At 68.7% G+C, this 54,948-nt stretch carries 54 protein-coding genes and 1 pseudogene (1 of these 55 only partly in view); 13 read left to right on the top strand and 42 right to left on the bottom strand.

What is annotated here, in order from left to right; genetic code table 11:
• The coding region (locus ABGI63_RS19965; RefSeq protein WP_349744189.1) for an MCP four helix bundle domain-containing protein at positions 1–535 on the bottom strand (535 nt) is incomplete at its 3' end.
• Positions 536–746: 211 nt separating this feature from the next.
• On the opposite strand from ABGI63_RS19965, the gene edd reads away from it, so the two are divergent.
• A complete protein-coding gene (edd, locus tag ABGI63_RS19970; RefSeq protein ID WP_349744190.1) occupies positions 747–2,567 on the top strand; it encodes a phosphogluconate dehydratase in 1,821 nt (606 codons plus the stop codon).
• Between the two features lie 11 nt (positions 2,568–2,578).
• Positions 2,579–3,205: a bifunctional 4-hydroxy-2-oxoglutarate aldolase/2-dehydro-3-deoxy-phosphogluconate aldolase gene (eda, locus tag ABGI63_RS19975; protein WP_432767445.1), complete on the top strand. Its 627-nt coding sequence runs from the start codon at positions 2,579–2,581 to the stop codon at positions 3,203–3,205.
• Here eda and ABGI63_RS19980 read toward each other — a convergent pair.
• Entirely contained in the window at positions 3,194–3,736 is a 543-nt protein-coding gene (locus ABGI63_RS19980; protein ID WP_349744193.1) for a PaaI family thioesterase, read from the bottom strand. The genes eda and ABGI63_RS19980 overlap by 12 nt on opposite strands.
• Before the next feature lie 72 nt (positions 3,737–3,808).
• Complete coding sequence (locus ABGI63_RS19985; RefSeq protein ID WP_349744194.1) at positions 3,809–5,419, bottom strand: methyl-accepting chemotaxis protein; 1,611 nt, start codon at positions 5,417–5,419, stop codon at positions 3,809–3,811.
• A gap of 137 nt (positions 5,420–5,556) precedes the next feature.
• On the opposite strand from ABGI63_RS19985, the gene ABGI63_RS19990 reads away from it, so the two are divergent.
• Positions 5,557–6,186 (top strand): CatA-like O-acetyltransferase, encoded by a 630-nt coding sequence (locus tag ABGI63_RS19990; RefSeq protein ID WP_349744195.1) that lies wholly within the window; start codon positions 5,557–5,559, stop codon positions 6,184–6,186.
• A gap of 3 nt (positions 6,187–6,189) precedes the next feature.
• Here the strand turns inward: ABGI63_RS19990 and xth are convergent, their stop codons facing one another.
• The 7 genes from xth to ABGI63_RS20025 all read right to left on the bottom strand — a co-directional run bounded on the left by xth (position 6,190) and on the right by ABGI63_RS20025 (position 12,217).
• Positions 6,190–6,957: an exodeoxyribonuclease III gene (xth, locus tag ABGI63_RS19995; protein WP_349744196.1), complete on the bottom strand. Its 768-nt coding sequence runs from the start codon at positions 6,955–6,957 to the stop codon at positions 6,190–6,192.
• A gap of 391 nt (positions 6,958–7,348) precedes the next feature.
• Positions 7,349–7,717, bottom strand: coding sequence for a DUF1428 domain-containing protein (locus ABGI63_RS20000; protein WP_349744197.1), 369 nt, complete (start codon positions 7,715–7,717; stop codon positions 7,349–7,351).
• Between the two features lie 117 nt (positions 7,718–7,834).
• Complete coding sequence (locus ABGI63_RS20005) at positions 7,835–8,560, bottom strand: hypothetical protein (RefSeq protein ID WP_349744199.1); 726 nt, start codon at positions 8,558–8,560, stop codon at positions 7,835–7,837.
• A 207-nt stretch (positions 8,561–8,767) separates the two neighbouring features.
• Positions 8,768–9,457 carry an anaerobic ribonucleoside-triphosphate reductase activating protein gene (locus tag ABGI63_RS20010; protein ID WP_349744201.1) on the bottom strand — a complete coding sequence of 230 codons (690 nt, stop codon included), beginning with the start codon at positions 9,455–9,457 and terminating at the stop codon, positions 8,768–8,770.
• On the bottom strand, positions 9,454–9,639 hold the full coding sequence (nrdD, locus tag ABGI63_RS20015; RefSeq protein WP_266008722.1) for an anaerobic ribonucleoside-triphosphate reductase: 186 nt from the start codon (positions 9,637–9,639) through the stop codon (positions 9,454–9,456). The genes ABGI63_RS20010 and nrdD overlap by 4 nt, the downstream gene beginning before the upstream one ends.
• Positions 9,636–11,696, bottom strand: coding sequence for a ribonucleoside triphosphate reductase (locus ABGI63_RS20020; RefSeq protein WP_349744203.1), 2,061 nt, complete (start codon positions 11,694–11,696; stop codon positions 9,636–9,638). Before ABGI63_RS20020 ends, nrdD begins: the two co-directional genes overlap by 4 nt.
• A 113-nt stretch (positions 11,697–11,809) precedes the next feature.
• On the bottom strand, positions 11,810–12,217 hold the full coding sequence (locus tag ABGI63_RS20025) for a ribonucleotide reductase subunit alpha (RefSeq protein WP_349744204.1): 408 nt from the start codon (positions 12,215–12,217) through the stop codon (positions 11,810–11,812).
• Between the two features lie 100 nt (positions 12,218–12,317).
• On the opposite strand from ABGI63_RS20025, the gene ABGI63_RS20030 reads away from it, so the two are divergent.
• On the top strand, positions 12,318–12,761 hold the full coding sequence (locus ABGI63_RS20030) for a putative zinc-binding protein (protein WP_266008717.1): 444 nt from the start codon (positions 12,318–12,320) through the stop codon (positions 12,759–12,761).
• On the opposite strand, the gene ABGI63_RS20035 is transcribed toward ABGI63_RS20030, so the two are convergent.
• The 14 genes from ABGI63_RS20035 to ABGI63_RS20100 form a co-directional block, all read right to left on the bottom strand.
• Positions 12,721–13,113: a SirB2 family protein gene (locus tag ABGI63_RS20035; RefSeq protein ID WP_349744205.1), complete on the bottom strand. Its 393-nt coding sequence runs from the start codon at positions 13,111–13,113 to the stop codon at positions 12,721–12,723. The genes ABGI63_RS20030 and ABGI63_RS20035 overlap by 41 nt on opposite strands.
• 10 nt (positions 13,114–13,123) lie before the next feature.
• Positions 13,124–14,323 carry an NnrS family protein gene (locus ABGI63_RS20040; protein WP_262973610.1) on the bottom strand — a complete coding sequence of 400 codons (1,200 nt, stop codon included), beginning with the start codon at positions 14,321–14,323 and terminating at the stop codon, positions 13,124–13,126.
• Positions 14,323–15,429, bottom strand: a complete 1,107-nt coding sequence (locus tag ABGI63_RS20045; protein ID WP_349744207.1) for a DUF8744 domain-containing protein — start codon at positions 15,427–15,429, stop codon at positions 14,323–14,325. Before ABGI63_RS20045 ends, ABGI63_RS20040 begins: the two co-directional genes overlap by 1 nt.
• The gene (locus ABGI63_RS20050) at positions 15,426–15,755 is read right to left on the bottom strand and encodes a metal-sulfur cluster assembly factor (protein WP_349744208.1); all 330 of its coding nucleotides are present in this window, start codon (positions 15,753–15,755) and stop codon (positions 15,426–15,428) included. Before ABGI63_RS20050 ends, ABGI63_RS20045 begins: the two co-directional genes overlap by 4 nt.
• Complete coding sequence (locus ABGI63_RS20055; RefSeq protein ID WP_349744209.1) at positions 15,752–16,216, bottom strand: Rrf2 family transcriptional regulator; 465 nt, start codon at positions 16,214–16,216, stop codon at positions 15,752–15,754. The genes ABGI63_RS20050 and ABGI63_RS20055 overlap by 4 nt, the downstream gene beginning before the upstream one ends.
• A 9-nt stretch (positions 16,217–16,225) precedes the next feature.
• Positions 16,226–18,490, bottom strand: coding sequence for a nitric-oxide reductase large subunit (locus tag ABGI63_RS20060; protein ID WP_349744210.1), 2,265 nt, complete (start codon positions 18,488–18,490; stop codon positions 16,226–16,228).
• 37 nt (positions 18,491–18,527) lie between these two features.
• Positions 18,528–18,803 carry a DUF2249 domain-containing protein gene (locus ABGI63_RS20065; RefSeq protein ID WP_262973486.1) on the bottom strand — a complete coding sequence of 92 codons (276 nt, stop codon included), beginning with the start codon at positions 18,801–18,803 and terminating at the stop codon, positions 18,528–18,530.
• Between the two features lie 104 nt (positions 18,804–18,907).
• Positions 18,908–19,324 carry a ubiquinone anaerobic biosynthesis accessory factor UbiT gene (ubiT, locus tag ABGI63_RS20070; RefSeq protein WP_262973485.1) on the bottom strand — a complete coding sequence of 139 codons (417 nt, stop codon included), beginning with the start codon at positions 19,322–19,324 and terminating at the stop codon, positions 18,908–18,910.
• Positions 19,321–20,253, bottom strand: coding sequence for a U32 family peptidase (locus tag ABGI63_RS20075; RefSeq protein ID WP_349744211.1), 933 nt, complete (start codon positions 20,251–20,253; stop codon positions 19,321–19,323). Before ABGI63_RS20075 ends, ubiT begins: the two co-directional genes overlap by 4 nt.
• Before the next feature lie 2 nt (positions 20,254–20,255).
• Complete coding sequence (ubiU, locus tag ABGI63_RS20080) at positions 20,256–21,269, bottom strand: ubiquinone anaerobic biosynthesis protein UbiU (RefSeq protein ID WP_349744212.1); 1,014 nt, start codon at positions 21,267–21,269, stop codon at positions 20,256–20,258.
• Positions 21,270–21,304: 35 nt separating this feature from the next.
• The gene (locus tag ABGI63_RS20085) at positions 21,305–22,567 is read right to left on the bottom strand and encodes an NnrS family protein (protein ID WP_349744213.1); all 1,263 of its coding nucleotides are present in this window, start codon (positions 22,565–22,567) and stop codon (positions 21,305–21,307) included.
• The gene (locus tag ABGI63_RS20090) at positions 22,551–23,321 is read right to left on the bottom strand and encodes a Crp/Fnr family transcriptional regulator (RefSeq protein WP_349744214.1); all 771 of its coding nucleotides are present in this window, start codon (positions 23,319–23,321) and stop codon (positions 22,551–22,553) included. Before ABGI63_RS20090 ends, ABGI63_RS20085 begins: the two co-directional genes overlap by 17 nt.
• Before the next feature lie 104 nt (positions 23,322–23,425).
• Entirely contained in the window at positions 23,426–24,472 is a 1,047-nt protein-coding gene (locus ABGI63_RS20095; RefSeq protein ID WP_349744215.1) for an FAD:protein FMN transferase, read from the bottom strand.
• Positions 24,473–24,482: 10 nt separating this feature from the next.
• Positions 24,483–24,869 carry a c-type cytochrome gene (locus tag ABGI63_RS20100; RefSeq protein ID WP_349744217.1) on the bottom strand — a complete coding sequence of 129 codons (387 nt, stop codon included), beginning with the start codon at positions 24,867–24,869 and terminating at the stop codon, positions 24,483–24,485.
• A gap of 190 nt (positions 24,870–25,059) precedes the next feature.
• Here ABGI63_RS20100 and nosZ point away from each other — a divergent pair, with 190 nt between their 5' ends.
• The 7 genes from nosZ (at position 25,060) to ABGI63_RS20135 (ending at position 33,836) form a co-directional block, all read left to right on the top strand.
• On the top strand, positions 25,060–26,985 hold the full coding sequence (gene nosZ, locus ABGI63_RS20105; protein WP_349744218.1) for a TAT-dependent nitrous-oxide reductase: 1,926 nt from the start codon (positions 25,060–25,062) through the stop codon (positions 26,983–26,985).
• Positions 26,986–27,047: 62 nt separating this feature from the next.
• Positions 27,048–29,666: a 4Fe-4S binding protein gene (locus ABGI63_RS20110; RefSeq protein WP_349744219.1), complete on the top strand. Its 2,619-nt coding sequence runs from the start codon at positions 27,048–27,050 to the stop codon at positions 29,664–29,666.
• Positions 29,663–30,955, top strand: a complete 1,293-nt coding sequence (locus ABGI63_RS20115; RefSeq protein WP_349744221.1) for a nitrous oxide reductase family maturation protein NosD — start codon at positions 29,663–29,665, stop codon at positions 30,953–30,955. The genes ABGI63_RS20110 and ABGI63_RS20115 overlap by 4 nt, the downstream gene beginning before the upstream one ends.
• Positions 30,945–31,889 carry an ABC transporter ATP-binding protein gene (locus ABGI63_RS20120; RefSeq protein WP_432767447.1) on the top strand — a complete coding sequence of 315 codons (945 nt, stop codon included), beginning with the start codon at positions 30,945–30,947 and terminating at the stop codon, positions 31,887–31,889. Before ABGI63_RS20115 ends, ABGI63_RS20120 begins: the two co-directional genes overlap by 11 nt.
• Positions 31,886–32,719 (top strand): ABC transporter permease, encoded by an 834-nt coding sequence (locus ABGI63_RS20125; RefSeq protein WP_262973474.1) that lies wholly within the window; start codon positions 31,886–31,888, stop codon positions 32,717–32,719. The genes ABGI63_RS20120 and ABGI63_RS20125 overlap by 4 nt, the downstream gene beginning before the upstream one ends.
• A complete protein-coding gene (locus ABGI63_RS20130) occupies positions 32,716–33,237 on the top strand; it encodes a nitrous oxide reductase accessory protein NosL (protein ID WP_349744224.1) in 522 nt (173 codons plus the stop codon). The genes ABGI63_RS20125 and ABGI63_RS20130 overlap by 4 nt, the downstream gene beginning before the upstream one ends.
• Before the next feature lie 5 nt (positions 33,238–33,242).
• Positions 33,243–33,836 carry a nitrous oxide reductase accessory protein NosL gene (locus ABGI63_RS20135; RefSeq protein WP_349744225.1) on the top strand — a complete coding sequence of 198 codons (594 nt, stop codon included), beginning with the start codon at positions 33,243–33,245 and terminating at the stop codon, positions 33,834–33,836.
• Between the two features lie 37 nt (positions 33,837–33,873).
• On the opposite strand, the pseudogene ABGI63_RS20140 reads toward ABGI63_RS20135, so the two are convergent.
• A pseudogene (locus ABGI63_RS20140) lies at positions 33,874–33,996 on the bottom strand (integrase core domain-containing protein); the annotation flags it as partial.
• Positions 33,997–34,053: 57 nt separating this feature from the next.
• Positions 34,054–36,978, bottom strand: a complete 2,925-nt coding sequence (locus tag ABGI63_RS20145; protein WP_349744227.1) for a ligand-binding sensor domain-containing diguanylate cyclase — start codon at positions 36,976–36,978, stop codon at positions 34,054–34,056.
• 198 nt (positions 36,979–37,176) lie between these two features.
• On the opposite strand from ABGI63_RS20145, the gene ABGI63_RS20150 reads away from it, so the two are divergent.
• Positions 37,177–37,668, top strand: coding sequence for a LapA family protein (locus ABGI63_RS20150; protein ID WP_349744228.1), 492 nt, complete (start codon positions 37,177–37,179; stop codon positions 37,666–37,668).
• 34 nt (positions 37,669–37,702) lie between these two features.
• On the opposite strand, the gene ABGI63_RS20155 is transcribed toward ABGI63_RS20150, so the two are convergent.
• The 6 genes from ABGI63_RS20155 to ABGI63_RS20180 all read right to left on the bottom strand — a co-directional run bounded on the left by ABGI63_RS20155 (position 37,703) and on the right by ABGI63_RS20180 (position 42,516).
• The gene (locus tag ABGI63_RS20155; RefSeq protein WP_349744229.1) at positions 37,703–38,326 is read right to left on the bottom strand and encodes a DUF998 domain-containing protein; all 624 of its coding nucleotides are present in this window, start codon (positions 38,324–38,326) and stop codon (positions 37,703–37,705) included.
• 199 nt (positions 38,327–38,525) lie between these two features.
• Positions 38,526–39,059 (bottom strand): outer membrane lipoprotein YfiB, encoded by a 534-nt coding sequence (yfiB, locus tag ABGI63_RS20160; RefSeq protein WP_349744230.1) that lies wholly within the window; start codon positions 39,057–39,059, stop codon positions 38,526–38,528.
• A 5-nt stretch (positions 39,060–39,064) separates the two neighbouring features.
• Entirely contained in the window at positions 39,065–40,303 is a 1,239-nt protein-coding gene (dgcN, locus tag ABGI63_RS20165; protein WP_349744232.1) for a diguanylate cyclase DgcN/YfiN, read from the bottom strand.
• A complete protein-coding gene (yfiR, locus tag ABGI63_RS20170) occupies positions 40,300–40,872 on the bottom strand; it encodes a regulatory sequestration protein YfiR (protein ID WP_349744234.1) in 573 nt (190 codons plus the stop codon). Before yfiR ends, dgcN begins: the two co-directional genes overlap by 4 nt.
• Before the next feature lie 150 nt (positions 40,873–41,022).
• The gene (locus ABGI63_RS20175; RefSeq protein WP_349744235.1) at positions 41,023–41,436 is read right to left on the bottom strand and encodes a hypothetical protein; all 414 of its coding nucleotides are present in this window, start codon (positions 41,434–41,436) and stop codon (positions 41,023–41,025) included.
• Between the two features lie 15 nt (positions 41,437–41,451).
• Positions 41,452–42,516, bottom strand: a complete 1,065-nt coding sequence (locus ABGI63_RS20180; RefSeq protein ID WP_349744236.1) for an outer membrane lipoprotein — start codon at positions 42,514–42,516, stop codon at positions 41,452–41,454.
• 216 nt (positions 42,517–42,732) lie between these two features.
• On the opposite strand from ABGI63_RS20180, the gene ABGI63_RS20185 reads away from it, so the two are divergent.
• Positions 42,733–43,449: a GDSL-type esterase/lipase family protein gene (locus ABGI63_RS20185; RefSeq protein ID WP_349744238.1), complete on the top strand. Its 717-nt coding sequence runs from the start codon at positions 42,733–42,735 to the stop codon at positions 43,447–43,449.
• Here ABGI63_RS20185 and ABGI63_RS20190 read toward each other — a convergent pair.
• The 10 genes from ABGI63_RS20190 to gcvT all read right to left on the bottom strand — a co-directional run.
• The gene (locus tag ABGI63_RS20190) at positions 43,446–45,731 is read right to left on the bottom strand and encodes an ATP-dependent DNA helicase (RefSeq protein ID WP_349744239.1); all 2,286 of its coding nucleotides are present in this window, start codon (positions 45,729–45,731) and stop codon (positions 43,446–43,448) included. The genes ABGI63_RS20185 and ABGI63_RS20190 overlap by 4 nt on opposite strands.
• A complete protein-coding gene (locus ABGI63_RS20195; RefSeq protein WP_349744241.1) occupies positions 45,728–46,522 on the bottom strand; it encodes a hypothetical protein in 795 nt (264 codons plus the stop codon). Before ABGI63_RS20195 ends, ABGI63_RS20190 begins: the two co-directional genes overlap by 4 nt.
• A 61-nt stretch (positions 46,523–46,583) precedes the next feature.
• The gene (locus ABGI63_RS20200; RefSeq protein WP_349744242.1) at positions 46,584–47,369 is read right to left on the bottom strand and encodes a metallophosphoesterase family protein; all 786 of its coding nucleotides are present in this window, start codon (positions 47,367–47,369) and stop codon (positions 46,584–46,586) included.
• On the bottom strand, positions 47,366–48,346 hold the full coding sequence (locus ABGI63_RS20205) for a diacylglycerol/lipid kinase family protein (protein WP_349744243.1): 981 nt from the start codon (positions 48,344–48,346) through the stop codon (positions 47,366–47,368). Before ABGI63_RS20205 ends, ABGI63_RS20200 begins: the two co-directional genes overlap by 4 nt.
• Before the next feature lie 16 nt (positions 48,347–48,362).
• Positions 48,363–48,872 (bottom strand): dihydrofolate reductase, encoded by a 510-nt coding sequence (locus ABGI63_RS20210; protein WP_349744244.1) that lies wholly within the window; start codon positions 48,870–48,872, stop codon positions 48,363–48,365.
• Entirely contained in the window at positions 48,869–49,678 is an 810-nt protein-coding gene (locus tag ABGI63_RS20215; protein WP_349744245.1) for a thymidylate synthase, read from the bottom strand. The genes ABGI63_RS20210 and ABGI63_RS20215 overlap by 4 nt, the downstream gene beginning before the upstream one ends.
• A gap of 25 nt (positions 49,679–49,703) precedes the next feature.
• Complete coding sequence (locus ABGI63_RS20220; protein ID WP_349744246.1) at positions 49,704–51,092, bottom strand: L-serine ammonia-lyase; 1,389 nt, start codon at positions 51,090–51,092, stop codon at positions 49,704–49,706.
• Between the two features lie 15 nt (positions 51,093–51,107).
• Positions 51,108–53,999: an aminomethyl-transferring glycine dehydrogenase gene (gene gcvP / locus ABGI63_RS20225; protein WP_349744247.1), complete on the bottom strand. Its 2,892-nt coding sequence runs from the start codon at positions 53,997–53,999 to the stop codon at positions 51,108–51,110.
• A gap of 72 nt (positions 54,000–54,071) precedes the next feature.
• On the bottom strand, positions 54,072–54,449 hold the full coding sequence (gene gcvH / locus ABGI63_RS20230) for a glycine cleavage system protein GcvH (protein ID WP_349744249.1): 378 nt from the start codon (positions 54,447–54,449) through the stop codon (positions 54,072–54,074).
• A gap of 33 nt (positions 54,450–54,482) precedes the next feature.
• Positions 54,483–54,948, bottom strand: the 3' end of a protein-coding gene (gene gcvT, locus ABGI63_RS20235; protein ID WP_349744250.1) for a glycine cleavage system aminomethyltransferase GcvT. The gene runs 653 nt beyond the window's last position; the window shows 466 of its 1,119 coding nt (coding positions 654–1,119); the start codon falls outside the window, past its right edge — the gene reads right to left on this strand; it ends in the stop codon at positions 54,483–54,485.

Below are 54,948 nucleotides of genomic sequence, written 5' to 3' on the forward strand. Positions count from 1 at the left end.
TGGCCACGTCCAGCTGCACGGCCACCAGCGCGTTGAGCTGATCGCTGAGCGGGTCGATCAGCTGGTAGAGCTGCTGGCCGGCCAGGCGGGCGAGGGCGCGCTCGTCGCCGGCCGCCAGCGCGGCCAGCAGTGCACTGCGCAGGCCCTCGGCCTCGGCCAGCAAGGGCGTGATGCGGGCCACCAGGGCCTTCTCCTCGGGCACCAGATAGGTCTGGCTGTAAGCGCTCCACTGCCGGCGTATCAGTTCGCCGGCCGCCTCGATCTGACGCGCCGCGGCGGCCGCGCCAAGCTGGCCCAGCCGCACCTTGTGCGTGCTGTCGACCACGGTGACGGCATAGGCATCGGCCACCGCCTTGATCTGCTGCAGCGGCACGACCCGGTCGTCGTAGACCGTGCGCAGCGATTCGTTGGAGCGGGCCAGCATCGTCATGCCCGCCAGCGCGAGCCCCGACATCAGCAGGCACAGCACGGCGGTCAGCAGGGTCAGGCGGGCGCGCACGCTGGGGATGCGCGCAAACAAGGCGTCGAGCAGCATGGTCTTCACTCCCTGAGTGGGCGTCCGAAGCCCGGGCCTGCATCTGAGGCAGGCTTGGTTCCGGCGGGCGCTCGCCGACTATATCGATCGCCGGTGACGGCGGCTAGCGCCCGCTGGCCGCGTCTTGTTCCCCTGATGTAACCTGCAGCCGGCCCGGATCTTGTAATATGGTTACCAATATTCAACCTGCCGAGTTACATCGGCCGACGGCATGAACAACACCCTCAAAGCAGTCACGGCACGCATCCGCGAACGCAGTGCCGCCACGCGCGGCCGCTATCTCGATGGCCTGGACAAACTGGCGGGCCGCAAGCGGGGCATCGAGCGCATGGGTTGCGCCAATGTCGCCCATGCGGTGGCCGCGATGCCGGCCAATGACAAGCTGCGCATCGTCGCCGAGAAAGCGCCGCACCTGGGCGTGGTGACCGCCTACAACGATATGTTGTCGGCCCACCAGCCCTACGAGGTCTATCCGGCCCTGATACGCGAGGCCGCCCATGCGCTGGGCGCCACGGTGCAGGTGGCCGGCGGCGTGCCGGCCATGTGCGACGGCGTCACCCAGGGCCTGCCCGGCATGGAGCTGAGCCTGTTCTCGCGCGACAGCATCGCGATGTCGACCGCGATAGCGCTGTCCCACGATGTCTTCGATGCCGCCCTGCTGCTGGGCATCTGCGACAAGATCGTGCCGGGCCTGCTGATCGGTGCCCTGCATTTCGGCCATCTGCCCTGCGTCTTCGTGCCGGCCGGGCCGATGAGCTCGGGCCTGTCGAACAATGACAAGGCCAAGGTGCGCGAGCAGTTCGCCCAGGGCAAGGTCGGCCGCGACGAACTCCTGAAGGCCGAGTCCGCCGCCTATCACGGCGCCGGCACCTGCACCTTCTACGGCACGGCCAATAGCAACCAGATGCTGCTGGAGGCCATGGGCCTGCACGTGCCCGGCGCGGCCTTTGTCCATCCGCACGACGAGCTGCGCGAGGCCCTGACCCGCGAGGCGGTGCGCAGCGCGCTGAGCATCACCGCCAAGCAGCGCTACACGCCGATCGGCAAGCTGGTCGATGAGCGCTGCATCGTCAATGCGATGGCGGCCCTGCTGGCCACCGGCGGTTCGACCAACCACCTGATCCACTGGGTGGCCGTGGCCCGCTCGGCCGGCATCCTGATCGACTGGAGCGACTTCTCCGAGCTCTCTGGCGTGGTGCCGCTGCTGTCGCGTGTCTACCCGAACGGTGCGGCCGATGTGAACCAGTTCCAGGCGGCCGGCGGCCCCGGCTTTGTGATCCGCGAGCTGCTCGATGCCGGGCTGATGCACGAGGACGTGCTGAGCGTGGCCGGCGAGTCGCTGCGCCCCTATGCCAAAGTGCCGACGCTGGCCGCCGAGGGGGCCCAGGTGGTCTGGCATGCGCTGCCGCCGGACAGCGGCGACGAGTCGGTGGTGCGCCGCGCCGCCGCGCCCTTCAGCGCCACCGGCGGCCTGAAGCTGCTGCAGGGCAATCTGGGCCGCTCGGTGATCAAGGTGTCGGCCGTTCCCGAGGACCGCCACATCGTCGAGGCGCCGGCGCGCATCTTCAATGACCAGGATTCGATGCTGGCCGCCTTCAAGGCCGGCGAGCTGGAGCGCGATGTCGTCGTGGTCGTGCGCTTCCAGGGGCCGCAGGCCAATGGCATGCCCGAGCTGCACAAGCTGACCCCGCCGCTGGCCGTGCTGCAGGGCAAGGGCTTCAAGGTGGCCCTGGTCACCGACGGCCGCATGAGCGGCGCCTCCGGCAAGATCCCGGCGGCCATCCATGTCTCGCCCGAGGCCCTGGCCGGCGGGCCGCTGGGCAAGCTGCGCGACGGCGATCTGGTGCGGCTGGACGCCGTCAGCGGCGAGCTGCTGGCCCTGGTGCCCGATGCCGAATGGGCGGCCCGCGAGCAGGCCGCGATCACGCCCGAGCAGCGCGACGACAACGGCCACGGCCTGGGCCGCGAGTTGTTTGCCGGCATGCGCCGCAATGTCTTGAGCGCCGAAGAGGGCGCTGTCACCTGGTTGTGAAGAATCCAATGATGAACACCGATACCCTCAGCCTGGCCAGCCACGGCCCCGTCATTCCCGTCATCGTGATCCAGCGTCTGCAGGACGCGGTGCCGCTGGCCGAGGCCCTGGTGGCCGGCGGCGTCAAGGTGCTGGAGGTGACGCTGCGCACCCCGGTGGCCTTGCAGGCGATGGAGGCGATGGCGCGCGCCGTGCCCCAGGCCATCGTCGGCGCCGGCACGCTGCGCACCGTGGCCGATGTCAAGGCCGCCCGCGACGCCGGCTGCCAGTTCGGCGTCAGCCCCGGCTACACCGACGCGATCGGTGCCGCCTGCCGCGAGCAGGGCCTGCCGCTGCTGCCGGGTGTGTCGACCGCCAGCGAGGTGATGCAGGCCAATGCGGCCGGCTACGGCTTTCTGAAGCTGTTCCCGGCCGTGGCCGTGGGCGGCGTCAATCTGCTGAAGGCGCTGGCCGGGCCTTTTCCCGATGTGGCGTTCTGCCCCACCGGCGGCATCTCGCTGGCGACCGCGCCGCAGTTCCTGAGCCTGTCCAACGTCAAGGTCTGCGGCGGCTCCTGGCTGACCCCGCAGGACGCGGTCGACGCCGGCGACTGGGCCCGCATCACCCGGCTGGCTGCCGAGACCCACTCACTGCGGTAGATCGAAGACCAGGCAGGTCGTGCTCGCATGGGCATAGAGCTTGCCGTCGTGGCCGACCAGGCGCGCTTCCGAGGTCGCGACCTGGCGACCGCTGTGGGTCACCGTGCCGATCGCGCGCACCAGCGGCACTTTCTCGCTCAGCGCGCGCACCAGGTTCACCTTGAACTCCAGCGTGGTGTAGCCGCGCCCCGGTTCCATCTTGGTGTGGACCGCGCAGCCCAGTGCCGAGTCGAGCAGGGTGGCGAACCAGCCGCCGTGCACCGAGCCCAGCGGGTTGTAATGGCGCAGCAGCGGCCGGCCCTGGAACACCGCCTCGCCGTCGGCCACCGAGATCAGCGTGAAGTCCAGGGTCTTGGCGATATGCGGCGGCGGCAGCTCGCCGTCCAGCATGGCCTGCATCACCTGCAGACCGGTGCGGCCCTTGATTTGATCGGGCCGCGCCAGCCCCGGCTCGGCCAGCCGTGCACGCACGGCCGCCTCCTCATCGATCCATTGCTGCAAGAGCGCCTCGGGGCTGTTCTGATGATGCATTGCCGACTCCGTTGATGATGTCGGCGATTATTGCGAGTGTGGGCCTTCCTTGCTGGCGTGTGGGTCGTTCTCTCAGGCCGCTCGGGCCTTCGCCTCGCGCCGCAGTGCCACCGCATCGGGCAGGGCGCCGGCGGATCCGCGGTCCAGCCTGAAGACCTGCAGCGCGGCTGCCACCTCGCCGGCCTGCTCCTGCAACTGGCTGCCGGCACGGGCCAGCTGCTCCACCAGGCTGGCGTTCTGCTGGGTGATGCCGTCCAGGTGCTGGACCGCCTCATGGATCTGCGAGATGCCCATCAGCTGCTCGCGGGCGCCGTTGTCGATGCCGCCGATCAGCTGGGTGAAGTGCTCGACCGAGGCCAGGGTCTCGTCGATGCTCTCGCGGGCCTGGCGGGTCTGGCGCTCGCCGGCCTCGACCTTGGTCGAGGAGTCGTCGATCAACTGCTTGATTTCGCGCGCCGCCGTGCTGCTGCGCTGGGCCAGCGCGCGCACCTCGGAGGCCACCACCGCGAAGCCGCGGCCATGCTCGCCGGCCCGGGCCGACTCGACGGCGGCATTGAGGGCCAGGATATTGGTCTGGAAGGCGATGCTGTCGATCACCTGGATGATCTCGCCGATGCGCTTGGACGAGCTCGAGATCCCGCCCATGGTGTCGGTGACCGAGTGCACCACGCCGGCACTGCGGCGCGACACCTGGCTCAGCTGCTGGGCCACACCGCTGGCCTGCTGGGCCGCGTCGGAGCTGTGGCGCACGGTGGCGGTGATCTGCTCCATGCTGGCGGCCGTCTGCTCCAGGCTGGCCGCCTGCGACTCGGTGCGCTGGGCCAGGTCCTGGTTGCCCTGCGCGATCTCGGCGCTGACCACGCGCATCTGCTCCAGCTCGCGGCGGGTGTCCGACACCAGGGCCCGCATATTGACGGCCAGCTGGCGCAGCGCGCCCTCCAGGCCGGCTACCTGGGCGTGCCGGCCCGGTTCCAGGGTCTGGCTCAGGTCACCGGCGGCCAGGCGGTTCGCATAGCCGGTCGCGTGGTCCAGCGCGGCGCGGCCCTGGGCGTTGGCCAGCGCGGCGGCGGCGATGGCCGCCAGGCCCAGCAGCGGGAGGGCTACCGCCAGTCCCAGGTTCTGGCCCAAAACCAGCCCCAGACCGCCGACCAGCGCGTAGCCGCCGGCCCAGCGCAGCGCGGGCGCGAAGCGGCCGAGGCCGCGCAGCCGGCCGGCCAGGTCTTGCCGCAAGACCTGGCCCCGCTGCAGCACATGCAGCAGGGCCCCGGCCTGCTTTTCCGCCCGCATCGTCGCGTACAGGGCCTCGGCGGCGGCGATCTGCGCGCGGCTGGCCTCGGAGCGCACCGACATGTAAGCGACCGGCTGATCGCCTTCCAACAGCGGTGTGACATTGGCCTGCACCCAGTAAAAGTCACCGTTCTTGCGGCGGTTCTTCACCAGGCCCGACCAGGGCAGACCGGCGCCTATCGTGGTCCACATATCGCGGAAGGCCTCCTCGGGCATGTCGGGGTGGCGTATCAGGTTGTGGGGCTGGCCCAGCAGTTCGGCCCGGTCGTAGCCGCTGACCGCGACAAAGGCGGTATTGCAATGCAGGATGCGGCCCTTCAGGTCGGTGGTGGACACCAGGCTTTGCCCGCTCGGGAAGGGATATTCACGCGAGGTGACGGGAAGGTTGTTACGCATCAAAAACTCTCCAAGGCCGCGCCCGCACAATGGACGACCCGACAAGAATGTCAGGGTTATTACGGTCTCGACTTGATGCAGCTCAAGGCGCGGCGGGCTTGCAGCGCCTCTATCGCCAGTGCCGGTACGATGTCACGATGCCCAGCCATCTTGATCTTGACAACTGGCCGCGTCGTGCGGCATTCGCGCACTTCGCCGGCCTGAGCCAGCCTTTTTTCAGCCTGTGTGGCCGCGTCGATGTCAGCGCCCTGCAGGCCCGGGTCGCTCAGCACAGTGGCGCGACCCTGTTCCTCGCCTATCACCATGCGGCCTTGCGCGCGGCCAATGAGGTCGAGGCCTTTCGCTACCGCCTCGACGAGGGCCGGGTGAGGGTGCATGAGCAGGTCGACGGCAGCACCACGGTGCTGCGCGAGGACGAGAGCATCGCGTTCGCGACCCTGCCTTACGAGCATGACTTCGGGCGCTTCGTGGAGCGCGCGCTGCCGCTGCTGGCCATCGCCAAGGCGGGCGGCGCCGGCCCGCTGGAAGACGCCGATTCGCAGGCGATGATCCATATGACCACCATCCCCTGGCTGGCCTTCACGAGTTTCAGCCACGCGCGCGGGCCGGCGGCGCTGGACTCGGTGCCCAAGCTGGCCTTTGGCAAGTTCAGCGAGGAGGGCGGTCGGCTTTGGATGCCGGTGGCGGTGGAGGTGCACCACGCGCTGATGGACGGCCTGCATGTGGGCCGTTTCTATGAGGCCATGCAGCGGGCGCTGACGCCCTGACGATCAGGCCTCGATCTCGACGATCACCGGCGCATGGTCGCTGGGGCGTTCGTTCTTGCGCATCTGCCGGTCGATCACGCATGACTTGACCCCGGCCCGCAGTGCCTCGCTGACCAGGATGTGGTCGATGCGCAGGCCCTGGTTCTTGCGGAAGGCAAGGTTGCGGTAGTCCCACCAGCTGTAGCTCTTGGGCGCCTGCTCGAACAGGCGGTAGCTGTCGACCAGGCCCAGTTCCAGCAAGGCCTGGAAGTGGGCACGCTCCTGCGGCGAGCAGTGGGTCTGGCCGACAAAGGCGGCCGGATCGTAGCAATCGCGGTCCTCGGGGGCGATGTTGAAGTCGCCCATCAGCACCAGCTTCGGGTGAGCCCGCAGCTCGCCGGCCAGCCAGCCCCGCAAGGCCTCCAGCCAGGCCATCTTGTAGACGAATTTGTCGCTGTCCAGCGCCTGACCGTTCGGGAAATAGCCGCCGATCACGCGCACGCCGGCCACCGTGCCGGCGATCAGCCGGGCCTGCTCGTCGGCATAGCCGACGATGTTCTTGACCACGTCCTGGGCCGGCTCGCGGCTCAGCAGTGCCACGCCGTTATAGGTCTTCTGCCCGAACCACTGCACCTGGTAGCCGGCCGCGCCGATCTCCAAGGTCGGGAACTTGTCGTCGGTCAGCTTGGTTTCCTGCAGCACCAGCGCATCGACCGGGTTGGCGGTCAGCCAGTCCAGCAGCTGCGGCAGGCGCACGGCCAGGGAGTTGACGTTCCATGTTGCGAATTTCATAGGGGCCGTAACTTATTGATTTAACAAGACAATATTTCTCTTGTTCTGTGTCGGGCCCCCAGAGAGGGCCGCAATTGAAAAAGCTGCAGGGGGATCGTTCGCCCGTCCTGGACCCATTTTTGTCGATACGCAACTGAATGCGGGCGAAGAACCACAGGGTTTCGCAGGTGCCTTGCAACGCCTGAGGTCATTGCGCAGGATTCTCGCTGAAAGCGAAGGTGGCCCCAGGGAGGCGCCGCCTATGACTTCAGCTAGAGGTGCGCAGCATTGGCTGCAGCACGGAGCAGGCGTCCTGCGCGATGTCCCGGAGCCACCGCCTGTGGGTCGAGGGTCTGCGCCAGACGCCCGCAGTGACGCGCGGCACGCCCAGGGGCGGCGTCGCCCCAGCCGCTCAGGCCTTCACTTCGACCACCTGCGCGAAGCCGCCGAAGATCATGCGTTTGCCGTCGAAGGGCATGGGCGGATTGCCAGGTGTGGACGGATCCATGCGCGGGTCCTCCATCATCTTCTTCATGCCTACGTCGCGTGTGGCCTTGTCAGGCCATTCGACCCACGAAAAGGCCACCGTCTCATCGGCCGTGGCCTGGACTGCGCGGCGGAAGTCGGTGACCTTGCCGTCAGGGACGTCGTCACCCCAAGCTTCGATCACACGGATTGCACCGAGCTCGATGAACATCGAGTCGAAATGGCGCGCGTGCTCGATGAACTTCTGCTTGTTGACAGTGGGGACCGCGATAACGAAACCATCGATGTATGACATGTCTTCACTCCTGTTAGGTGGACTGGCCGGCGCGCCCGCCTGAGGGCACCTCGTCTCCCATCGACGAACGACGAGAGGCTACATCGACAAAGCGTACACGGCAGGAGGACATCCTCGCTACTGCGGCGATGAAGCCGGCGGTTGCGGCGGCGCCGCTTCTTCAACCGGCGGCGGCGCGACCGGAGGCGCTACCGGCACGGGTGGCGGCAGCACGAGTGGTGGTGCCTGCACCGTGGGCAGCGGCTGAACGGGCGCCAGTGCGATGGGTGGCGGCAGACCCGGCATCACTTGCAGGGTTTCGGCCGGTTCCTTGGTCGTTTTTGGCGCTGGCGTGGCTACCGGCTTGATGGAGGCGACCGGCGCGAGATGGCTGGTGCCTCGGCCGGCCGCCGATGCGATGGGTGACGAAGGCGCGTCGAGCGGAAGACTCGGTGCGGCGGCAGTGGATGGCGCGGTCGCGACGGGCGTGGGGTCCTGAACAGGCGCAGGCGCCTGTGCGGTGGCCGGTGCCGTCGTCGTGATGGGAGAAGAACCGGCCAGTTGTTTCACCTCCGCCAGTGCGAAATCCAAGTGCTCGCGCATGCCTTGAGGGTCACTCATGGTGGCCACAGCGAGGGCACCTCCCGTTGTGCCCACGGCGGCGAACAGGATCCACGCGCTGGCATGGCTGCGCTGAATGAAACGGGGCGAGGTGTTGGGCTGCGAGGCCGGCCGAGTGGCGCCGCCTTCATCGCCTGACGAGGAGAACTCGTCGGCGTTCATGGGGATGTCGAGACGATGGCCGGCTGGCATGTGATCCCACCAACCTTCGGCATGGAGATTGTTTGTGAACATCATGGTCATGTCGTACTCATGGCTGGTTGCGATGAGCAAAGTTTCTGCCTTTGCGCCAAGGCGCAGCGTAAGGCGGTGCATGACAAGCAAGTAGGACAAAGTGCCGACGCGCTGTTGTGCGGTAACGCGATGTAAACGCGCGGCGATCTCGGCAAGGCCGGGCTCGCGGAGATCGAACAGTTCTCCGAGCCGGCCCGGTAGCGCGTTTGTGCCGTTCTAGCGTTGGCAGAAGCTCTCGAACAATGCGCTGATGTCGCTGACCTCCGCGGATGTCAGTGAAGCGGCTGCCATTCCATTGATGTTCGCGCGCTGCACTGCCCAATGGCGAACGCCGAGCGCTGCCAGTTTGCGGGCCAGCAGCAGCAGCTCGTGCTGAGGATACAGACTCGGGTGCCAAGTGGTGCGGCACTCATGGGCTACGCCGCTGCTCAGAACCAGGCGCAGCGCCGTCTGGACTTTGGCGCTGCTGCCGGGCACGCCGCTGATCGCATCGATCCTGTCCAGCGGCGCCTTGATGTCGAGGCCCAGCCAGTCGATCAGCGGCAGCACGGCGGCCAGCCGCTCGGGGTAGATGCCGGCGCTGTGCAGGCCGATCGCGAAGCCGAGGGAACGAACCTCGGCGATGGCTGCAGGCAGGGCGGCCTGCAAGGTCGGTTCGCCGCCCGAGAAAACCACACCGTCGAGCAGGCCCCGGCGGCGCTGCAGAAAAGCCAGCACGGCCCCCCATGATTGCACCGTCGGCGCATCGGCAGGCAGCAGACCCGGGTTATGGCAATAGCTGCAACGCCAGGGGCAGCCCTGGAGAAACACAACCGCCGCGAGCCGGCCGGGAAAGTCGATCGTGGTCAGCGGCGTCAGGCCGCCGACCCGCAAGGTGGCGGCGGCTGTGCTCAGGTGGAGGCTCACGCGGCCCGGCGCAGACCGGGCTCGGCGAAGAAGCGGCGCTCCTGGTGCTCGCCCTGCTTGCCGGTGTTGAAACTCGAGACCGGCCGGTGGTAGCCCATCACGCGCGTCCAGACTTCGCAGGGTTGGCGCTCATCGTCGCGCAGCGCGATGGCTGTTTCGGTCATCGGGACAGGGTGGATCATTGCAGAGTCTCCTTGGTGGTTGAACAGGGGATGGAATCGTTGGCTGCGGCCCGGCGGCGCTTCTGTTCGAGCCGCTCTTCATCGCAAGCGGGGCAGAAAGGGTGTTCTCCGGCCAGATAACCATGGCTCGGGCAGATCGAGAAGGTCGGCGTGACCGTGATGTAGGGCAGGCGGAAGCGGCTCAGCGCGCGCCGCACCAGCTCGCGGCACGCAGCGCCACTCGAGACGCGCTCACCCATATAGAGATGCAGCACGGTGCCGCCGGTGTACTTGGCCTGCAGCGCCTCCTGGCGTTCCAGCGCCTCGAAGGGGTCGTCGGTGAAGCCGACCGGCAGCTGCGAGGAGTTGGTGTAGTAGGGACGGTCTGCGCTGCCGGCCTGCAGGATCTCGGGCCAGCGTTTGCGGTCCTCGCGGGCGAAGCGGTAGGTCGTGCCCTCGGCCGGCGTCGCCTCCAGGTTGTAGAGGTGGCCGGTTTCTTCCTGGAACTCGACGATGCGGGCGCGCACATGGTCGAGCAGGCGCAGCGCCAGCGCATGGCCGCGCGCGTCGGTGATGTCGTAGTCGTCGGCGCTGAAGTTGCGGATCATCTCGTTGAGGCCGTTGACGCCCAGGGTCGAGAAATGGTTGCGCAAGGTGCCCAGATAGCGCTTGCTGTAGGGAAACAGGCCCTGGTCCATCAGGCGCTGGATCAGCTCGCGCTTGAGTTCCAGGCTCTGCCTGCCGAACTCAAGAAGCCGATCCAGCGCAGCCAGCAGGCCGGCCTCGTCGCCGCAGTGCAGATGGCCCAGGCGCGCACAATTGATCGTGACCACACCGATGCTGCCGGTCTGTTCGGCGCTGCCGAACAGACCGTTGCCGCGCTTGAGCAGCTCGCGCAGGTCCAGCTGCAGCCGGCAGCACATCGAGCGCACCATATTCGGCTCCAGCTCCGAGTTCACGAAGTTCTGGAAGTAGGGCAGGCCGTACTTGGCCGTCATCTCGAACAGTGCGGCGGCGTTTTCTGACTCCCAGGGGAAATCGGGTGTGATGTTGTAGGTCGGGATTGGGAAAGTGAAGACCCGGCCTTTGGCATCGCCGGCCGTCATCACGTCGATGTAAGTGCGGTTGATCATGTCCATCTCGAGCTGCAGATCGCCGTAGGAAAACGGCATCTCCCGGCCGGCAATCACCGGCACCTGCTCGCGCAGGTCCGCTGGGCAGGTCCAGTCGAAGGTCAGGTTGGTGAAGGGCGTCTGCGTGCCCCAGCGCGAGGGCACGTTGAGGTTGTAGACCAGCTCCTGGATGCACTGGCGCACCTCGGCGTAGCTCATGCGATCGGCACGCACAAAGGGCGCCATATAGGTATCGAAGGAAGAGAAGGCCTGCGCACCGGCCCACTCGTTCTGCAAGGTGCCGAGGAAATTGACGATCTGGCCGACCGCCGAGCTCATGTGTTTGGGGGGGCCGGCCTCGACCTTGCCCGGCACGCCGTTCAGGCCTTCGTGCAAGAGCGTGCGCAGCGACCAGCCGGCGCAGTAGCCGCTGAGCATGTCGAGATCGTGGATGTGCAGGTCGCCGTCTCGATGGGCCTGGCCGATCTCGGGTGCATAGACATGCGAGAGCCAGTAGTTGGCCGTCATCTTGCCGGACACATTGAGGATCAGGCCGCCCAGCGAATAGCCCTGGTTGGCATTGGCGTTGACGCGCCAGTCGTCGCGATTCAGGTACTCGTTGATCGAGCGCTCGACATCCACCAGGGTCTTGCGATCCTCACGCAGCCGCGCGTGCTGCTCGCGGTAGACGATGTAGGCGCGCGCGGTCTTCAGATGATTGGACGCGATCAAGGTCTGCTCGACGATGTCCTGGATCTGCTCGACGCCGGGTGCCTGACCGTGGAAGCGGTGCGCCAGCACCTTCAGCACGCTGGCGCACAACAAGGCCTGTTCGTCGGCGCCGTACTCGCCGCTGGCAATGCCGGCGCGTTGCAGTGCCAGCGCGATCTTCTGGGCGTCGAAGGCCGCGTGGCGCCCATCACGCTTGAGAACCTGGGCGGGAAGGCTGGCATGGATGTTTGACATGGATGGTTCTGAACACTAGATATGGTGTGCAGCCTATCCTTCAAACACTAAATGTGGATTTGCGCTGACGCAAACTCCCGACTCGACCTGGCGCCGCAGGCGCCACGGCGGGGTCAGCCGAAACTCAGCGGGCGGCCTTCGACGTCCAGTGCCAGCAACCCCTCAAGCTGGCCGCTGCGGATGCGCTCGACCATGGTGCGCAGCGCCTGCTCGATGCGGGCCTCGGTCGCCGGCTTGCCGCCCTGGCCGGACAGGGCGGCGATGAAGACGACCTGCCAGGGTGGCCCGGCCTTGGCGGACTCGGCACGCAAGGCCTCGAAGCTGCCGAGCTCTGCAGGCGACTTGTCCACGCAGACCCGTGGTGAGAGCGTGCCGCCCTGGCCGCTGGCAAAACGCTCACGCTGCTCAGGACTGGGGTCCTCGGGCAGTTCGGCCGTCGTGAAGACGAAGAGCAGTCGCTGGGGCTCGGCCTGGAGGGTGGCGCCGCGCAGGAGCAGCTCGAAGGGTGTGTCGCTTGTCATGGGCGCAAGCGTCGCGCCTGTCGCGTCCAGAGGGTTTGCTCTGGATCAAGACAGCATCGCGGATTCGCTGCGCCAATATCAAAAACTGCGGAAGGTTTGGATGACAAGCAGCACACCCGTCCCCGCCAGGCGCCCACTGCCCCTGGTGTATTCCTGCTCGGGCTGCTCCAGTGCGGCCCAGCTGGCCAACTATCTGGCTCTGCGCCTGGACCGCGAGGGCGAAGCCGAGATGTCCTGCATTTCCGGTGTCGGCGGCAATGTGCGCAGCTTGGTGCGCCGTGCCCGCGACGCGGCTGCCGAGGGCAGGCCCATCATTGCCATTGATGGCTGCGCGCTGGCCTGCGCCAAGCAGTGTCTGGCCGAGCGCAGTGTCGCGCCGACCTGGCATCTGCTGCTGGCATCGTCGGGCGTCGCCAAGCGCTATCACGCCGATTTCGACACTGCACAGGCGGAGCAGATCTATCCGGTGCTGGTCGAGCAGGTGCAGGCGCTGCGTGACGCGCCTATCCCAGGTAGATCCACCAGCCCAGCGGGTTCTTGCTGATCGCCACCGAGGCGATCCAGCCGACGGTTGCCAGCGCTGCGAGCCAGGCGGCCGCGCGCAGCGCCAGTGGCCGGCCGGGTTTCAGCGCCAGCATGCCCAGCGCGATATAGAGCAGCAGGCCGAGGAGCTTGGCCAGCAGCCAGGGCGCCTCGAGCGGCGATAGCCGCAGCATCCAGGCCAGCGCGAGCGCCGACAGCAGCAGCACCGAGTCGACCAGATGGGGCAAGGTCCTGGCCGGCCGGCTGCCGACCCAGGCAGCGCCCAGCAAGGACCCGAGGCCGCGCGCGAAGAAGCCGCTGACCGAGAGCAGCACGGCGCCCTGGTGCAGGGTCTTGATCGTCAGATAGTCCATGGCCGGATTCTCAGCCCGGCCGGCCATCGAGGCGGGCGCGCGTCAGGATCGGCCAGTAGCGCAGCGCGTAGAGAGCGAAGCCGGCCGACCACAGCGCGGCCGACAGCAGCACCGCGTGGACGGTCTGCGCCGGCGCTAGCAGCGGCCAGCCGACGCGCACCACGGCGGCGGCCGCGACCAGCGCGTAGCTCGCCACATCGCCCCGGCTGGCCCGCAGCAGCCGGCCGGTGTGGCCCAGCGCGGTGCGCGTCATCATGCCGATGACCAGCCCGCCGATGGCGCCCAGGGTCAGCGCGTGGGTCGCCAGCGTCGGGGCCAGCAGGCCCAGCGCCGCCAGGCCGCGCAGCAGCAGGTGCAGCGGGATCCACAGATAGGCCAGATGCAGCACCCAGACCAGCGGCGTGCGCAGCGTCTTCAGCGGCTGCCACAGCAGCCAGCGCGCCAGATGGGCGGCCGAGCAGACGCCGGCCAGCAGGGCCAGCGGCAGGCCGCCCAGCCCCAGCCCATCGCCGGCCAGCAGCGCCAGCGTGCCGCCCAGCGCGGCCTGTTCCAGCCAGGGCCGGCGCGTCGCATTGGCGCCGGGCACGCCGTTGTTGGTGAACATCGGGATCACGCGGCCGGCCATCACCGCCATGATGAAGAGCACGACATCGAGCCCCAGCTGGATGCCGACCCAGCCGGGCAGCTGCAGCAGGCCCAGCTGGCTCAGGTGCACGCCGGCCTGGGCCAGAGTCAGCAGCGCCAGCAGGCCGATGAAGAAGTAGTTGCGGTGGTTGCGGGCGGCGATGAAGGGCAGGGCCAGCGCGATCGTGGCCAGCAGCGGGAAGGCGATATTGACCAGGGCTGCCGCCCAGCCCCAGGGCGTCAGCACCAGCACGCGGCCGGCCAGCCACAGCCCCGCCAGTGCGGCCAGCGCGGCACCGGTGGGTGTCGGGCGATTGCTCCAGTTGCGGCCGGCGGTGAACAGAAAGCCCACCAGCACGGCCAGGGTGAAACCGAACAGCATCTCGTGCGCATGCCATAGCGGCCCCTGCAGATAGGCCTGCGATCCCAGCAGGCCGGCGAACTGCAGCGCCCACAGCGCGATCGACAGCGCGGCGAAGCCGCTGGCCAGCAGGTAGAAGGGGCGGAAGCCGAGCTGCCAGAGCGCGAAGGCCGGTGCAGCCGCCGGGCGTGGGGGTTCCTCGATCTTGATGAATGACGCAGCCATCATGGCAACTTTCTTGCGCCGGTGGCGCCATGGCGGCGGCGCCACGCGAACGCGGCGCCGATCAGGGTCAGGGCAAACAGTGCGAGGGCGCCGGCATTCAGGCCGGCTCCCCAGGCACGCAGCGAGTCGTTCACGAAGCCACCGCCCAGCCGCAGCAGCAGGGACAGATGCAGAAGCGCCAGCGGCAGGTAGAAGGCCGGTCCGAACTGCAGCTTGATGCGGGCCACGGCCGGCAGGATCACCGGCGCATGGCCCATCATCATGCTGACGATGAAACCCAGCCCCAGCGCATGCAGGGCGGTGTCGCGGGCCGTGTGAAAGCCCAGCGCCGTGGCGGCCCAGGCCAGGCCGGCCAGCGCCAGCCAGACATAGCCGCCGAGCAGGCAGACCGCCATATAGCGGCTCAGGCCCTGGGCGAAGACCGTGCGGCGGGCGATGTCGAACAACAGCAGCCACAGGGCCAGCATCGCCAGGGCGGCGCCATAGAGCAGCGCTGACAGCGCCGCGCCCAGCAGCAGGGCGGCGAGGACCAGATACAGCGAGGCCTCGGCGCCGGGCCGGCGGCGCATCAGCCGCGTCATCTCCAGGCGCTCGGCCGCGATGGTCAGCACCAGGAAGGCGAACCAGCAGCGCAGCACGGCGTCGGCCGCGATGCCGGCCGCAAACAAGGCATTGCCGGCCAGCCAGGCCAGCGCGCCGAGCAGCAGCAGCGCGGTGTGCGCGGCCGGTTGGCGCCGCACGACGACGAGGTTGACCGCGACGAAGGCCAGCGCCGCCAGCGCAGCCAGCCCCGCAGCGGCGGCGCCGTAGCCCAGCAGCCAGCACAGGCCGGCCAGGCCGGACATGAACGGCCCGATGAAGGCGGCGCGGTGGCGCAGCGCCACCGCCCGCTCGATCGCGATCACGGTCCCCAGGAAACCGCCGCTCATCAGCGCCGCGTGCTCGAGGCCGGCGTGGCTCAGCCAGAGGGCATCGCTCAGCGGCAGGCCGGCGCGCAGCAGGCCCCCGCCCACGCCGCCCAGCAGCGACAACGCCATCAGGGCCAGCAGCAGCGGCCGCGCCAGCCGGGCGGATGCCGCAGGATGGAGCGCGCGGCGCGGTCTCACCAGCGCATGAAGCGCTTGGCCCGTTCGCTCATGCGATCGGTACTCCATGGCGGCTCCCAGACCAGTTCGACCTCGATGGCCAGCGCGGCCGGCACCACCCGGTCCAGCTCGGCCTCGACCTCGTCGATGATGACGTCGGCCACCGGGCAGGCCGCCGAGGTCATTGTCAGACGCACATGGACCTTGTCGGCGCCGACCTCGACGCCGTAGATCAGGCCCACATCGACGATGCTCATCGCCACCTCCGGGTCGACCACGCGGCTCAGCGCGTCGATGAGGGGCTGGCGCAGATCCTCCGGGCCGCTGTAGGGGAAGGGCGTGTTCATGACGACGGACGCGCGGTGCGCGCGGCGGGCTCGATGAACAGCATCCGCGCCAGGGCCTGGCGGTTGTGCACCAGGTCGGCCAGCGTGTAGCGGTCCAGCACCTTGTAGAAGGCATCGACCGCCTCGCCCATCACGTCGCGCAGCTTGCAGATCGGCGTGATGGCGCAATGCCCGCCCTCGGCGCTGAAACACTCGGCGGGCAAGGCCGCGCCCTCGGTCAGGCGCACGACGGCGCCGACGCCGATCAGCTCGGGCGCCAGCCCCAGCTCCAGCCCGCCGCCCTTGCCGCGCACATTGGCCAGCCAGCCGGTCTTGCCGAGAAAATGCACGACCTTGGTCAGGTGGTTCTCGGAGATCGCGAAGCTGGCGGCGATCTCGGCAATGGTGGCGCGCCGGCCCGGCCGGGCGGCCAGGAAGATCAGCACGCGCAGGGCGTAGTCGGTGAAGCTGGTGAGTTTCATGGCGGACGGTCAGTTCAGGCTCGGTGCGGCACGGTGCACCGGCTCGGGGGGCGGCCGGCGCAGCAAGCGCATGGCATAGGCCGCCAGCATAAGCGCGCCGGCCGCAAACACGAGGTCACCCGGCACGCGCAGCCAGACCAGGGCCTCCATCACCGGCGAGTGGATGATCTCCGGCGAGCGGGCGTACCACAGGCCGCGGCTGACGCTGGCCCAGGCCTGGTAGATGCCGGCCGGCAGCAGCGACAGGAAGACCATCATCGCCAGCCCGAGGTTCAGGCCCCAGAAGGCGGGCTTGAGCAGGTGGTCGGCATGCAGATGGCGCGCATACAGGCCGCGCAGGCAGAACAGCATCAGGCCGATGCCCAGCATGCCGTAGACGCCGAACAGCGCCGCATGGCCGTGGGCCGCCGTCATGTTCAGCCCCTGCACGTAGTACAGCGAGGCGGGCGGGTTGATCGCGAAGCCCAGCACGCCGGCGCCGACGGTGTTCCAGAAACCGACCGCGACGAAGCACAGGATCGGCCATTTGTAGGCGGCCAGCCAGGGCATGGACTTCGAGCGGCGCCAGGTCTGCAGCGCCTCCAGCCCGATCAGGGTCAGCGGCACGACTTCCAGCGCCGAGAACACCGCGCCGACGGCGATCACCGAGGTCGGTGTGCCGGTGAAGTAGAGATGGTGCAGGGTGCCGAGGATGCCGCCGAACAGGAACACGATGGTCTCGGCAATGATGGCGCGGTTGGCGCTGGCCGAGCGCACCAGGCCCAGCTTGGTGAAGATCAGCGCGACCACGGCGGTGGCGAAGACCTCGAAGAAGCCCTCCACCCACAGATGCACCAGCCACCAGCGCCAGTACTCGACCATCGAGTAATGGGTGTGCTGGCCCCAGGTCAGCGACGAGGCATAGAAGCCGCCGATGCAGGTGGCCGACAGGAAGACCATCGCGATCAGGCCGCGGGTCTCGGAGGGCCTGGTCAGCGCCGGCCACAGCGCGCGGCCGAGCAGCACGACCCAGAACAGCAGGCCGGCGAACAGCAGCAGCTGCCAGACGCGGCCCATGCTAGTGAACTCCAGGCCCTGATTGCCGAGCCAGAAGCTGAAGTCGACGCCGCGGTGCTGCAGGGTGCCCAGCCAGCCGGTGACGGTGGAGCCGACGACGACGAAGATCAGCGCCCAGAACAGCAGGTCGACGCCGAGCTTCTGCCACTTCGGCTCGCGGCCCGACAGCAGCGGCGCGATGTAGAGGCCGGTGGCCAGCCAGGCGGTGGCGATCCAGAAGATGCCGACCTGGGTGTGGACGGTGCGGCTGACCACATAGGGCAGCAGCTCGGCCAAGGGCAGGCCGAAGAAGCTCTGGCCCTCGACCGCGTAGTGCGCGGTGATGACGCCCATCGCGATCTGCAGCAGCATCAGGCCGACGACCGCGAAGAAATACTTGCGGGTGGCCTTCATCGAGGGTGTTGCCACCGCACCCAGCAGCGGATCGGCGCTGGGCGGCTCGGCCTCGGGCTCATGCTTGTTGCTGCCGTGCAGCCACAGCATCGCGGCGATGCCGGCCAGCAGCAGCACGATGCTGACCATGGACCAGATCGCGGCCGAGGTCGACAAGGTGTTGCCGACCAGCGGCTCGTGCGGCCAGTTGCTGGTGTAGGAAAGCCCGGTCTCGCCGGGCCGGTCCGTCACGGCGGCCCAGGAAGCCCAGAAGAAGAAGGCGGTCAGCGCCTGGCGATCGCTGGCCTCGGGCAGGGCGCCGGCCGTCATCGCATACTGCTCGCGCAAGGTGTCGAGTGAGGCGTCGCTGCCGAACAAGGCCTCGTAGTGGGCCGCCACCTCGCGGATGGCCTGGGCCCGCTCGACCGAGACGGTGAGCTTGCCGCTCTCCGCGTCATAGCTGTTGTGGCGCATCTCCTGCTGCAGCGTCGCCTGGATCGCCCCCTGGTCGGCCACGCTCAGGGTCGCGACGGCGCGGTGCTGCTGGCTGCGGATCGCCCGCAGGGCCAGGGCTTCGCGGTGCAGCCAGTCGGCCGACCAGTCGGGCGCCACATAGCTGCCATGGCCCCAGACGGTGCCCAGCTGCTGGCCACCGGCCGCCAGCCAGGCTTGCTGGCCGCGCTGGATCTGCGCGCCGGTGAACAGCACATCGCCCTCGGTGCTGACGACGCTTTTCGGAATCGGCGGCGCCGTCAGATAGATCTGCCAGCCGAGGTAGCCGAGCGCCCCGAACGACAGCACGAAGATAAGGCCCAGCCAGCGCCAGAGCCTGTGGTTGGTGTTCATCGCAAGTTCCTGCGGATAGAAGAGGGGAGCCGTGGGCTCAGGCCTGGCCGCCGCAGCTGCCGCAGCAGGGGCTGTGCGTCGGTGCGTTCTTGGTGATCGCGACGCGCCAGACCTCGGGGCCGCTCTCCAGATAGTCCCAGCGGAAACCGTTGGGAAGCTCGGCCTGGAACTGGTAGTACAGCGGCTTCGGGTCATGGTCGTTGACCAGCTCCATCGCCTGGCCGGCCGGCAGCTGGGCGAAGGTCGAGAAGATCAGCGGGTGGCGTTCGCGCGGGATGATGTGGCGAACGTCGATCAGTGTGGGGTGGCTCATCAGGGCTCCGTGGTGGCTGGTTTCTATAAGGTGTGCAAATTGTGCACCTTTAAAAACAAGCTGTCACCCGCGCCGATTTGATCTGGCGCAACAGGCCGGCTGGTTCACGCCCACAGCGGCCCGATCGCGTCCAGCGTGTTCTTCAGCACCAGGCCCAGTTCGGTGTCGCCCTCCATCACCAGCGCGCGTTCGAAGAACAGACGGTCGGCGTCGTCGCTGCCGCGCAGCAGCCGCCAATAGCTCGGGGCGGCGGCGGCAATGCGCAGCGCCACTGCGGCGCCTGGCGGTGCGGGTCGGAAGCCGCGCTCGTCGAGCAGCAAAGGCAGCGACAGGCCGAGGTCGATGACATCGATGCGTACGGCCCGGCGCGACAAGGTCGCGCGTGCATCGGCGGGCAGCCGCGGCAACAGCCAGCGGTTCAGCGCCAGCGCCAGCGCCTGGGTCGGTGGCTGCATCGGCAAGCGGCTCAGCACCGGCTTCAAGCGGCCCGTCATCTCGGGGGACAGCAGCAGGCTGATCATGGTTTGACACTCCAGTCCATGCCGGGCCGACCACGGGCGAATCCGTTGGCCAGGCCACCGGGCAGCGCCCGATCCTGCAGGCCTTGCAGCGCCGGGCCGGCCGGCTCGCCGCCATTCATCACGGCCTCGAAGGCCGCGATCACCTCAGCGAAGCGCTGCGAGCTCGGCGACAGACGCAGCCGTGACACGCCGGCCGCCCGCAGGATCTCACGCTCGCCGAGCAGGCATTGCTGCGCCGCCGACTGGGTCTGAATGCCGTTCAGCACCAGAAAGGGCGCGCCGTCACTGGTCGACAGCAGCAGGCCGTCGCCGTCGTCGCGGCAGCGGAACTCGCACTGGTCCTTGCTGAGCCGGTGGTGGCGGGCTGTGAAGCAGCGCGCCGAGAAGGCCAGCGGCATGCGGCCGTAGGCGAACACCTCGCAGGGCAGGTCCTGCTGCCCGCCATTGACGGCCTGGATCGCGTCCAGCGCCAGCTCGACCGGCGCGACCCAGCGCACGGCGCCCAGGCGCCGATACTCGTCCAGCGCCGCGCAGCTGTAGACATTGATGTGCGGGCCCAGCACGAAGCGGGCGCCGAGGCCGTCGAGCATGTTCAGTGCCGAGGCGTCGCCGGCCTCGACCAGGAAATCGCCTTGCTCGGCGATGCGGCGCAGCAGGCGCAGATCGGCCTCGGAGGCGATCAGCGCCTGGGTCGCCAGCACCACCTCCTTGCCGGCGCTGCGCAGGTCCTGCGCCAACGCCAGCCAGTCGGCCAGCTTGATCTCGTGGCGGCGCTCGCAGACCACCTCGCCGAGCACGACGCTGTCGGCCGCCGACTCGGCCACCTCGGCATAGAAATGCAGCAAGGCCTCGCGCGGCCAGTAGTACAGCACCGGGCCGATGCTCAGCGCCATCCGGTCCTGGGGGCGGAGGGGGTCAGGGTTTGTCATCGTCATCGCCATGGTCGGTCGTAGGCTCCCAGCGTGTGTTGTTGGCCCTCGGCCAGATGGCCCAGCGCGGCGGTCCAGGCCGGCTCGACGCGGTAGCGGTCCGGCGCTGCGGCGGCCGCGTCGATGGCCTGGCGCCAGACCCGCGTGACCTGCTCGACATAGGCCGGGCTGCGCTGGCGGCCCTCGATCTTGACGGCCCGCACGCCAAGGCGCATCAGCTCGGGCAGCAGGGCCAGCGTGTTCAGGCTGGTCGGCTCCTCGATCGCGTAGTCGCGCCGGCCCTTGACCTCGAAGCGGCCCTTGCACAGCGTCGGGTAGCCGCGCGGCTCATCCGGGCCGTAGCGGTCGATCAGCAGCCCGCCCAGCCGCGCCTCGACGCCGTCGGCCGCGTCCTGCCAGCGCACATGGGAAGGCGGCGAGCAGACGCCGGCATTGTTGGGCGACTGGCCGGTCACATACGAGGACAGCGCGCAGCGTCCCTCGACCATCACGCACAGGCTGCCGAAGCCGAACACCTCGATGTCCACCGCGGTGTGGCGCAACACCTGGCCGACCTGGGACAGGGTCAGCACGCGCGGCAGCACCGCGCGCTGGATGCCGTAGTGGCGGTGGTAGAAGTCGATCGCCTCGTGGCTGCTGGCCGAGGCCTGCACCGACAGATGCAGGCGCAGCTGCGGATGGGTCTTGCAGGCATAGGCCATCACCGCGATATCGCCGACGATCAGCGCGTCGGCGCCCAGCTCGACCGCGGCATCGACGGCGCGGTACCAGGTCGCGACATCGTCGGCGCGCGCATAGGTGTTCAGCGCCATCAGCACCTGGCGGCCGCGCTGGTGCGCATAGGCCACGCCCTCGCGCAGCTGCTGGTCGTCGAAGTTCAGTCCTGCGAAGTTGCGCGCATTGGTGGCATTGCGCAGGCCGAGGTAGACGGCGTCGGCGCCGGCATCAATGGCCAGCTTCAGCGCCCGCAGCGAGCCGGCGGGGCAGACAAGTTCGGGGATGGTGGTCGCGCTCATCGCAGCGGGGTTCCTTGCTTCAGTAGGAGAGGGATTCAGTCCGGGCGTCCGTCGGCGCGCGGCAGGCCCCACCAGCGGCCGTAACGCAAGGTCCAGCCCAGGCAGACGGCGCCCCACAGCAGGGCGGCGGCACTCAGCAGCGGTGCTGCCCGGGCGGCGGCGACCAGCGCAGCGGCAATGCGCAGCAGCACGGCCAGTTGCAGCAGCCAGAACAGGCGCCACAGCGTGTCGTCCGCGACCACACGGCGGCCGCTATGGCCGCTGCTGACGCGACCGACCATGGCCAGCAGGATCGAGCCGAGGAAGCCCATCGTGTAGGCATGCAAGGGCGCCAGGCCCAGCGACTGCATGCCGCCAGCGCTGAGACCCTCGGACAGGCCGTCCAGCAGCAGGGCCAGGCCCAGCCAGACCAGCCCCAGATGCAGCATGGTCAGCAGGCGCGGCCGCAGACTCTGGTGGCGCGCCCACTGCAGCGCCAGCGCCAGCACGGCCAGGCCGGCTGCGGCCTCGATGCCGGCATGCAGCCACAGCAGGCCGTTCGAGCGCGGCGCCAGCAGGGCCCAGCCGCTTTGCAAGCCGAACAGCAGCAGCCAGCCGCGCAGCGGCCAGGCCTCGGCCTTCGGCAGGGCGGCGCTGCCGAAGAAGGGCAGCATGCGGTGCAGCACGGTGATGAAGGTCAGGCCGCTGAAGCCCCAGAGCGAGGCGCGACTCAGTGCCGGCAGCCGGCCCGCTTCGCCGCTCGCCAAGGCCAGCGCGGCGGCCCACAGCAGCAGAGCGCCGAGGATGCCGGCGCCGCAGACGATCTGTGTGTGCAGACGATCGGTTTCGCCGCTGGCGCGCAGCAGACCCGCAAAACGCCACAGCAAGCCGCTCCAGCCCCAGGCGACAGCCACCAAGCCGAAGCTGCCCAGCACCCGACCCAGTACGGGATCGGGACCGGCGTGAATGGCCAGCAGGAACAGCAGCCAGCCGCACAGCTGAGCCAGCACCGGCGACAGCAGGGCAGCGGCCGGCAGCGGCGTGCAGGCCAGCCAGCGCGGCCCGGCGGTGAACAGGAAACCGGCAAAGAACAGCGGCATGAAGCCCAGGCTCATCAGCAGGCCGTGGGCCGTGGCGGGCGTCAAGTTCCAGGGCAAGACATGACCCTGCAGCCGGGCCAGCATTGCCAGCGCCCACCACAAGGCGCTGCCAGCCAGCAGCAGCGCGGCGGCTGCGAAGCCAAGGCGATGCGGTGCGCTGAGCAAGCGGGCGGCTTGCCAGCGCTCGCCAGGCTTGCCGAGCTCAGGCCTTGGCGCCATGGGCCAGCGCGCCGTTGGACAGGCGTTGCAAGGCCTGTGCATCGCGGACATGAATGCGGTAGCGGTCCATGTCGATGACCCTCATATCGCAGAGCTGGCGCAGCATGCGCGAGAAGGTCTCGGGTGAGGTGCCCAGCTGCGAGGCGATGGCACGCTTGTGCTGGTTCATCACCACCGCCGATGACTGGTCGCTGGTCTGCAGTTCGTCGATCAGCCAGCCGGCGCAGCGTGCCAGCACACTCTTGGCCAACAGGTCATGGGCATCGCCGGAGACGCGGCGCACCCGCTCGGCCACCGCCGCCAGCAGGCTGCGGGCGATCTCCGGCCGCGTCACGAAGGCCTGCTCGACCTCGCGCACCGGCAGCCAGTAGGCGGATACAGCAGTCTCGGCGCGCGCGCTTTCAAGATAGTTGCCGCCTAGCCAGGCGCTCTCGGCATCTATCCAATGGCCGGCATGGATGGTGCGTGTCTGCCGCCATTGCTGCTGTTCGTCGTGGCAACCGACGCTGACCGTGCCATTGACCAGCAGCCACAAGGCGCTGGCCGGTTCGTCGGCCCGGATGAACAAGGTCTTGGCTGGAATCTTCTGGAACTGGCCCAGCTGAGCCAGTTCCAGGGCCGCGGCCGCGCTGAGCAGTCCGGGCCGGAAGGCTTTGCTGAGCGTGCCGCACAGGCCTTCGCGACTGTTGTGCGCGGGCACCAGTCGCACGGCCGCTTCGTTCGGATCGGCGAGGCGATGCTGGAAGTGGTTCATGGCAGTCTCCATCGTTCTAGGTTGAGGGCTTGATGAATGTGGCGGGCGCCGCGCATATCAATTTGCGGCAGCGCAAGCCGGTCAGGGTTTTCGTTTGCGCGGCATCAAACCTGCAGCCGCCTCGCCATCCCGGCCGACATCCAGGGGGGCGCGGCGTTGCTTGCCACGATCAGCGCATCGACCTGCGGGCGCCCGGCCAGCAAGCGTGTTCTCGCCGCCGGCCCCCCCACCATCAGCGCTGTGCCCAGGCCGTTCAGATCGGCGACGCGGCGCGCCACCAGGGCCACACCACGGACGCCGCTGCTGGGCTGGCCGCTGCGCGGGTCGAGGATGTGGTGGTAGCGCCGACCATCACGGACGAAACAACGCTCGTAGTCGCCCGAGGCGGCGACGACACCGTCGCTCAGCGCAATCAGGCCCAAAAGTCCTTGCGGCGCCCGCGGCGCACGCGGATCGAGCAGACCGATGCGCCAGTCGCGCCCTTGCAGTTGCCCACTGACCAGCACATCGCCACCGCCGTTGATCATGGCGCCCGCCAGCCCCCGGCTTTGCAGCACCCGCAGACCGGCCTCGAGAATCGGCAGCTTGGCAATGCCGCCCAGATCGATCCGCATACCACGTCGACGCAGATAAGCGCGGCTGCCCGATTCATCGATAAGCACGTCCCGGTAATTCACCAGACTCAATTGACGACGTATTTCATCCGCGCTTGGAATAACTGTTTGTGCTGGATCAAAACCCCATCCTGAAAATGCCCCAACGGTAATATCAAAGGCACCGTTGCTGTATTCGGAAACCTGCCGCGCTGTTTTCAGCACCTGCATCAATTCGGGCGCAACGACCACCGGCTGGAGCCCGGCGGCGAGCTGCAGCGCGCGCACGGCGTTGTCGGCCCGGTAGCGGCTCATCAGGTCGGCCTGGCGTGCCATCTCGGCCCAGGCGGCGGCCAGCGCTGCGCCGCTGCTGGCGGCGTTGCGGCCTTCGACGGTGATCTCTACCCTCGTGCCCATCAGCACGCGCGACTGCTGGACCACGCGCGGGTTGGCCAGCGCCGGACGCAGCCAGGCGGCCGTGGCCAGCAAGGGAAGGGCGCCGAGCAGGCGCCGGCGCCCGGCGTCCGGGCTGGACGGCTCTGGTGGAAGGGGTGACATCAGCAGGCTCTCACTGCGACTGCGCCACCATGAACTGGACGGCGGCCTTGACCTCGTCGTCGCTCAGCGCGGCGGCGCCACCACGCGCCGGCATCATGCCCTTGGCCCCGGTGAAACCCTCCAGCGCGTGCTTGTCGAGAACCGCCTGCCCTTGGGCGATGCGCGGGCCCCAATCGGCCTTGTCGCCCGGCTTGGGCGCGCCGGCCACGCCGGCGGCGTGGCACATCGCACAGGTCTTGCCGTAAATGCTCTTGCCCAGGGCGTTGTCCGCGACGGGGGCGGGCGCTGCGGTCACGGCCGGCGCCGCTGCGGCGCTCGGTGCCGGCGCGTCCTGCTGGCCGCAGCCCATCACGAAGAAGGCCGTCGCCAGCGCCATGGTCAGGTTTTTCTTGCTCATCAGATGCTCCTTGTGTGCATGGCCAGGATTCTAGGAATGAGTAATTATTTAAGGTGCATAAATTTTGCCCTTTATGAAAATGATTGATCTGGATCAGTTAGGCGCCGGGCGGGGCCGACGAACATCCGTCTGCCCAAACACTTACAGGCCCGGTCGGCAGCGCTGGCCGACCATTTCCAGAGGACTTGCAATGACCAAACAAAACGCCTCCCATGCGGCCGCAGCGGCCGGTCTCGGCCGCCGCCGGTTCATCAACACGGCCGCGCTGGCCGGCCTGGCCGGCATCGCCGCCTGTACCGACAAGGCCACCGGCACAGCCACGCCGCCGGCCGGCAGCGCACCGGCCGGTGGTGCCGGCCATGGCGCTGCCGGTGCGGTGCATCTGAAACCCGGCGAGCTCGACACTTACTACGGCCTGTGGAGCGGCGGCCATACCGGCGATATGCGGGTGCTGGGCCTGCCTTCGGGTCGCGAGATCACGCGGATTCCCTGCTTCGTGCCGGACGCACTGGTCGGCTGGGGCGTGACCAATGAATCGAAGCAGGTGATGGGCACCAAGGCCGACGGCAGCCTCAAGTACACGGTGGCGGACACCCATCACACCCATGCCTCCTACAAGGACGGCAACTACGACGGGCGCTATGCCTGGATCAACGACAAGATCAACAGCCGCATCGCGCGCATCCGGCTTGATCATTTCGTCTGCGACAAGATCACCGAGCTGCCCAATGTGCAGGGCTTCCACGGCATCTTCCCGGACAAGCGCGATCCGGTCGATCCGGCGATCAACTACACGACCCGGGTGTTCTGCGGCGCCGAGTTCTCGATCCCATTGCCCAATAGCGGCAGCGAGGACACGGGCAAGTACCACTCGCTGTTCAGCTGTGTCGATGCCGAGTCGATGGAAGTGCGCTGGCAGGTGTTGATCGACGGCAACTGCGACCTGACCGCGACCTCTTACGACGGCAAGCTGGCGGCTACCAATCAGTACAACACCGAGATGGGTGCCAAGTACGAGGACATGATGTCCTCCGAGCGCGATGCCTGCCTGTTCTTCAACGTCGCCCGCATCGAGGCGGCCGTCAAGGCCGGCAAGTTCAAGACCTATGGCGACTCCAAGGTGCCGGTTGTCGACGGCACGCTGGCCGCCAACAAGGACGCCAAGAGCGCGCTGACCGCCTATGTCTCGGTGCCGAAGAACCCGCACGGCGTCAATGCCAGCCCGGACCAGAAGTATTTCATCTGCGCCGGCAAGCTCTCACCGACCGGCACCGTGATCGAGCTGGCCAAGGTGCTGGACTGGTTCGACGGCAAGCTCGAGAAACTCGATGACGCCATCGTGGCCGAGGTCGAGCTGGGCCTGGGCCCGCTGCACACCGCCTTCGATGGGCGCGGCAATGCCTACACGACCCTGTTCCTCGACAGCCAGGTGGTGAAGTGGAATGTCGAGAAGGCGATCGCCTTCCACAAGGGCGACAAGAGCGCGAAGTATGTGGTCGACCGCATCGATGTGCAGTACCAGCCCGGCCATGTCAACGCCTCGCAGTCCGAGACGATCGCGGCCGACGGCAAGTATCTGGCGGTGGGCTGCAAGTTCTCCAAGGACCGCTTCCTGCCGGTCGGTCCGCTGCATCCGGAGAACGAGCAGCTGATCGACATCTCGGGCGAGAAGATGGTCTTGCTGGCCGACCATCCGGTGCGCGGCGAGCCGCATGACTTCATCATCTTCAAGCGCGAGTTGCTGCGCCCGAAGCAGGTCTATGCGCTCGATGATTTCCCGCTGGCCATCAAGGACCCGAAAGAGTCGGGCGTGTTCCGCAACGGCAAGAAGGTCACGATCAAGATGACCTCGCAGGCGCCGGCCTTCAGTCTGCGCGAGTTCAAGCTCAAGAGGGGGGATGAGGTGACCCTGATCCTGACCAATCTGGACAAGATCGAGGATCTGACGCACGGTTTCGCCATCCCCAAGTACAACGTCAACTTCATCGTCAACCCGCTGGAGACGGCGTCCGTCACCTTCGTGGCCGACAAGCCCGGCGTGTTCTGGTGCTACTGCACCCACTTCTGCCACGCCCTGCACCTCGAGATGCGCAGCCGCATGATCGTCGAGGCCTGAGCCTGAGCGAAGCCCCGGCGCGTCTCGAACGCGCGCCGGGGCTTGGGAAGACCGATAAAACCATGCAGTTCCTCAGACAAGTTTGTGCGGCCGCCCTGGCCGCATTTTTTCTGCTGTTGCCGAGCGCACCGGCCGTCGCCGCCGGCGCCTACGAGGCCCAGCTGCCGACCGAGCTGGCGACGGCGCGCGATCTGTGCGCGCTGCTGCCTTGCGCCGAGGTGTTTCCCGGCGCGATCGCGTTCTCCGAGCGGCTCGGATCGCCGCCCTATGTTGAAGCCTATGGCGCCGGCGAGGGCGGTGGGAAGCACGGCAAGCTGCTGGGCTATGTGATGCTGTCGACCGACATCACCGACACACCGGCCTACTCGGGCAAGCCCGTCGTGACGCTGATCGGCATGGACACGCGCGGCCGCTTCGTCGGCGTCAAGGTGCTCAAGCATTCCGAGCCCATCCTGCTGCTGGGCATTCCCGAATCGGCGCTCTTGAAGTTCAATGAGCAGTACCTCGGCAAATCGGTGGCCGACAAGCTGGAGATCGGCCAGTCGCGCCCGGACGAGGGCGTGCTGGGACTGGACGCGATCTCGGGCGCCACCGTCACGGTGATTGCGCAGAACCAGGTGATGATGGCCTCGGGTGCCGCAGTGGCGCGCCAGGTCGGCATCCTGGCGCCGACGCGGCGCGAACCGGCCCGCTATGCGCCGGCCAGGCCGGACGCCGGCTGGGCCGAGCTGGTCAAGCAGGGCAGCGTCAAGCGCCTGCAGGTGCGGTCCGAGCAACTGGGCTTGGACAAGTCCGATGAACCCTTTATCGAGCTGTGGTTCGGCGACCTGAACCATCCCGATATCGCACGCAGCCTGCTCGGCGCACAGGGTCACGACAATCTGCGTGCCCAACTGAAGCCCGGCGAGCATGCGATCTTCGTCATCCGCACAGCCGGCGCCGAGTCCTTCAAGGGGTCGGGCTTTGTGCGTGGGGGCCTCTATGACCGGGTGCAGGTCAAGCAGGGGGCGGACTCCTTCACCTTCCGCGATCTCGACTACCTGAACCTCTACGGCATCGCCGCTGCCGGCGCGCCGGCCTACACCGAGTCGGCCATCTTCGTGATCCGCTCGTCGGCGTTCTCGGCCGCCTACCCATGGAAACTGTCGCTGCTGGGCAACCGCATCGACCGCGCCACCGGCGCGCGCAGCTTCACCAGTTTCGACACGCCTTTGTGGCTGGCCGACGAGTTGCTCGACGGCGGCCGCCCGGCCATCGAGGAGGCGGCCGCACCCTGGGTCCAGGTCTGGAAGTCGCGCGCCGTCGAGATCGACCTGTTCGCCGCGCTGCTGATCGCGGTGGCCGTGGTCTATGCCTTCCGGGAGACGCTGACGCGCCGCGCCACCCACAAGAACAAATGGCCGGTCAATGCCTTCAAGTACAGCGCCTGGGCCCTGAGCATAGGCTTCGTCGGCTTCGGTGCCATGGCCCAGCCCTCCATCACCCAGGTGCTGACCTGGTTCCATGCCTTGCTGTTCCAGTGGACCTGGTCGCTGTTCCTGTCCGACCCCTTCATCTTCCTGTTCTGGATCTTCATCATCCTGACCGTGTTCCTGTTCGGGCGCGGCCTGTTCTGCGGCTGGCTATGCCCCTTCGGTTCGCTGTCGGAAGCGCTGTACAAGCTCGGCGGCCTGCTCGGCCTGAAGCGCTGGCAGGGCCATCTGCCGCGCGTCTGGCACGACCGGCTGAAGTGGCTCAAGTACGCGCTCTTCTTCGGCCTGCTGACGGTGTCGATGTTCTCTATGGGCCTGGCCGAGAGGCTGGCCGAGGTCGAGCCCTTCAAGACCACTTTTCTGGTCGGCATCACGAACCGGGCCTGGCCCTATGGCCTGTTCGTCTGCGCGCTGCTGGGGATTTCGCTGTTCATCGAGCGGCCCTACTGCAAATACATCTGCCCGCTGGGCGCGGCGCTGGCGATGCCCAGCACCTTCCGCTGGTTCGGCCTGAAGCGCAAGCAGGACTGCAACAGCTGCAAGGCCTGCGCGGTCGGCTGCGGCTCGCTGGCCATCGACGCGGACGGCCGCATCGACCACCGCGAGTGCCTGCACTGCCTGGACTGCATGGTGCTGTACACCGATGTCAAGGGCTGCCCGCCGCTGGCCAAGGAGCGCAAGCGCCGCGAGCGCGACGGGCTGGAGATCACGCCGATCGGCCGCGACGGCTACTTCATTCCCATCCATCCGGCGCCAGCGATGCCCGCCAAGGTCGCGAACGGCCCCGACCCGCGCATGCCCACAGAGGCGGTCCGGCCGCCGCACAAGGCCGACGCGCGCGGGCTGCGCTGGCTCTGGCTGGAACTGGTCGATCATCTGTGGCCCTGGAGCGCCGAGGGCTGGCGCAGGCAACGCGGCCTGCAGATCGCCGGCGGCTCGCTGGCGCTGGCAGCCAGCCTGGTCTGGCTGCTGGCCGGCAGCGGGCGGCTGTCGCCAAGTGCCGTCATCGCCTGGTGGTTCGGCTGGAGCGTCTACGAGGTGCTGATACGCCTGTCGGGCAAGCGCTATGTGAAGGACGGCCCCTGGTGGCAGGCCCACTACCGGCGCGCCTCTTGGATGGACATGCTGAGCTATGTGGGCTTCAAGAACCTGCTGATCGGCGCCGCCCTGTTCCTCAGTCTGAAGGCCCTGGGCCTGCTGCTGCCATGAGGCAACTCCTGACCCTGCTGCTGATGCTGGCCCTGGGCTGCGCCCAGGCGGCGACGCTGCGCGTGCGTCCGGGGGACTCGCTGCAGCAGGCGATCGATGGCGCAGCGGCCGGTGATGTGCTGGAGATCGAGCCCGCCCGCCATGTCGGCAACTTCGTCATCGACAAGCCGCTGACCCTGCGCGGCAGCAATCCCGCGCGGCGGCCGACGCTCAGCGGCGCGCAGCAGGGCGACACCTTGCGTATCACGGCGCCCGATGTGTGGATCGAGAGTCTGATCGTGCGCGACTCGGGCGACAGCCTGAAGGCCCAGAACGCCGGCATCTACATCCGCCCCGGCGCGCACCGCGCCGTGGTGTTGCGCTGCGACCTGAGCTACAACCTGTTCGGCCTGTGGATCGAGAAGGCCAACGATGTGCGCATCGAGGCCAATGTGATCACCGGCAAGCGCGAGTACAACTCCGCGCAGCGCGGCAACGGCGTGCAGCTCTACAACACCCGTGGCGCCCGCATCATCGGCAACAACATCGGCTTCGTGCGCGACGCGCTCTATGTCGACGTCTCGCATCACGCGATCTTCCGCGGCAACAAGCTGCACCACAGCCGCTACGGCAGCCACTACATGAACTCCTACTTCAATCTGTGGGAGGACAACGACAGCTACTACAACCGCGGTGGCCTGGCGCTGATGGAGGTGCGCGACCAGATCGTGCGCAACAACCGTACCTGGGGCAACTCCGACCACGGCATCATGCTGCGCACCCTGCAGGACTCGGTGGTCGAGCGCAATATCGTCGCTGGCAACAACCGCGGTTTCTTCATCTACGACGTCGAATACGCGACCCTGCGTGGCAATCTGGTGGTCGACAACCGCGTCGGTGTTCATCTGGCCGCCGGCTCGACCCGCAACCTGGTTCAGGGCAACGACTTCATCGCCAACCGGGAACAGGTGCGCTATGTCGGCGCGCGCGACGAGGCCTGGGGCGCCCGGTCAGCAAAACCGGACGAAGCCGCCCAGGGCAACCACTGGAGCAACTACCTCGGTTGGGACCGGGACGGCGATGGCGCCGGCGACATTCCCTACGAGGCCAATGACATGGTGGACCGGCTCAGCTGGCGCCACCCCGGCATCAAGCTGCTGCTGGCCAGCCCGGCCGTGCAGGCCCTGCGCCTGGTCGGGCGGCAATTCCCCGTGCTGCGCGTGCCCAGCGTCGTCGACGCCGCGCCGCGCATGCATCCCCAACACAAAGACTGGAGTGCCTGGCGTGACAAGCATTACCCTGGCCCTTGATCGCCCGAGATCAGAACCGACGAACCCGGCGATCGCGCTGCGTGGTGTCAGCAAGCGCTTTGGCGCGGTCACCGCGGTCGACAGCGTCGATCTGCAAGTGCAGCGCGGCGAGCTGTTCGGCCTGATCGGCCACAACGGCGCAGGCAAGAGCACCTTGTTCAAGATGATGCTGGGCCTGATCCCGGTCAGCACCGGCGCAATCACGGTGGCCGGAGCCGCGGTCAGCGGCCCCGACTTCCGCGCCGCGCGCCGCCAGATCGGCTACCTGCCCGAGAACCTGGTGCTCTACGACAACCTCAGCGGCCTCGAGACGCTGCGCTTCTTCGCCCGGCTCAAGGGCGCGGAGGCTGCCGGCTGCCCGGCGCTGCTGGATCGCGTGGGCCTGGGCAGCAGTGGCGCCAAGCCGGTGCGCGACTACTCCAAGGGCATGCGCCAGCGCCTGGGTTTCGCCCAGGCCCTGCTGGGCCGGCCGCAGGTGCTGTTCCTCGATGAGCCGAGCAACGGCCTGGATCCGTCGGCGATCCGCGATTTCTATGCCGCGCTGCAGGAATTGCGCGCCCAGGGCGTCACGGTGCTGATCACCTCCCACATCCTGGCCGAGCTGCAGCAGCGGGTGGATCGCCTGGCCATCATGGCCAACGGCCGCATCCAGGCGCTGGGCAGTGTGCAGGCCTTGCGCGAGCAGCAGGATCTGCCGCTGACGATCAGCCTGCGCATCGACCCACCGAGCCTGCCGGCATTGCGGGTGTCGCTGCAGGCGATGCCGGCCTTGCGGCTGAGTGGCAAGAGCGACGCAACGGGCGCGCTGGAGCTGCAATGCCCGCGGGCGCACAAGATGGCGGCGCTGGCCCTGCTGGCCGGCCGGGTGCTGGACCTGCAGATCCGCGAGCCCTCGCTGGAGGATCTGTTCTTCGAGCTGAGGGCTGCCGCATGAGTTTCCTGCCCGATATCGAAGGGCGCCAGGTCATGGCGCTGGCGGCCAAGGAGTTCCGCGACCGCATGCGCAACCGCTGGGTGCTGGCCGTGGCGCTGGTGTTCGCGGTGTTCTCGCTGGTGATCAGCTATTTCGGCGCTGCGGCCCAGGGTCAGCTGGGACCCCGCTCGATCGAATTCGTGATCGCCAGCCTGGTCAGCCTGGTGATCTATCTGATCCCGCTGATCGCGCTGCTGCTGGGCTTCGATGCCATCGTCGGCGAGCGCGAGCGCGGCTCGCTGGACCTGCTGCTGGCCTTGCCGATCACGCGGCTGGAGCTGCTGCTGGGCAAGTACCTGGGTCTGGCCGCGGCGCTGACCCTGTCGACCCTGGCGGGCTTCGCCCTGGTCGCGGGGCTGCTATGGCGCCAGTTCGGCTGGGCCGGCTTGTACCAGTACCTGGGCTTCATGCTCAGCTCGGTGCTGCTGGGCCTGGCCTTCCTGAGCCTGGCGCTGCTGCTGTCGGTGCTGGCGCGCGAGCGCAGCAAGGCCTCGGGTCTGGCGATCGCGCTGTGGTTCGGCTTCGTGCTGGTGTTCGACCTGCTGATGCTGGGCCTGCTGGTGGCCAGCGGCGGCGAGTGGGGCGGCCAGGCCCTGGCCTATGTACTGCTGCTGAACCCCACCGATGTGTTCCGCATCCTCAATGTGTTTTCGCTGGACCAGGTGCGCAGTCTTTACGGCCTGGCCAGCATCGTGCCGCCCGCCTTGGCCAATCCCTGGCTGATGGGCGGGGCGATGCTGGCCTGGATTGCTGCGCCGCTGGCCTTGGCAAGCTGGAGATTCAAACCATGACCATCAATCGACGACATCTGATGCTGGCCGCAGTGGCCGGCCTCTCCGGGCTGGCCGGCTGCGGCGAGAAGCGCGATGGCAGCGCCATCGCGTTGGAGATCGAAGCCGGCAGCACCTGCGACCTGGACGGCATGCTGCTGGCGGACTATCCCGGACCCAAGGCCCAGATCCATTTCGCCGGCCAGGCCCAGCCCAGCTGGTACTGCGACACGGTGGAAATGTTCAACACCCTGCTGCGACCCGAGCAGGCGAAGGCCATCCGCGCGGTCTATGTGCAGGACATGGCGCTGGCCGACTGGGAGCAGCCGCGCGGCCATTGGTTCGACGCCCGCAGCGGCTTCTATGTGCTGGGCAGCCGGCGGCATGGCTCGATGGGCCCGACGGCGGCGAGCTTTCGCAAGCCCTCCGACGCACAGGCCTTCGCCGCCGCCCATGGCGGCAAGGTGCTGGCCTATGCCGAGGTCAGGCCCGAGATGGTGGACCTCAGTGGCGGCGCGCTGCACGACAGCCGCATGTAGAGCCGATGCCGGGATACCGAAGTCGCAGGCCGCTGGCCTTGCTGAGCCTGTCATTGCTGCTGGGCAATCAGGGCGGTTCAGCGCCCCGGCCGGCGCTGGAGCCCGCTGCCGAGGTCTGCGTGGTTGCGCCGCCGACGCCGCACGACCCTCGTTCGGGCCTGGCGCTGCTGGCGCCGCGATCGGTGCCGGCCGAGGCGCGCTGCCCGGTCTGCGGCATGTTCCCCGCTCGCGCGCCCGACTGGGCGGCCCAGGTGGTCTTCGACAACGGCGACACCCAGTTCTTCGACTCGCCGCTGAGCCTGCTGATCTATCTGCAGGATGTGGGCCGCTACACCCGCGGCCGTCGTGCCGGCGAGATCGCCGGCAGCTATGTGCGGTCCAGCCAGGGCGGGGGCTGGCTGCTGGCTCGCGATGCCATCTATGTGCAGGGCTCGGCCGCCCTGGGGCCGATGCGTGCCGGCAATCTGCCGGCCTTTGTCGACCGCGCCAGCGCACAGCGCTTTGCGGCCGAGCAGGGCGGGGCGCTGCTGACCATGGCGCAGATCACGCCGCAGTTGCTGGCGCGGCTGGATGCGCGCCGCGCGCTGCATCGGCATTGACCGCCGGCTTCGGGACGAGCTGGCGGCAGCGGGTCTGGAACCCGTGCTCGTTCAGGCATTCGTCGCGGAACTTGCCGTTGAAACTCTCGATGTGGTCGTTCTGCAGGGGTCGCTCCGGCTGGCTCAGGATGTGCCGAATGCCGTGAGCCATGGTCCATCGCGACGTCCACGCCCTGTCCACACCCTCGTGCGACAAATCGTCATCCACGGTCCGTGCTCAGGCCACCCGGTTGCGTCCCTGCTGCTTGGCCTGGTAGAGCGCGGCGTCGGCCACCGCGACCAGTGATTCGATCGATTGAGTGTCGGACGGCACGCAGGATGCCACACCGAGGCTGAGTGTGATGACGGGCATGACCGGCGATCCCGGGTGCGGGATCGCCAGCGCCTCGCAGGCCCTGCGTATGCTCTCGGCCATCGCGCTCGCCGCCGCATGATCGGCGCCAGGAAGCAGCACGACGAATTCCTCGCCGCCATAGCGGGCGGCGAGATCGCCGGCGCGGCTCACCGCCTGCCGGAATACATCGGCCACCGCAACCAGGCAGCGGTCGCCCTGTGGATGGCCGAGCAGGTCGTTGTAGAGCTTGAAGCCGTCGATGTCGGCGATCACCACGGCCAGCGCGCTGTGCCCGCGCCGTGCGCGGCGCCATTCCTCGGCCAGCATCTCGTCGAAGCGACGGCGATTCGCCAGTCCGGTCAGCGAGTCGATGAAGGACAGGCGGGACAGATGCTCGTTGGCCTGCCGCAGCTCATCGGTGCGCTGTGCCACCAGGCGCTCCATCTCCAGCTGCCGCGCCCGCAGATGGCGGGTGCGCAGGCGAAACAGCGCCACCACGGCCGCCACCGCGGCCAGCAGGGCCAGCGCCAGGAACCAGAGGGTCTGATAGACATGCGGCCTGACCCTGATCGCCAGCGCGGGCTCGAGCTCGCTCCAGCGCTGGCCGTCGATGCTGGCCGCGACCCGGAAGCGGTAGCGGCCATGGGGCAGGGCCGGGAATGCCGCCTCGCGCCCCTGTCCGGCATCGACCCATCCCTGGCCGATGCCATCCATCCGGTAGCGGAAACGCACCCGGTCGGCGTGCTGCAGGGTCATCGCCGTGTAGCGGATGCGCAGCGGCACCGACCCCGGCAGCAGCACGATCTCGCCCTCGACCGGCCCATGGGCGTCGCCCACGCGCACCTGTTCCAGGCGCACGCGGGGCGGCGCGTCCATGCCCGGCAGCCGGGCGGGGTCGACGATGACCAGTCCCTTGGCCGAGGGCAGCCACAGATGGCCTTTCGCATCGATCGCGCCGGCCGGTTGCAGGCCGCCGGCAAAGGTCGTGCCGCGCAGCGCATCGCCAGGGCCGAAGCCTGCCGAGCGGACCCGGGCCAGCCGCCCCTCGGCAAAGGCATCGAGGTCGGCGCGGGCGACGCGGTAGAAACCGCGGTTGCAGCTCATCCACAGATAGCCCAGGCGGTCTTCCAGAATCGTCTGCGACAGGCCGTCCCACAGACCGTCGCTCGTGCGTATGCCGACCAGCTTGCCGTCGCGCAGCCGGTTCATGCCCTCGCCATTGGTGCCGATCCAGAGGCTGGAGGCCGCATCCTCATACAGGGCCATGATCCAGTTCGAGACCAGGCCATCGGCCTTGGTCAGCGTGTGGAAGACGCCGTCGCGCCAGCGCACCAGGCCCTGGCCGGTGGTGCCGAACCACAGCGTGCCCGCACGGTCCTCCAGAATGGCCGCCACGCCCTCCTGCGGCAGGCCATCGGCCTGGACGGCTGTGAAGCCCTGGCCGTCGAAGCGCGCCAGGCCGGCGCGGGTGCCGGCCCACAGCACACCGCGGCTGTCCTGGTAGAGCGCGCGCACCTCGGCATTGGGCAGGCCCTGGGCGAGGCCATAGATGCTGATGCGGCCATCGGCGGCCAAGCGGGTGACGCCGGCCGTGTAAGTGCCTATCCACAACGCGCCGTCGCGGTCCTCATGAATGCTGGAGATCTCCTCGGTGGGCAGGCCCTCGGCCGTGCCCAGCCGGGTGATGCGACCGGCTTCGATGCGGTTGAGCCCGCCGCCGGCCGTCGATACCCAGCTGACCCCGTTGCGGGCATGCAGCACGGCGCGGACGTTGTCGTGCGACAGGCCCTCGGGCGCGCCGAACACGCCGAACGGGCGCGTGCGCAGGCGGTTCAGACCGCTGACCCAGGTGCCCACCCAGACGCTGCCTTCGCGATCGACCTGCATCGACCAGATCTGATCGCCGGCCAGCCCGCCGGCGCTGGCGATCGAGCTGAAGCGGCCGGCGCTCATGCGGCTGATGCCGGCCCCCCAGCTGCCTATCCAGAGATTGCCTTGCGGGTCACGCGCCAGCGCGGTCAGGTGGTCGGTGGGCAGGCCGTCGGCAACGCTGTAGATCCGGATGCCGGCCTTGCCGACATGGACCAGGCCGGCGCCGGCCGTCGCGGCCCAGACGCCGCCGTCCGGGTCGGCCAGCACCGAGCGCACCTGCAGATGCGGAAAGCCGTTCGAGGGGTCGAAGACCCGGAAGCGACCTTCGCTCATCGACACCAGACCGCCGCCGGAGGTGGCGATCCACAGCACGCCGTCGCGGTCGAAACTCAGACCGCGCAGGCGGTCGGTGGGCAGGCCATCCGCCTGCTGGTAGAGCCGGGTGCTGCCCTTGTCCCAGCGCAGCAGGCCATTCTCGGTGGCCGCCCACACGGCACCGTCGCGCGCCTGGGCAAAGGCCCAGACCCGTCGCCCGCCGGTCAGCTCGCTGGACAGCGCGCTGCGAAACTTGCCGCCCTGGTAGATCGTCGCGCCTTTGGCATGGCCGATCCAGAGCTGCTGCTGGGCATCCTCCATGAAGCCGAAGACAGGCTGGGCGGCCAGGTCCGGCGCCTGGCTCGCATCGAAGCTGGTGAAGTGCGCGCCATCGAAACGGGCCAGGCCACCGGCCGTGCCGACCCACAGATAGCCATCGCTGCTCTGGAACAACGCCTGCACGGTGTTCAGCGGCAGGCCTTGCTCGGTCTGCCAGCCGTCGATCTTGTACTGGCTCAGCGAACTCGGCAGCTCGTTGAGCGCCCGCGCCGGCAGGGTTGCCAGCATCCAGCCCAGGGTGAGGGCGCCGCAAAGCCGGGCCAGCAGTCTTGCAAGCGTCATCGGGAGCAGGGGGCTTGGGTCGGTCAAAGAGTGGCGGGGGCGGGCTCGGCCCTGGACCGGCGGACGTGATCAGCGTCGCTGCCACCGGACGGGCTCGGGTATTTTACGAGACCGGGCTGACAGGCCTGTTGGCGGCCGATGGTGTTAGGGTCGGGTCGTGCGCGGTGGCTCCTCACCGAGCGCCTGTCAGGAGAAGCGATGATGAACTTGCGTGCGATGGCCATAGCCCTGGTACTGGCCTTGCTGGCTATTTTTGCAATGCTGAACTGGGTGCCGTTCACGACACCGACACCGCTGACCCTCGGGTTCACCGATGTGAGCGCGCCGCTGGGCCTGATCATGCTGGTCGTCACCGGCGGGGTCAGCGCCTTGTTCCTGATCTACATCCTGTTCCAGCAGGCCGGTGTGATCATGGAGTCGCGCCGCTTTGCCAAAGACCTGAAGGCGCAGCGCGAGCTGGCCGATCAGGCCGAGGCCTCGCGCTTCACCGAGCTGCGCGGCTTTCTGGAGGCCGAGCTGCGCCGCATCGAGGCGCAGAGCGCTGCGGTCGGGCGTGAGACGGCGGCCCGGGTCGAGCAGCTGGAGCAGCGGCTGCTGCAGCAGCTGGGTGAGTCGACCCGCAGCCTGTCGGCCTATGTCGGCGAGGTGGACGACAAGCTCGACCGGGCCCTGCCGCCGCGCGCACCCTGAACCCACCCGAAGTTGGCCCCGGGCTAGCAGCGGGTCAGGCGCCCTGACGCAGGATCTTGAATCCCAGGGCGACGACAACAGCCCAGCCCACCACCCCCGAGGCATAGAAGGCCAGGCCGGTGGCAACGACATTGCTCATCCCCAGAGCGACCAGCACGGGCATGGCAAGGCCGGCCAACGCACAAAACACGACCCATGGCACCGAGCCCGCCGCCCAGAAGTTCGCGGCCAACACGAAGCAGGCGATGATCAGGGCACCGAAGGCCAGCATGAAGGCGATGCTGTGCAGCACGGCGGGGGTGCTCATCACCGGCTGCAGGTCTTCGGGCGTTCCGGGAGGAAAGCCCAGGGCCGCTGGCGCCGGAAACACCCCCGCCATCGCCAGGCCGAGGCCGTAAAGGCCCAGCAGCAGCGGCGCGGCCAGCGCTCCCGTGGCGCGCCAGACGCCGGCGGCAAACAGCATCGTCAGCCCACCGCTGATGATGAAGGTGGCGGTCATCACCCAGCCTCGGTCGCCCAGGCTGAGCATGCTGACGGCATGCCTGGACAGGTTGAACCCCGGGCGAATCAGGCTCTCCACGGTTGCCACCAGCAGGAAGAGGCCCGCAGCGGCAACACCGGCCATCAGCAGGGATTGTGTGGTTTGATCATTCGTCATGTGTGTCGGTCTCAGAAGGTAGGAATCGCAGAGAGGAGGCCCCTCTGAGTCACGACGAACAAAGCTACGATGAATCGACATGGGCCATGCCGGCCCGGGGGGCCATCCGCCGATCGGGGCCGAGCCCAACGAGAAGGAAGAGTGGGCGCATGGCCGTGCCGCGCCCTACAGCTTGGGCGCGAGCAGCCGAGCTGATCGCTCAGGACGAGGGCGCGATCAGCGCGACGCGCCGGTTCTGCGCGCGGCCACTCTCGCTGGCGTTGTCGGCGATCGGCTTGTCCTTGCCGAAGCCGCGCACCACCAGGCGCTCGGACTTCATGCCGGCGCCGGCCAGCACCTGGGCCACGACGGCGGCGCGGCGCTGCGACAGGCGCTGGTTGTAGTCGGCCTCGCCGACGTTGTCGCTATGGCCCTCGATCCGCAGGCCGTCGATGCCCACCTCGCTGAGTGCGCGCGCGATGCGCTGCAGATTGGCGCGCTGCTGCAGGTCCAGCTGCTCCGAGTTGAACTCGAACAGCAGGCTGGCCGCCAGGCTCAGCTCCCAGCCATCGCCCTGGGCCACGAAACCCAGATCGCGAAAGACCTGGGCCTGCTGCGCGGTCCAGATCGAAGCCGGTGCGGCGGGCACCGGCGGCGCATGCTGGCAAGCCTGCAGCACCAGAGCGGCCAGAGCGGCCAGCAGCAGGCGCAGCGGGGTGCGCAAGATTCCATCGAAGGGGCGGGTACTGCTCATGGCGATCAACTCTGGGCTGGTGAACTGCGGGAAGGGGCGGTTTGCTTGCTGCGGTACATCGCCGCATCGGCGGCCCGGAACAGCGCCTCGGCGCTGTCGCCGTCATCGGGGAACACGGCCACACCGACGCTGATACCGGGCACCACGCTGCCGGCGCCATGCAGTGCTACTGGCACCGACACGGCCGAGCGGATCTGCTGCACCACGCTCTGGGCATCGCTGGCATGGCGCAGCGGCTCGATCAGCACGACGAACTCGTCGCCACCGAGCCGGCCGACCAGGTCGTTCTCGCGCACCGCACTGCGCAGGCGTTGCGCCACGGCGGTCAGCACCAGATCGCCGGCCTCATGGCCATGGTGGTCGTTGATCTGCTTGAACTTGTCGGCATCGACGAACAGCAGGCCCAGGCTGGTGCCGGCGCGGCGGGCGCGCGCTATGGCCTGGGCCAGGCTGTGCTCGAAATGGGCGCGGCTGGCCGCGCCGGTCAGGCTGTCGTGGCGCGATTGGAAGGACAGTGCCTCATGGTCGGACTGCAGGGCCTGGTGCCGGCGCAGCAGCTCGGCCTCGCGGGCCTGCACCTCGGCCAGCAGCGCATTGAAGTCGGCGCTCAGCTCATCGATCTCCAGTACCGTGGCCGGCGGTGCGCGCCGCGCGAAAGCACGCTCGTTGCGGATCGCGCGGGTATGGGCGGCCAGTGCGCGCAGCGGGTCGACCAGCAGGTGTTCGAGCCGGCGCGACACCAGGGCCACGGCCACGCCGGTCAGCGCCATGCCCAGCAGCACGCCGGCCAGCGACCACAGCAAGGCGGTCAGCAGCAGGCGGCTGTCGCCGCGCAGATGCACGGTGGCCGCCATGCCGCGGCGGCCGTCGCTGATCGGCGCGCTGGCCTCGACCGGCAGCAGCCAGCGCGCCAGCGTCCGGTCGAGCAGACCCTCATCGCCGCGCTGGTAGCTGCTCAGCGCCTCGCCCGAGGCCAGCGTGATGCGGGCGCTGGCGATGCCCTCGCTTTCGGCCACGGCGGCCAGCAGCTCGCGCGACGCATCGGCATCGCGGAACACGACGGCGGCTTCGGCCGAGTAGGCGATCGAGCGCGCCACCAGCTCGAGGTTGTGCTGCTGCGACAGGCGCAGCGACAGCAGCAGGCCCAGGGTCAGCACCGAGCCGACGGCCAGCAGCGCCACCAGCGCCACGCGCAGATGACCGCGCCGCAGCATGGCGCCGAGGCTGGTGCGCTTGTCGCTCATGAGGAGCTGGCCGCGCGCGGGCGGGCCAGGCGCAGCACCAGCGGATTGACGCGCAGACCGCTGCGCGCCACCGCGTCCAGATTGACCTCGAAGCGCAGGCCCGTGGCGGCCGGCTCCAGGCAGAACAGGCCGCCATCGCTGCAGAACTCGGGGCCGCGGCCCAGGGTCAGCACCGGCTTGGCGGCCAGGCTGCGCAGCGCAGCGCGCTGGGCCTCAAGCTCCCAGCCGTCGAAATAGACCGCATCGCAATCGGTGGGCAAGGGCAGCAGCGCCTCGATGGCACGGGCGCGCAGCGGCCGGCCCGATTTGGCCTGCTCCAGGTGGGCGAGGATGGCGGCCGCCTCGGCGGCCTGGCGGCTGATGCAGACCTGAAGCAGCCGGGCTTCGCCCGGCCAGGCCGTGTAGTTCAGGATGCCGACCATGATGGCACCGGTGCTCAGGGTCGAGTCGGCCACTGTCAGGCCGCGCGGCGGCATGGCGTCCTCGGCGGCGCTGGCGCGGCCGGCCAGTACGAGCCCCGCAAGCACAGCCCAGATCCAGGGGCGCATCAGCAGGGGCAGAAAACTCATGGGCAGTCAGATCGTTCGGGCGGGCACGCCGCATGCGGCGGGGGCCACCCAGTCAGGAGGCCCCCAGTTTACTTGGGCCGGCCTGGCCCACCCATCCCGTGACTGGGCGTCAGGCCGCGTCTGTCGGGGATCGGCCCGGGGGCCGCCTGTTCAGGGCGCCGAGGCGGCGCTGGCCGCCGGTGCGACCGACTTGCTGATGATCTGGCGCACGATCACACCTTCGGCGACGCTGCCGCTGCTGCTGCCCTGGCCGTGCACCAGCCGCTCGCAGTCGGCCCGTTCGGCTGCGGGCACGCGCTCGCAGCGCGCCAGCGCATTGGCCAGATAGTCGGGCCGGGCCTGCGCGCCCGGCTGGGCGCGGCGCGCCTCGGCCAGCGCCGCGCCGGCTTCCTTCAGACAGGTCTCGCGGCTCTGGCTGCTGCGGCCCTCCAGGCAGACGGCCCGCTCGGTCCGGTACCGGGACTGGGCACTGTCGGCGCCCGCTGGGGCGGCGCCGGCCGCCGCAGCGGCCAGCAGCAGGCTCAGGCCTGCGGCCAGCGAGAAGAGGCTTGTGTGCTGTGTCATGGTGGACTCCGGCGTTCAGGTTTGCGGGCTGAGCTGGCCGTCGCGCAGCCGGACCTTGTCGCCGGTCTTGAAATCGGGCGGGTTGTCGAAGCTCAGCATCTGCTGGCTGCCATCCTGCATGCGCAGCTGCACCTCGTAGACCTGCTTCTTGTCGCCGCGCTTCTGGATCTCCCGGCCCAGCACCGCGCCGCCCACCGTGCCGACCACCTGGGCGGCGGTGCGTCCGCTGCCCTTGCCGACCTGGCTGCCCAGCACCGCGCCCAGCAGGCCGCCGGCCACCGCACCGCCGACATAGCGGCCATCACCTTCGACCTCGACCCGGTTCACTGCCAGCACGGTGGCGCAGTCGGAGCAGGCCACGGCGGGCCGCAGGCTGCTCAGGCGCTTGGCATCGAGCGCGTTCTCCAGCGTGGTGCTGGTGCTGCGGTCGCCGACTTTCAAGCGGGCGACGATGGGATTGCTCGGGTTCAGGCGGTCGCTGTCGCGTATCGTGTAGACGCCGTCGTACTGGCCCGGTCGGCTCTCGTCGAGACGGAAACGCTCCTGGGCGCCGACCAGGCGCACGACGGCGCGCCCACCGGGCGTGCCGCGCAGCGTGAAGTGCAGCTGCTTGCCGGCCTGGCGATCGCCGCCATGGCGGACCTCGAAGCGTTCGATCACCGGCGCGCCGCCGGCCTCGGCGGCTGCACCGGTCTGCCAGCCGCTTTGCAGCACCTCATCGAGCACGGCCGAGCCGACCTTGTTGCCATGGCGCAGATTGGCGCTGACCTGGGCATTGGGCTGCAGGCGGTCACGCTGGCTGATGGTGTAGACGCCCTTGTAGACGCCGGGGCCGGTCTCGATCAGGCTCAGCGGCCGCTGCGCGCCGTCGATCTGCAAGGAGGCCTGGGCGCCGGGCGTGCCCCAGACCGTGAAGCCGAGCTCGGTGCCCGGGCTCAGCTGCGGCACCTGCTCGACATCAAAACCGGTGATGCGCGGTGTGGTGGCGACGGCGCGGTAAGGCGTGGTCTGGGCCAGCGCGGCAGGCATCTGGCTCAGGGTGATGGCGCAGGCCATGGCCAATGTCGTGAGTTTCTTCATTGCGAATCTCCTGTGTCTGAGTCTGTGGCTGACTGTGCGGCGTGCCGGCAGCGCAGGCGATCAGGCGATCCCACCGCCGCCTGTAGGACAAGGCCTTGTGCTCACACGGTCGCTGCGACTACAGGCGGGGGCAGGCTCGCCCGACAGGGGCGCGCCAGTGCAGGCCCTATGGTGTCGCCCATATCCACCGATCGCCTCGCGAGGCTGGCAAGAACGATGAAACGAAGACGATGGCTGCATCCGGCCCTGCTGGGTTTTCTGGTGTCGCTGGCCGGGCTGACCGAACTCTCCGCAGCGGCCGATCCCGCCCCGGGCACGGTGGTGCTCGCAGGTTTCCAGGCCAATCCGGCGCGCCCGCGCCTGCGCTTGCTGGTGGTGGGCGACAGCACGGCGGTCGGCACCGGTGCCAGCGCGCCGGCGCAGAGCCTGGTCGGCCTGATCGGGCGTGCGCACCCGGACTGGACGATACGCAATCTGGCGCTCGACGGTGCGAAACTGGAGGACATCGCCGCGCAGCTGCGCGTCGGTGCCGAGTTCTATGACCGCCTGCTGATACTGGGCGGCGGCAATGATGTGATACGGCTGAGCTCGCTGCCGCAGATGCGCGAGCAGCTCAACACCATCCTGGCGCTGGCCAAGCAGCGCTCGTCCAAGGTGGTGCTGATGCCGGCCGGCAATGTCGGCAATGCGCCGTTCTTCTTCTGGCCGCTGTCGCGCTGGATGACGCAGCGCTCGCGCGAGCTGCATGCGCTGGCGGCCCAGCTGGCCGCCGTGCACGAGGTGCGCTATGTGCGGCTCTTCAAGGAGCGCGCCGACGATCCCTTTGTGGCCCAGGCCGGGCTGCTGCACGCCGAGGACGGCATCCACCCCAGCGATGCCGGCTATGCGCTGTGGCTGCGCGAGCTGCAGGCCCAGGCGCCGGGCCTGTTCTAGCCGCCATCCAGCGCCCACCAGGGCGGCAGCAGGCGCTGCACCTGGGGCCGCGCGAAGCGGTCATCGATCAGGTGCAGCACGCCCTGGTCGCTGGGCGTGCGTATCACCCGGCCGGCCGCCTGCACGACCTTCTGCAGGCCCGGGAACAGATAGGTGTAGTCGTAGCCAGTGCCGAACAGGGTCTGCATGCGCTGCCGGATCTGTTCGTTGACGGCATTGATCTGCGGCAGGCCCAGGGTTGCGACAAAGGCGCCGATCAGGCGCCGGCCCGGCAGGTCTATGCCTTCGGAGAAAGCCCCGCCCAGCACCGCGAAGCCGATGCCGGCGCCGTCCTCGGCAAAACGGGCCAGGAACTGCTGGCGCTCGGCCTCCAGCATGCGGCGCGACTGGGTCCAGATCGGCAGCTGCGGCTGCTCGCGCGCCAGCAGCTCGGCCACCTGCTGCAGATAGTCGTAGCTGCTGAAGAAGGCCAGGTAGTTGCCGGGCTGATCCGCATACTGCCGCGCGATCAGCGCGGCGATCGGGGCCAGCGAGGCCCGGCGGTCCGGGTAGCGGGTCGAGATCGCGCGGCTGATATGTACCTGCAGCTGGGCCGCGTCAAAGGGCGAGCCGACCTGCAGCACCGCATGGGTCTCGGGCAGGCCCAGCAGGTCGGCGTAGTAGGGGCGCGGCTGCAGGGTGGCGGAGAACAGCGTGCTGGTGTGGGCCGCCTCCAGGCGCGGGCGCAGAAAAGGCGCGGGCACGATGTTGCGGATGCACAGGGTCGAGTTCCCGGCCGCAGCTGCCGTGGCCAGCCGGCTCAGGTCGACCAGCGAATGGCTGTCCAGCAGCTCGGCCATGCGGCCCCAGTGCAGGGCCTCGAAGTAAAAAGTCTGCAAGGCCGCATCGGACTCGGCCGGGTGTTCGCTGAAATGGTCGGTGATGGCGCCGCTGCAGGCCTGCAGCGCGCTCAGCAGGGGATCGGGCATGGCCTCGTAGACGCGGTAGGGCTCGGCCTGGGCCTTGTCGAGCGCGCGCCAGGCGCGGGCCAGCTTGTCCAGCGCCTTCTTCAGTGCCGGGTGGGCGCGCGCGGCCGGCGAGCGGCGCGCCTGCGCCAGGCTGTCGGGCAGCAGCTCGGCCGTGTACATCTTGCGGCCGCGCTCGACCAGGTTGTGGGCCTCGTCGACCAGCAGGCCGACCCGCCATTGATTGGCCTGGGCCAGGCCGTGCAGCAGGGCGCCGAGATCGAAGTAGTAGTTGTAGTCGCCGATCACGACATCGGCCCAGCGCGCCAGTTCCTGGCTCAGGTAGTAGGGGCAGACCTGGTGCTGCAGCGCCAGCTCGCGCACCCGGGCCTGGTCCAGCGCTTCCGTCTGCGCCACGGCGGCCGCGCGGGCGGCCGGCAGCCGGTCGTAAAAACCCAGCGCCAACGGGCAGGAATCCCCATGGCAGGCCTTGTCCGGGTGCTCGCAGGCCTTGTCGCGCGCCACCATCTCGAGCCGGCGCAGGCCCGGCGCGTCCAGGGCCTGCAGCGCGTCCAGCGCGAGCTGACGGCCCGAGGTCTTGGCGGCCAGAAAGAAGATCTTGTCCAGGCGCTGGGTGGGCGCGGCCTTCAGCAGCGGGAACAAGGTGCCGGCGGTCTTGCCGATGCCGGTGGGCGCCTCGGCCAGCAGGCAGCGGCCGCCCTGGGCCGCGCGGTAGACGGCCTCGGCCAGCTGGCGCTGGCCGGCGCGGAACTCGCCGAAGGGGAACGGCAGCGCCTGCAGCGCCGTGTCGCGGGCCTGGCGGTGCGCCAGCTCCTGCTCGGCCCAGGCCAGGAAGCGCTGGCAATGCTGCTCGAAGTGCAGGCGCAGTTCGGACGCACTGCAGCGTTCGCTGAGCAGGGTTTCCTGCTGGCTGCCGACATGGAAATAGACCAGGGCGACCTCCAGCTCGTCCAACCCCTCCTGCTGGCACAGCAGCCAGCCATAGATCTTGGCCTGGGCCCAATGCAGCCGGCGGTGCGAATCGGGCTGGTCCTGCAGCCGGCCCTTGTAGGTCTTGATCTCTTCCAGGCGCCGCAGCCTGGGCTGGTAGCCATCGGCCCGGCCGCGCACCTGCAGGCTTTGGTAGTCGCCGCTGAGGCTCAGCTCGGCGCGGTAGCCTTCGCCGCGGCGCTCGGCCACCAGGGCATGGCCGGCCATGCCTTCCAGCGCGGTGGGCGCCGGCGTGAAGCGCAGGTCCAGGCTGCCCTGCTTGGCAGTGAACTCGCAGAGCTCGCGCACCGCGACGCGGTAGCGAGTTGGCGGCAGCGCCTCGTTCACGGCAGCTCCGGCGCGGCGTCATCCTCGCCCAGCCGGGCCTGCAGGCCCTCGCGCTCGCTGTGCAGCGGTGTCGCCTTGGCCAGCGCCAGCCAGACCGCGAAGGGCAGGCTGCGGCTGCAATGCCGGGCCGGCCGCAGCAGCTCGAAACGACCGTCGGCCAGGCTGCCCTGCAGCACCCAGATGCCGAACTGCTCGGGGATCTCGTTGGGCTGGGCGACGCCGGCCGGGAACACATAGAAGCACTCGCAGCACAGCCATTCATAGGCCTGGCGCTTGGCCGCATGGCGCAGGTCGGACAGCAGATCGGCGCGGCTGAACTTGATCTCGTGCACCTGGGGCCGCAGATAGGCCTCGACCGAGGTGTTGCGCACCGAGAACAGGTCGGGGCGGGCCATGCGCCAGCTGTTCTTCAGCGAGGGCGGTGGTGGCTCGGCCTCGTCCCACAGCGGCGGCTTGTCGTCCGCCGCGACCGGCTCGCTGGCGATCAGCGCCCGCAGCGACAGCTCATGCCAGACGATGCGTCCCTCGGCCAGCAGCTCCTCGGCGAAGCGCTGGGCCAGCCGGTCATGGGCGCTGAGCGGGCGTTGCTGCTGCTGGCGCTGCTGGGCCAGCCAGGTGATGCCGGCCTCGGTCAGCCGCAGCGTTTCGCGGCCCTCGGGCGAGAGCTGCTGCGCCAGCATGCCGGCCGCCAGCAGGTCGAGCTCGATGCCGTCCTTGCAAGGCCAGCCCGCCGAGCGCCAGATCTGGGTCAGACGGCTGCGGTGGACGCGGTTCAGGGCGAGCTCGGCCATGGCGGCTGCGGAGGAAGTGATGTAAATACTGATTATAAATACAGTATTTCTTTGAGCCCGCTCAGCCGACCGGATCGCTGCGGACCTGCTCGAAGCGCAACGCGCCCTCATCGAAGTCCCAGCGCTCGACAACCCGCTGCGGCAGCCGGATCACGTTGACCGAGTTGCCCGCGCCGGGCCGCAGCCGGGCGCTGACCGCGGTGCCGGCCTGCACGGCCCACAGCGGCCGCGCCAGCCCGGTCTGTGGCGGCTGCAGCGGCAAGACAAAAGGCAGGTGGATATGGCCGCCGACGATCAGGTCCGCTCCGGCCTCGGCCCAGCGCCGCAGCGCCGCCTGGTGGCCGCGCAGCCGGTTGTTCAGGTCGTTGGCCTGGGTCACGGCCAGCGGCTGGTGCACCATCACGATGCGGCATTGTGCGGGCGAGGCAGCCCGCAGCCGCCGCGCGACGCGCTCGATCTGCGCCTCGGAGAGCTCGCCATGCTTGTGGCGCCACCAGCGCGTCGTGTTGAGCGCCAGCACCAAGGCCTCGGTGTTCTCGAACTGCGGCTCCAGCTCGGCGCCGAAGGCCTGGCTGTAGCGCCGGTAAGGCCAGAGCAGCCGGGCCAGCGGGTTGAACAGCGAGATGTCGTGGTTGCCGGGGATGGCCAGCACATGGGGCACCCGCAGCCGCTCGACAAAGGCGCGCGCGGCGCCGAACTGGGCCGGTGTGGCGCGCTGTGTGATATCGCCGCTGAGCAGCAGCACATCGGGGCGCAGGGCCTGCGCGAGCCGCTCCAGCGCCGCGACCACCGGCGCCCGCTCGGTGCCGAAATGGGTGTCGGAGATCTGCAGCAGCAGCGTGCTCATCGCGCCTCCGGCTCGCCAGCCCTTTCGGCCGCCGGCCCCGGCGGGCGTATCAGCAGCAGGGGCTCGGGCGCGACCCGGAACTGCAGCGGCAGCTTCATCCAGACGATCTCGCCATCGGTGGCCAGCTTGATGCGGCCCAGGCCGAAGCGCCGCGAGGCGCGCACGGTCAGGCAGGCAAAGGAGAAGTTGAACAGCTGCGAGGCCTCGCCGAGCCGGCCCAGCGCGCCGCGCAGCAGCAGGCCTAGCAGGGCCCAGCGGCCCAGCGGCCGCAGTGTGATGCCGGCCAGCTGGCCGGCATCGATGGCCTGGGCCTCGGGCAGGCCGATCTGCTCCATCTGCAGCGCGTTGTTGCCGACGAACAGGGTCGGGGTGCGGATCTCGTGGACTTCGCGGATATCTGGGGTTTGGCCGCGCATCTCGATGCTCAGGCGCAGATTGCTGTGGCCCTGCATCAGGGTCAGTAATCCGGCAAGAAAGGCCACTGGCCGGCTGCGGCCGAGCTGCTTCTTCCAGTACTCGCGGTCCTCCAGCAGCTTGGGATACAGGCCCAGGCTGGCGTTGACGAGGAAGACCCGGTCGTTGACCAGGCCCACCTGGACCGGCTGCGGCTTGCCATGCAGCAGCAGCTGCAGCGCGGCCTCGAGCTCGGCCGGGATGCCATGGGTGCGGCTGAAGTAGTTGAAGGTGCCGCGCGGCAGCACGCCGAAGGCACAGCCGCTGCCCAGCACCGCCTGCGCCACCGCATTGATCGTGCCGTCGCCGCCGGCGGCCACGACGATGCCCCGCACCGCCTGCGCCCGCAGCACCGTCTCGCGGGCGATGCGGTGGATCTGGCGCGGGTCGGCTATGCCCTGCAGATGCAGCTCGCGGCCGGCTTCCCGGCAGGCCGTCGCGATGGCGGATTGCAGCTCGGCCGCCTCGCCATGGCCCGAGCCCCGGTTGAAGATGACGAAAAGGGCTGGGGCGGGTGTCGTCATCGGCTGCTCGTTGGGGTCAGGGCGTGCCGGACGGTCGGCGTCGGTAGCTGGCGAAATCGTAGGCCAGGCCCTGGGCACTGCGCTGCGGCTGGCGGGCCAGGCAGTCGAAGTGGCTGGTGTCCCAGGCGGGGAAGAAGGCATCGGCACCGTCGAAGCGCGCGGCGATCTCGGTCAGCTCCAGCCCGGTCGCCCGCGGCAGGGCCAGCGCATAGATCTCGGCGCCGCCCATCACGAAGACCGTCGCCGCGCCGGCGCAGGCCGCCAGCGCGGCGTCCAGCGAGGCATGGACCTCGGCGCCGTCCAGGGTCAGGTCTTGCTGGCGGCTCAGCACGATGTTGCGCCGGCCCACCAGCGGCCGGAAGCGCGGCGGGATCGAGTCCCAGGTCTTGCGGCCCATGATGACAGCATGCCCCATCGTCAAGGCCTTGAAGCGGGCCATGTCCTCGGGCAGGCGCACCAGCAGCTCGTTGTTTCTGCCGATGGCGCCGCCCTCGGCGACGGCGGCGATCAGGACGACATCGGTCATACGGCGACCGGTGCCTTGATCGCCGGATGGTGCTGATAGTCCAGCAGCTCGAAATCATCGAACTCGTAGTCGAAGATCGAGGCCGGGCGGCGCTTGATGCGCATCTGCGGGTAGGGGAAGGGCGTGCGCTCGAGCTGGGTGCGCACCTGCTCCTCGTGATTGCTGTAGATATGGCAGTCGCCGCCGGTCCAGACAAAGTCGCCCAGCGCCAGATCGCATTGCTGGGCCAGCATCTGGGTCAGCAGCGCATAGCTGGCGATATTGAAGGGCACGCCGAGGAAGATATCGGCGCTGCGCTGGTAGAGCTGGCAGGACAGCTTGCCCTCGGCGACATAGAACTGGAAGAAGGCATGACAGGGCATCAAGGCCATCTTGCCCAGATCGGCCACATTCCAGGCGCTGACGATGATGCGGCGCGAATCGGGATTGCTCTTGAGGGTCTTCACGACCTCGGCGATCTGGTCGATATGGCCGCCGTCCGGCGTCGGCCAGCTGCGCCACTGCACGCCGTAGACCGGGCCCAGGTCGCCGTCCTCGCGGGCCCACTCGTCCCAGATCGTGCAGCCGCGCTCCTGCAGCCATTTGACATTGGAGTCGCCGCGCAGAAACCACAGCAGCTCCAGGATGATGGACTTCAGGTGCACCTTCTTGCTCGTCACCAGCGGGAATCCCTGGCTCAGATCGAAGCGCATCTGGTGGCCGAACACGCTGCGCGTGCCGGTGCCGGTGCGGTCGGTCTTGTGCACGCCATGCTCGTGGACATGGCGCATGAAGTCTTCGAACTGGGAGCTGTTGGGCGTGGTCATGCCGGCATTTTAGGGGCCGTCCCCGTCAGCATTCGACGATGTTGACCGCCAGGCCGCCGCGCGCCGTTTCCTTGTACTTGGTCATCATGTCGGCGCCGGTGTCGCGCATGGTCTTGATGACCTTGTCGAGGCTGACGAAATGGGTGCCGTCGCCGCGCAGCGCCATGCGGGCCGCATTGATGGCCTTGACCGAGGCGATCGCATTGCGCTCGATGCAGGGGATCTGCACCAGGCCCCCGACCGGATCGCAGGTCAGGCCCAGATGGTGCTCCATGCCGATCTCGGCGGCGTTCTCGACCTGCTCGGGCGTGCCGCCCATCACCTGGCACAGCGCGCCGGCCGCCATCGAGCAGGCCACGCCGACCTCGCCCTGGCAGCCGACCTCGGCGCCCGAGATCGAGGCGTTTTCCTTGTAGAGGATGCCGATGGCCGCGGCCGTCAGCAGGAAGTCGACGATGCCGTCCTCGCTGGCATGGTGGACGAAGCGGGCGTAGTAGTGCAGCACCGCCGGCACGATGCCGGCCGCGCCATTGGTCGGGGCGGTGACGACCCGGCCGCCGGCAGCGTTTTCCTCGTTGACGGCCAGCGCGTAGAGATTGACCCAGTCCATCACCTGCAGCGGATCGCGCAGCGCGGCCTCCGGGTTGGCGGTCAGGTCGCGGTGCAGCTGGGCGGCGCGGCGCTTGACCTTGAAGCCGCCCGGCAGGATGCCCTCGGTCTTGCAGCCGCGCGTGACGCAGTCCTGCATCACCTGCCAGATCTTCAGGAGGCCGGCACGGGTTTCTTCATCGCTGCGCCAGTGACGCTCGTTGCGGCGCATGATCTCGGCGATGCTGATGCCGTGCTGCTGGGTCAGCGCCAGCAGATCGTCGCCGCTGTGGAAGGGGTAGGGCAGCACGGTGGCATCGGGCGCGATCACCTTTTGCTTGCTGCCGTCGGCCGCCACCTCGTCGCTGACGACAAAGCCGCCGCCGACCGAGTAGTAGATGCGGTTGGCGATCTCGGCACCGTCGGCATCGAAGGCCAGGCAGCGCATGCCGTTGGCATGGAAGGGCAGGGATTCGCGGCGCTTGAAGACCAGGTCCTTGGCCTCGTCGAAGCGCAGCCGGCGTTCGCCGATCAGGTTCAGATCGCCGGCGCGTATCGCCGCCAGCAGCTCGGGGATGGCCTCGATATCGACCGTGTCCGGCTCATGGCCGGCCAGGCCCAGCAGCACGGCCTTGTCGCTGCCATGGCCCTTGCCGGTGGCGCCCAGGCTGCCGTAGAGCACGACCTGGACACGGGCGCAGCGCTCGAGCAAACCCTCGTGCTTGAGGCGCAGGCCGAACAGCCGCGCCGCCCGCATCGGGCCGACGGTATGCGAGCTCGATGGCCCGATACCGATCTTGAAGAGGTCAAAAACGGAAACGGCCATCGGGCTCTACCTCGCTCAGGCTTGTTGCTCGTACTCGGACAGCGGCACGCAGCTGCAGAACAGATTGCGGTCGCCGTAAACATTGTCGACCCGGCCCACCGGCACCCAGTACTTCTGGCGGCGCAGTGTGGCGACCGGGTAGGCCGCTTCCTCGCGGGTGTAGCCATGGGTCCAGTCGGCCTTCAGCAGGCTCTCGGCGGTGTGCGGCGCGTTGACCAGCGGGTTGTCCTCGCGCGACCAGCTGCCGGCTTCCACCTTGGCGATCTCGGCGCGGATCGCCAGCATCGCGTCGCAGAAGCGGTCCAGCTCGGCCTTGGACTCGCTCTCGGTCGGCTCCACCATCAAGGTGCCGGCAACCGGGAAGGACAGCGTCGGCGCATGGAAGCCGTAGTCGATCAGGCGCTTGGCCACGTCCTCAGCGGACACGCCCGAGGTCTCCTTCAGCGGACGCAGGTCCAGGATGCACTCATGGGCGACGCCGCCGCCCTTGACGCTGGCGATATTGCCGCTGAAGTGGATGTCGTAGGCATCGGCCAGGCGGGCGGCCACATAGTTGGCCGACAGGATGGCGGTCTCGGTCGCGGCAGTCAGGCCGTCGGCGCCCATCATGCGCACATACATCCACGAGATCGGCAGCACGGCCGCATTGCCCAGCGGGGCTGCGGAGACGGCGCCGATATTGCTCTCGGCACCCAGTCCGGCCGAGCGGTGTGCCGGCAGGAAGGGCACCAGGTCCTCGACCACGCAGACCGGGCCGACGCCCGGGCCGCCACCGCCGTGCGGGATGCAGAAGGTCTTGTGCAGGTTCAGGTGCGAGACATCGCCGCCGAACTCGCCCGGTGCGGCCACGCCGACCAGCGCGTTCATGTTCGCGCCGTCCACATAGACGCGGCCGCCATGGCTCTTGACCAGGGCGCAGATCTCCTTGACATGGGTGTCGAACACGCCATAGGTCGAGGGGTAGGTGATCATGATGGCGGCCAGATTGGCGCTGTGCTGCTCGCACTTGGCCTTCAGGTCGGCCAGATCGATATTGCCCTCGGCGTCGCACTTGGTCACGACCACGCTCATGCCCACCATCTGGGCCGAGGCCGGGTTGGTGCCATGGGCCGACTCGGGAATCAGGCAGATCTTGCGATGGCCTTCGTTGCGGGATTCATGCCAGGCCTTGATGGCCAGCAGGCCGGCGTACTCGCCCTGCGAGCCGGCATTGGGCTGCAGGCTGATGCCGGCATAACCGGTGGCCTGGCACAGCCAGGCGGTCAGCTGCTCGTTGAGCAGCGCATAGCCGGCCAGCTGATCCTGCGGCGCGAAGGGGTGCACACCCGCGAACTCCGGCCAGGTGATCGGGATCATCTCGCTGGTGGCGTTGAGCTTCATCGTGCAGGAGCCCAGCGGGATCATGCTGCGGTCCAGCGCCAGGTCCTTGTCGGCCAGTGCGCGCAAGTAGCGCAGCATCTCGGTTTCCGAGTGGTGGGTGTTGAAGACCGGGTGAGTCAGGTAGGCGCTGGCACGCACCAGCTCGGCCGGGATCAGCGCAGCGATACCGGCGGTATCGAAGTCGGTGGCCCCCGCGCCGAACACCGCCAGGATGGCGGCCAGATCGGCCCGCGTGCTGGTCTCATCCAGCGAGATCGACAGGCTGGTGGCCGAGGCGCGGCGGAAGTTCATGCCGGCGGCGACGGCGCCGGCCAGCAGCGCGGCCGTCTTGTCCCCGCTCAGGACCTGCAGCGTGTCGAAGGCGCCGGCATTGGCGATCTCATAGCCCAGACCCTTCAGGCCCTTGGCCAGCAGTGCCGTGTAGCTGGCGACGCGCTGTGCGATGCGCTTCAGGCCATCCGGGCCGTGATAGACCGCATACATGCTGGCGACCACGGCCGGCAGCACCTGGGCCGTGCAGATGTTCGAAGTGGCCTTCTCGCGGCGGATGTGCTGCTCGCGGGTCTGCAGCGCCAGGCGATAGGCCTTGTTGCCATGCGCGTCGATGCTGACGCCCACCAGGCGGCCCGGCAGGCTGCGCTTGAATTCGTCCTTGCAGGCCATATAGGCGGCATGCGGGCCACCGGCGCCCATGGGCATGCCCAGGCGCTGGGTCGTGCCGATCGCGATGTCGGCGCCTTGCTCGCCGGGGGCCTTCAGCAGTGTCAGGGCCAGCAGGTCGGCTGCGGCGATCAGCAGCGCGCCCTGGGCATGCAGTGCGTCGGCGGCGGCCTGCAGGCCGCGGATCTCGCCGTTGACGCCCGGGTATTGCAGCAGCGCGGCAAAGCAGGGGCTCTTGCCGGCCTCGGCGGCCGGGCCGACCTGCACCGTGATGCCCAGCGGCGCGGCGCGGGTCTGGATCACTTCCAGGCTTTGCGGCAGCACGTCGTCGGCGACGAAGAAGACCTGGCTCTTGCTCTTGCCCACGCGGGCGGCCAGTGTCATCGCCTCGGCGGCGGCGGTGGCCTCATCGAGCATCGAGGCATTGGCGATGGCCATGCCGGTCAGGTCGGTGACCATGGTCTGGAAGTTGACCAGGGCCTCCATGCGGCCCTGCGAGATCTCGGCCTGGTAAGGCGTGTAGGCGGTGTACCAGGCGGGGTTCTCGAGGATGTTGCGCAGGATGACGCCCGGGGTCAGCGTGCCGTAATAGCCCTGGCCGATATAGCTCTTTAGCACCCGGTTCCTGGCGGCGACCGCCTTCAGCTCGGCCAGGGCCTGGGCCTCGCTGGCGGCGGCGGGCAGGTCCATGCCCACGGCGCGCTTGATGCTGGCGGGCACGATGGCCTCGATCAGCGCGCGGCGCGAGGCCGCGCCGATCACCGACAGCATGCCGGCCTCGTCGGCCGCATCGGGGCCGATATGGCGGGCGTGGAATTCGGCGGCGTTCTCGAGCTCGCCCAGGGGCTTCAGAGCAGACATCAACATGGCAACAATCCTTGCGGGGTACAACAACGGGCACCGGAGTGCCCGTTTTTCATCGGTTCAGGTCAGCAGCGATCAGCTGTTCTTGACCAGCTCGTCATAGGCCGTGCTGTCCATCAGCGCGTCCAGCTCGGCCGGCTTGCTGAGCTTGACCTTGAAGAACCAGCCGGCCTTCAGCGGGTCGCTATTGGCCAGCGAGGGGTCGTCGCGCAGCGCTTCGTTGACCTCGGTGATCTCACCCGACACCGGCATATAGACATCGGCCGCGGCCTTGACCGACTCGACCACACCGGCCACATCCTTCTCGGCAAAGCTCGCGCCGACGGCGGGCAGGTCGACAAAGACCACATCGCCCAGCGCGTCCTGCGCATGGACCGTGATGCCCACGATGACCGTGCCGTCGGCTTCGATCTGGACCCACTCGTGGTCGGCGGTGTACTTGATAGTGCTCATGGGGTGCTCCGTGAAGTAGGGTGGTGCGACTGATCAGCCGCGGTAGTAACCGTTGGGGGTGAAAGGGGTGGGGCTGACGGTCATCGGCGTGCGCTTGTCGCGCACGATGGCCCAGACCTGGGTGCCCTGGGCCGCATGACTGCTGTTCAGATAGGCCAGGGCCACCGGCTTGTTGACCGTCGGGCCCAGGGTGCCGCTGGTGACGACGCCGATCTCGACGCCGGCCTCATCCACCAGCTTTGCGCCTTCGCGCACCGGCATGCGCTCGCTGCCGACCAGGCCGACGCGCTTGCGCGCGGCGCCGCCGGCCAGCTGCGCGTCGACCACGGCCGCGCCCGGATAGCCGCCGGCGCGCGCACCGCCGGCGCGGCGCACCTTCTGGATCGCCCAGGTCAGCGAGGCCTCCACCGGCGTCGTGCCAGTGTCGATGTCATGGCCATACAGGCACAGGCCGGCTTCCAGGCGCAGCGAGTCGCGCGCGCCCAGGCCGATGGGCTTG

The sequence above is a fragment of the Roseateles cavernae genome (assembly GCF_040187885.1).
In the GTDB taxonomy this organism is placed as follows: Bacteria; Pseudomonadota; Gammaproteobacteria; order Burkholderiales; family Burkholderiaceae_C; genus Roseateles_E; species Roseateles_E cavernae.

Excerpts from the sequence above, each read along its gene's own strand:
- edd (WP_349744190.1), top strand. The coding sequence starts at position 747 with ATGAACAACACCCTCAAAGCAGTCACGGCACGCATCCGCGAACGCAGT.
- eda (WP_432767445.1), top strand. The coding sequence starts at position 2,579 with ATGAACACCGATACCCTCAGCCTGGCCAGCCACGGCCCCGTCATTCCC.
- ABGI63_RS19980 (WP_349744193.1), bottom strand. The coding sequence starts at position 3,736 with ATGCATCATCAGAACAGCCCCGAGGCGCTCTTGCAGCAATGGATCGAT.
- ABGI63_RS19985 (WP_349744194.1), bottom strand. The coding sequence starts at position 5,419 with ATGCGTAACAACCTTCCCGTCACCTCGCGTGAATATCCCTTCCCGAGC.
- ABGI63_RS19990 (WP_349744195.1), top strand. The coding sequence starts at position 5,557 with ATGCCCAGCCATCTTGATCTTGACAACTGGCCGCGTCGTGCGGCATTC.
- xth (WP_349744196.1), bottom strand. The coding sequence starts at position 6,957 with ATGAAATTCGCAACATGGAACGTCAACTCCCTGGCCGTGCGCCTGCCG.
- ABGI63_RS20000 (WP_349744197.1), bottom strand. The coding sequence starts at position 7,717 with ATGTCATACATCGATGGTTTCGTTATCGCGGTCCCCACTGTCAACAAG.
- ABGI63_RS20005 (WP_349744199.1), bottom strand. The coding sequence starts at position 8,560 with ATGACCATGATGTTCACAAACAATCTCCATGCCGAAGGTTGGTGGGAT.
- nrdD (WP_266008722.1), bottom strand. The coding sequence starts at position 9,639 with ATGATCCACCCTGTCCCGATGACCGAAACAGCCATCGCGCTGCGCGAC.
- ABGI63_RS20020 (WP_349744203.1), bottom strand. The coding sequence starts at position 11,696 with ATGTCAAACATCCATGCCAGCCTTCCCGCCCAGGTTCTCAAGCGTGAT.
- ABGI63_RS20025 (WP_349744204.1), bottom strand. The coding sequence starts at position 12,217 with ATGACAAGCGACACACCCTTCGAGCTGCTCCTGCGCGGCGCCACCCTC.
- ABGI63_RS20030 (WP_266008717.1), top strand. The coding sequence starts at position 12,318 with ATGACAAGCAGCACACCCGTCCCCGCCAGGCGCCCACTGCCCCTGGTG.
- ABGI63_RS20035 (WP_349744205.1), bottom strand. The coding sequence starts at position 13,113 with ATGGACTATCTGACGATCAAGACCCTGCACCAGGGCGCCGTGCTGCTC.
- ABGI63_RS20040 (WP_262973610.1), bottom strand. The coding sequence starts at position 14,323 with ATGGCTGCGTCATTCATCAAGATCGAGGAACCCCCACGCCCGGCGGCT.
- ABGI63_RS20050 (WP_349744208.1), bottom strand. The coding sequence starts at position 15,755 with ATGAACACGCCCTTCCCCTACAGCGGCCCGGAGGATCTGCGCCAGCCC.
- ABGI63_RS20055 (WP_349744209.1), bottom strand. The coding sequence starts at position 16,216 with ATGAAACTCACCAGCTTCACCGACTACGCCCTGCGCGTGCTGATCTTC.
- ABGI63_RS20060 (WP_349744210.1), bottom strand. The coding sequence starts at position 18,490 with ATGAACACCAACCACAGGCTCTGGCGCTGGCTGGGCCTTATCTTCGTG.
- ABGI63_RS20065 (WP_262973486.1), bottom strand. The coding sequence starts at position 18,803 with ATGAGCCACCCCACACTGATCGACGTTCGCCACATCATCCCGCGCGAA.
- ubiT (WP_262973485.1), bottom strand. The coding sequence starts at position 19,324 with ATGATCAGCCTGCTGCTGTCCCCCGAGATGACGGGCCGCTTGAAGCCG.
- ABGI63_RS20075 (WP_349744211.1), bottom strand. The coding sequence starts at position 20,253 with ATGACAAACCCTGACCCCCTCCGCCCCCAGGACCGGATGGCGCTGAGC.
- ubiU (WP_349744212.1), bottom strand. The coding sequence starts at position 21,269 with ATGAGCGCGACCACCATCCCCGAACTTGTCTGCCCCGCCGGCTCGCTG.
- ABGI63_RS20085 (WP_349744213.1), bottom strand. The coding sequence starts at position 22,567 with ATGGCGCCAAGGCCTGAGCTCGGCAAGCCTGGCGAGCGCTGGCAAGCC.
- ABGI63_RS20090 (WP_349744214.1), bottom strand. The coding sequence starts at position 23,321 with ATGAACCACTTCCAGCATCGCCTCGCCGATCCGAACGAAGCGGCCGTG.
- ABGI63_RS20095 (WP_349744215.1), bottom strand. The coding sequence starts at position 24,472 with ATGTCACCCCTTCCACCAGAGCCGTCCAGCCCGGACGCCGGGCGCCGG.
- ABGI63_RS20100 (WP_349744217.1), bottom strand. The coding sequence starts at position 24,869 with ATGAGCAAGAAAAACCTGACCATGGCGCTGGCGACGGCCTTCTTCGTG.
- nosZ (WP_349744218.1), top strand. The coding sequence starts at position 25,060 with ATGACCAAACAAAACGCCTCCCATGCGGCCGCAGCGGCCGGTCTCGGC.
- ABGI63_RS20110 (WP_349744219.1), top strand. The coding sequence starts at position 27,048 with ATGCAGTTCCTCAGACAAGTTTGTGCGGCCGCCCTGGCCGCATTTTTT.
- ABGI63_RS20115 (WP_349744221.1), top strand. The coding sequence starts at position 29,663 with ATGAGGCAACTCCTGACCCTGCTGCTGATGCTGGCCCTGGGCTGCGCC.
- ABGI63_RS20125 (WP_262973474.1), top strand. The coding sequence starts at position 31,886 with ATGAGTTTCCTGCCCGATATCGAAGGGCGCCAGGTCATGGCGCTGGCG.
- ABGI63_RS20130 (WP_349744224.1), top strand. The coding sequence starts at position 32,716 with ATGACCATCAATCGACGACATCTGATGCTGGCCGCAGTGGCCGGCCTC.
- ABGI63_RS20135 (WP_349744225.1), top strand. The coding sequence starts at position 33,243 with ATGCCGGGATACCGAAGTCGCAGGCCGCTGGCCTTGCTGAGCCTGTCA.
- ABGI63_RS20145 (WP_349744227.1), bottom strand. The coding sequence starts at position 36,978 with ATGACGCTTGCAAGACTGCTGGCCCGGCTTTGCGGCGCCCTCACCCTG.
- ABGI63_RS20150 (WP_349744228.1), top strand. The coding sequence starts at position 37,177 with ATGATGAACTTGCGTGCGATGGCCATAGCCCTGGTACTGGCCTTGCTG.
- ABGI63_RS20155 (WP_349744229.1), bottom strand. The coding sequence starts at position 38,326 with ATGACGAATGATCAAACCACACAATCCCTGCTGATGGCCGGTGTTGCC.
- yfiB (WP_349744230.1), bottom strand. The coding sequence starts at position 39,059 with ATGAGCAGTACCCGCCCCTTCGATGGAATCTTGCGCACCCCGCTGCGC.
- dgcN (WP_349744232.1), bottom strand. The coding sequence starts at position 40,303 with ATGAGCGACAAGCGCACCAGCCTCGGCGCCATGCTGCGGCGCGGTCAT.
- yfiR (WP_349744234.1), bottom strand. The coding sequence starts at position 40,872 with ATGAGTTTTCTGCCCCTGCTGATGCGCCCCTGGATCTGGGCTGTGCTT.
- ABGI63_RS20175 (WP_349744235.1), bottom strand. The coding sequence starts at position 41,436 with ATGACACAGCACACAAGCCTCTTCTCGCTGGCCGCAGGCCTGAGCCTG.
- ABGI63_RS20180 (WP_349744236.1), bottom strand. The coding sequence starts at position 42,516 with ATGAAGAAACTCACGACATTGGCCATGGCCTGCGCCATCACCCTGAGC.
- ABGI63_RS20185 (WP_349744238.1), top strand. The coding sequence starts at position 42,733 with ATGAAACGAAGACGATGGCTGCATCCGGCCCTGCTGGGTTTTCTGGTG.
- ABGI63_RS20195 (WP_349744241.1), bottom strand. The coding sequence starts at position 46,522 with ATGGCCGAGCTCGCCCTGAACCGCGTCCACCGCAGCCGTCTGACCCAG.
- ABGI63_RS20200 (WP_349744242.1), bottom strand. The coding sequence starts at position 47,369 with ATGAGCACGCTGCTGCTGCAGATCTCCGACACCCATTTCGGCACCGAG.
- ABGI63_RS20205 (WP_349744243.1), bottom strand. The coding sequence starts at position 48,346 with ATGACGACACCCGCCCCAGCCCTTTTCGTCATCTTCAACCGGGGCTCG.
- ABGI63_RS20210 (WP_349744244.1), bottom strand. The coding sequence starts at position 48,872 with ATGACCGATGTCGTCCTGATCGCCGCCGTCGCCGAGGGCGGCGCCATC.
- ABGI63_RS20215 (WP_349744245.1), bottom strand. The coding sequence starts at position 49,678 with ATGACCACGCCCAACAGCTCCCAGTTCGAAGACTTCATGCGCCATGTC.
- ABGI63_RS20220 (WP_349744246.1), bottom strand. The coding sequence starts at position 51,092 with ATGGCCGTTTCCGTTTTTGACCTCTTCAAGATCGGTATCGGGCCATCG.
- gcvP (WP_349744247.1), bottom strand. The coding sequence starts at position 53,999 with ATGTTGATGTCTGCTCTGAAGCCCCTGGGCGAGCTCGAGAACGCCGCC.
- gcvH (WP_349744249.1), bottom strand. The coding sequence starts at position 54,449 with ATGAGCACTATCAAGTACACCGCCGACCACGAGTGGGTCCAGATCGAA.